This window comes from Stenotrophomonas sp. P5_A9 (genome assembly GCF_056400525.1).
This window is the reverse complement of the sequence record NZ_JBFULC010000028.1, coordinates 1-57,671: the sequence shown is the minus strand read 5'-3', so window position 1 is coordinate 57,671 and position 57,671 is coordinate 1. Positions and strand designations below refer to the sequence as shown.

The following is a 57,671-nucleotide window of genomic DNA, read 5'->3' as shown; positions in this document are numbered from 1 at the left end:
ACCGAGATCGCGCGCCTGGCCAACGCGGTGCGCGTGGGCAAGGCCACCCGTGAGGAGCTGTCCGGCTCGACCATCACCATCAGCAGCCTCGGTGCGGTGGGCGGTGTGGTCTCGACCCCGATCATCAACCATCCGGAAGTGGCGATCGTCGGCGTCAACCGCATCATCGAACGCCCGATGTTCCGCGAGGGCCAGGTGGTGGCGCGCAAGCTGATGAATCTGTCGTCCTCGTTCGACCATCGCATCGTCGATGGCATGGATGCGGCCGAGTTCGTGCAGGCGATCCGTACGCGCCTGGAAACCCCGGCCCTGCTGTTCGTGGAGTAAGCGATGTCCAATACCCTTCAAACCCAGCTGCTGATCATCGGCGGCGGTCCCGGCGGTTACATCGCCGGCATCCGCGCCGGCCAGCTCGGCGTCAAGACCATCGTGGTCGAGGGCGTCAATCCGGGTGGCACCTGCCTCAACATCGGCTGCATTCCCTCCAAGGCGCTGATCCATGCCGCCGAGGAGTTCGCCAAGGTCACCGCGTATGCGGAAGGCACCTCGCCGCTGGGCATCAGCGTGCAGGCCCCGTCGCTGGACCTGGCCAAGACCGTGGCGTGGAAGGCCGGCATCGTCAAGAAGCTGACCGGTGGCGTCAGTGCACTGCTGAAGAAGAACGGCGCGCAGCTGATCAAGGGCTGGGCCACGATCGTCGACGGCAAGACCGTCGAGATCGCCGGTGCCGCGGAAGACGGCGGCACGCTGCGCATCACCTGCGAGCACCTGCTGCTGGCCACCGGTTCGGTGCCGGTGGAACTGCCGTTCCTGCCGTTCGGTGGCAAGGTCATCTCCTCCACCGAAGCCCTCTCGCCGACCTCGCTGCCCAAGCAGCTGATCGTCGTCGGAGGCGGTTACATCGGTCTGGAGCTGGGCACGGTGTATCGCAAGCTCGGCTGCGAGGTCACCGTAGTCGAGGCCCAGGAGCGCATCCTGCCGGCCTACGACGCCGAGCTGACCAAGCCAGTGGCCACGCACCTGGAGAAGTCCGGCGTGAAGCTGCTGACCGGCCACAGCGTGCTTGGCCTGGCCGACAACGGCCAGCTGCGCGTGCGCGACAAGGACGGTAACGAAATCGCGCTGGACGCCGACCAGATCCTGGTCGCGGTCGGCCGTCGCCCGAAGACCGACGGCTTCAATCTCGAATCGCTGCAGCTGGATCTGGCCGGCAAGGCGGTCAAGATCGACGACCAGTGCAAGACCTCGATGCGCAACGTGTGKGCGATCGGCGATGTCGCCGGTGAGCCGATGCTCGCGCACCGGGCGATGGCACAGGGCGAACTGGTGGCCGAGATCGTCAGCGGCAAGAAGCGCCACTTCGTGCCGGCCGCGATTCCGGCGGTGTGCTTCACCGATCCGGAAATCGTGGTGGTCGGGCTGTCACCGGACGAAGCCAAGGCACAGGGCATCGAGACCAAGGTCGCGCTGTTCCCGTTCGCCGCCAATGGCCGTGCGATGTCGCTGGAATCCACCGATGGCTTCGTGCGCGTTGTCGCGCGCAGCAGCGACCACCGCATCCTCGGCTGGCAGGCCGTGGGCGTGCAGGTCTCGGAACTGTCGATTGCTTTCGTGCAGTCGATTGAGATGGGCGCCACGCTGGAAGATATCGCCGGCACGATCCACCCGCACCCGACGTTGGGTGAGGCTGTGCAGGAGGCGGCGCTGCGTGCGTTGGGGCATGCGCTGCATATCTAGGCAGGTCCGGTAGGTCCGGAAGGTCCGGTAGGTCCGAGCCATGCTCGGACGCTTTGGCCCGGACGCTTTGGCTCCGATGCCTTGGCTCCGATGCCTTGGCTCCGATGCCTTGGCTCCGATGCCTTGGCTCCGATGCCTTGGCTCCGATGCCTTGGCTCCGATGCCTTGGCAGGCACCCAAACAAACGGCCCGCAGTGCGGGCCGTTTGTTTATCGCCAAAAGCAGCTCCAACCCACGGTGGGTCAGCGCCACGCTCGGACGCATCCTGCTGGATCTATTCCACCACCCGCGTCGTCCCCAACACCCAGGTCATATCCGACGTGCCCCACGGCACGACATGCGCCGGCCGCGCCGGCAATGGCGCCGCATCACCCGGCCAGCCATCGATCCCGGCCGCCACCTGCACCTCGACCGGGCCGCTGTTTGCCGGCCAGCGCAGCTCGATTCCCTGCGGCCCCGGCGCCTGCCAACGCAACCGCGACCAACGCTCGGCCTCATCCAGTAGCGGCGCATCCTCGCCCTGCAACTGCACCTTGGGCACCACCACGCTGCTCTTCAGCCGTACCCGCAGATCGCGGGTGCCCGCCGGTGCCAGGATGCGCAGCACCGCTTGGCCGGTCTCGGCATCGTGCGACGTCTCAAAGCGCACCGGCTCGGCCATCGCAATTGCCTCCGCGGGCGTCGCCATGGCGTCGGTCAGGTCCAGCGCCGGGACCGAAACATGCACCGTTTCACCCTGCCCTGCACCCAAGGCGTTCCGGCTCCAGTCCAACACCCCCGGTAGCACGCTGACCCGGTGGTACTGCTTGTTTTCCGGATCGGCCACGAAGATCACCTGCGACAATTCCGGATAGCGCTCTGGGTCGGAGCGGGTAAACGACGCAGCAGTGAGTACACCAGCGGCCACCAGCAGCGTGGCGATCGCAGCACCGGCAAGCAGGCGCCCGCTTCCGTGAGCCAAACGCACCCACGGCAGCAACAGCGCGGCCAGCCACGCGAACGGCAACGCAAGTACCTCCGGCGTGCCGAACCCGATCGCCTCGAACAGCTGCAGCGCAAAGTGGAAGACATGCGCCAATGCGAACGCGGTGATCACCGCCGCCACGATCACACGGGCGATCTGCAGCGGCACCTGCGCGGGCAGCAGCCAAGCGACTGCAGCCAGTGCCAGCAACGGCCACAGCAGCAGCGGCGCCAGCTCGGGCGCCAGCACCTGCACGATGGCGCCGATGAGCCAGGCAAGGCCCAGTGCACCCAGCCGCACGCTTTCGCCGCGTACCGCGCTACCGGCGCTGGTCCACGCCAGCAGCGCGACCAGCACACCCAGCACCAGCCCAATGACATCCACGCCGCCGCGCAGCGAGGCACAGGCCCCCACCAGCAGGGCCAGCACGGCAAACGGTTTACGCCCGGCCTTGCACAGCGTCAGTGCACCCAACGCCAGCACCACGCCGATGGCCAACAGTCCCTCGCCCGCCGCCAGCGTCGAGAATGCCGCCAGCAGGTCGCGGTTGTTCACCAGGCTGGCATCGCCACCGCCCAGCAACCGGTACGACACCCGCACCGCCAGGGCAACCGACAGCAATGCCAGCGGCCACCACGCCACACCACCGACCACGCCCCGCCAACCGCCCTGCTTGAACGTGGTACGGCGCGCGACCACGACAAGGACGAGCAGTCCAAACGCCAGCACGCACCAGCCCGACCACATCGGCACGCCGATCATCCAGCCGCCCGGCAGATCGCTGTAGATCGCATCCCGCCTGGACGTCGGCAGGGTCGCGGAGGTTGCCAGTTGCCGTACCAGCGGCAGCACCTGCGCGCCCATGTGCTGCACGCTGCCCGGGTCCAGGTTGGCCACGCTCGCGGTGGCGGCGTGATAGTCGAACTGGCTCCCGATGATCGCGAAGTTCACGCCAGGAATGCCCAGCTTTGCCGGCACCGTGAAGTCGGTTCCATTGGGCATGTAGCGGTAGACGAAGCCGGTCAACGAATTGCCCAGCGGCTGCGGCGCCAGCGATGCGAACGTCTTCAACAGCGCCGCATTGCCCGGTCCGGTTTCAAACAGCACCGCACGGCCACTGCTGCCACGCGCCTCCAGGTTGATCGCCGTCCCGATCCGCGCGGCCAGCGGATGCGATGCAAAGAACGCGCGCGCACCCAACAGGCCAGCCTCCTCGGCATCGGTGAACAGGAACACCACGTCACGCTGCCGTGCATCTTTCTGCAGCACACGGGCTATTTCCAGCATCACCGCAACGCCGAGGCCATCGTCGGCCGCACCGGGCGACTGGGCCACGCTGTCGTAGTGCGCCATCAGCAGCACCGCAGGCAAGCTGCGATCACGGCCCGGCAGTACGGCGACCACGTTCTCTACATTGGCCGCGCGCACACCGCGCCCGTCGCCCTTGCCGTACTCCGCAGCCGCATGCGCGCGCTGCACCGATGCCTGCAATCCCGCCTGCTGCAGATGCGTGACCAGGCCATCGCGCACCCGCGCCGCAGCGGCCGAGCCGGTGGGATGCGGTTCGGCGGCGATCCAGCGCAGGTGCTGCATGGCGCGGGCCGCCGAGAATTCGGCAGCGGCGATGCTGGCCGACTGTGGCGGCGGCGTCTTCTGCGCGCTCCAGGCAGACCATGCGGCAATGAAGATGCCGAGGAACAGAAGGGGCAGCGTGTAGCGAGCGATATCACGGGCGGGCCGCCGCGCGCTCATGGGCGCACCTTGCGATCGAGCACGTTTGCCAAGCAGCAGGGAAGCGCAATCACGAGCACGGCGGGAATCCGGGAAAGACGACCTTCGCAGAATTACAAAGATATTTCCGATATGTCAAATTATTTTCTGATCAGCCAATTCCGGACACTTCCCGACCCTCGTACGCCTGCGCCATCAACCGCTTGAGATCCGCTGAACCCCAGTGACCAACTGTCCTCGCATCACGCATGTTGGGTGCGAGCGGCAGGCGCAGATCAGCGTCGACATGCAGAACAGCAGCAGCCGGCTTTTTCTGCGGCACGACGGTGGCAACGCGGTGCGTAACGTACGACAGTCGGGCCGTCGCGTGCCCCTACCTGTCAGCACCGGTCGCACAACTGACGAGGGCGCCTCGCGGCGCCCTCGTCATTCAACTCATTCCCACTCGATCGTCGCCGGCGGTTTCCCCGAGATGTCATAGACAACCCGCGACACCCCCCGCAGCTCATTGATGATCCGGTTGCTCACCGTGCCCAGGAAGTCATACGGCAGGTGCGCCCAATGTGCCGTCATGAAATCGATGGTTTCCACCGCGCGCAGCGCGATCACCCACTCATACGCACGCGCATCACCGACCACGCCCACCGACTTCACCGGCAGGAACACCGCGAACGCCTGGCTGGTCTTGTCGTACAGATCGGCCTTGCGCAGCTCGTCGATGAAGATGGCATCGGCCTTGGCCAGCAGTTCGGCGTATTCGCGCTTCACTTCGCCGAGGATGCGCACGCCCAGGCCCGGGCCCGGGAACGGATGGCGGTAGACCATGCTGCGCGGCAGGCCGAGTTCGACGCCGAGGCGACGCACTTCGTCCTTGAACAGCTCACGCAGCGGCTCGACCAGGCCCAGCTTCATGTGCTCGGGCAGGCCGCCGACGTTGTGATGGCTCTTGATCACGTGGGCCTTGCCGGTCTTGCTGCCGGCCGACTCGATCACGTCGGGGTAGATGGTGCCCTGCGCCAGCCACTTGGCGTTCTTCAGCTTGGTGGATTCTTCATCGAAGATGTCCACGAACAGGTTGCCGATGATCTTGCGCTTGGCTTCCGGGTCGCTGACGCCTTCGAGCTTGCTGAAGTAGCGGTCCGCCGCGTTGACGCGGATCACCTTGACGCCCATGTGCTCGGCGAACATCGCCATCACCTGGTCGCCTTCCTGCCAGCGCAGCAGGCCGGTATCGACGAACACGCAGGTCAGCTTGTCGCCGATCGCCTTGTGCAGCAGCGCGGCCACGACCGACGAATCAACGCCGCCGGAGAGGCCCAGGATCACTTCGTCATCGCCCACCTGCTCGCGCACGCGGGCGATCTGGTCGTCGATGATGTTGGCGGCGGTCCACAGGGTTTCGCAGCCGCACACGTCCACCACGAAGCGGCGCAGCAGCGCCTGGCCCTGCAGGGTGTGGGTCACTTCCGGATGGAACTGCACGCCGTACCAGCGCTTTTCTTCGTTGGCCATCGCGGCCACCGGGATGCGATCGGTCACCGCGGTGACGGTGAAGCCCGGGGGTGCGACGGAGACGTGGTCGCCGTGGCTCATCCAGACGTTCAATTTCGGCTCGCCGCCGTGGTCGCTCAGGCCCTTGAACAGCGCATCCGGGGCGACGACGTTGACTTCGGCATGGCCGAACTCACGCTGGTCGGCCGCTTCGGTGGCGCCACCGAGCTGGGCGGCCAGGGTCTGCATGCCGTAGCAGATGCCGAAGATCGGCAGGCCGCTGTCGAACACTTCCTGCGGTGCGGCCGGCGCACCCGGCAGGGTGGTCGATTCCGGGCCGCCGGACAGGATGATGCCCTTGGCGCCGAACGCGGCGATGTCGGCCGGGTTGTGGTCCCATGCCCAGATCTCGCAGTACACGCCGAGCTCGCGGATGCGGCGCGCGATCAGCTGGGTGTACTGGGCGCCGAAATCGAGAATGAGGATCTTGTCGTTATGGATGTTGGTCATGGTGCCCGGGCAATGCAGGAGTAAATACGGGAAACACAGCGTCGTTACCGGCGGCCGATAGAGAAAGAGGAACGGGAATCAGCTTCCTCGTTCCTCTTTGCTCATGCTGCATCAGGCGCGGTAGTTCGGCGGCTCTTTGGTGATCTGCACGTCGTGGACGTGGCTCTCACGTTGGCCGGCGCCGCTGATCTTGACGAACTTCGGCTTGGTGCGCATGTCTTCGACGGTGCCGCAGCCCACGTAGCCCATGGTGGCGCGCAGGCCGCCCATCAACTGGTGGATGATGCCGCCAACCGGGCCGCGGTACGGCACGCGGCCTTCGATGCCCTCGGGCACCAGCTTGTCGGCGCTGGAGGCGTCCTGGAAGTAGCGGTCCTTGGACCCCTTCTCCATCGCGGCCAGCGAGCCCATGCCGCGGTAGCTCTTGTACGAACGTCCCTGGAACAGCTCGGTCTCGCCGGGCGATTCCTCGGTACCAGCCAGCAGGCCACCGATCATGATGGTGGAGGCACCGGCGGCCAGCGCCTTGCCGATGTCGCCGGAGTAACGGATGCCACCGTCGGCGATCAGCGGGATGCGGTCCTGCAGCGCCTCGGCGACCAAGTCGATCGCGGTGATCTGCGGCACGCCGACACCGGCGACCACGCGGGTGGTGCAGATCGAGCCCGGGCCGATGCCGACCTTGACCGCGTCCGCGCCGCTGTCCAGCAGCGCCAGTGCGGCTTCACCGGTGCAGATGTTGCCACCGACGACCTGCACCTGCGGGAAGTGCTTCTTGACCCAGCTGACGCGGTCCAGCACGCCCTGCGAGTGGCCGTGCGCGGTGTCCACCACCAGCACGTCCACCCCGGCGGCGACCAGCGCCTCGACCCGGCGGTCGGTATCGCCACCGACGCCGACGGCCGCGCCGACCAGCAGGCGGGTGGCGGTGTCCTTGGCGGCGTTGGGGTAATCGGTGTTCTTCTGGATGTCCTTGACGGTGATCAGGCCGCGCAGGGCGAAATCATCGTTGACGACCAGGATCTTCTCGATGCGGTTGCGGTGCAGCAGCTGCAGCACTTCATCGGAGGCCGCGCCTTCCTTGACCGTGATCAGGCGATCCTTCTTGGTCATGATGTGGCGGACCGGATCGTCCAGCTCGGTCTCGAAGCGCATGTCACGGTGGGTGACGATGCCGACCAGCTGGCCGCCGCCGTCCACCACCGGCACGCCGGAGATGTTGCGCGCCTGGGTGAGGGCCAGCACGTCTCGGATGGTGGTTTCCGGGCCGACGGTGATCGGGTCGCGGATGACGCCGGCCTCGAACTTCTTGACCTTGGCGACTTCAGCGGCCTGCTGCTCCACGCTCAGATTCTTGTGGATGATGCCCATGCCACCGAGCTGGGCCATGGCGATCGCCAGGCGGGCTTCGGTGACCGTGTCCATGGCCGCGGAAAGGATCGGAAGCTTCAGCCGCAGGTCGCGGGTCAGCCGGGTTTCCAGGCTGACATCCTTGGGCAGGATCAGGGAGTGTGCGGGGACGAGCGAGACGTCGCGGCTGCTCTTGGCGCGGTGGCACACCGATCCAGGCGCAGCCGACCAACGGTCGGCTCTACCCGAGGTCGCGGCTGCGCCAGATGCCGGTCAGCCCGGGATCGCTGCCGCGGCAGGTGTCGGTCTGCCCGGGATCACGGCCACAGCAGGTGCGGGTCGGCCCGGGATCACGGCCGCGGGAGGTGCCGACCGCGAGTCAGGACCAGACGGTCAGAAGGCTTCCGCCGCCTCGATGGTGTTCTGCATCAACGTCGCCACGGTCATCGGCCCGACCCCGCCCGGGACCGGGGTGATCCAGCTTGCGCGCTCGGCGGCGGCCTCGAAGCCCACGTCGCCGACCAGGCGGCCGTCGTCGAGGCGGTTGATGCCCACATCGATCACCACCGCGCCCGGCTTGACCCATTCGCCGGGAACGATGCCCGGACGGCCCACCGCCACCACCAGGATGTCGGCGTCACGCACGCTGCGCTCGAGCACGTCGCGCGGGGTGAACTTGTGGCAGCTGGTCACGGTGCAGCCGGCGATCAGCAGCTCCAGCCCCATCGGCCGGCCGACATGGTTGCTCACGCCCACGATGGTGGCGTTGCGGCCACGCACCGGCTGGTCGGTGTGGCCCAGCAGCGTCACGATGCCGCGCGGCGTGCAGGGGCGCAGGCCGAACTCGCGCAGGGCCAGGTGGCCGACGTTTTCCGGATGGAAACCGTCCACGTCCTTGCGCGGGTCGATGCGGTGGATGAGGCGGCTGGCGTCGGGGATACCCGGCAGCGGCAACTGCACCAGGATGCCGTGGATCTTCGGATCGTGGTTGAGCTGGTCGATCAGCGCCAGCAGTTCGGCCTCGGTGGTGCCGGCCGGCAGATCGTAATCGAAGGCTTCGATGCCGACCTTCTCGGCCGCGCGGCGCTTGTTGCGCACGTACACGGTCGAGGCCGGGTCACCGCCAACCAGCACCACGGCCAGGCCCGGGCGGCTGCCACCGGCGGCCAGACGGGCATCGACCCGGACCTTGAGGCTGTCCAGCAGGTCTTCGGCGATGCGGCGTCCGTCCAGGATGCGGGCGGGGGCGGCGGGTGCGGGGGTCGGTGAGCTCATCGAGGGCGGCAGGCGTGGGGGCGACGGTCGTCCATTGTCCCTGATTCAGGCCCCCTCGCCCACCGGTCGTGGTGGCCGCTGGCCCACGCCCCCATCCGCCCGGATGGCGCTGCATGGTTGCCGGCCAGCGGCCGGCACTACCTGATCGTCATTCCTCTTCCGGCAACGCGTCCGCGTTCAGCGTGCGCGCCTTGCGCTTGGGCGCAGTGAACGGCGTCGGCGTCGGCACGCCGGGCAGCGAATTACCGAACGTCATGTGCGCACCGGCGATGAGTCCGCCGCCAGCGATTTCCAGCTCGAAGCGCTCGGCATCGCGGCGACGGATCTCGCGGGCGATGGTCGCTGCATCCTCTTCGCCCAGGCCGAGTTCGACCAGCGCGGCCTCGCCGAAGGCGACCGCCGATTCGAACGTCTCGCGGATCTGGAAATCGACGCCGGCATGGATCAGGCGCAAGGAGTGTTCGCGGTCGAAGGAGCGCACCAGCAGCTTGGCCTGCGGGAATTGGTGGGCGACCAGTTCGACGATGCGGTCGGCCTGCGCGCTGTCGTTGACGCACACCGCGATGGCACGCGCCACGCCGGCACCGGAGGCGTGCAGCACGTCCAGCCGGGTGCCGTCGCCGTAGTAGATCTTGAAGCCGAACTTCTCCGCGCTCTGGATCATCTCGATGTCGTTGTCGATGATGGTCACGTCCACATCGCGCGCCAGCAGCGACTGGCTGGCGACCTGGCCGAAGCGGCCAAAACCGATCATCAACACGCTGCCGGACATGCCATCGGCCGCTTCCACGCCCTCCAGCGAGATCACGCGGTCGGGCATCAGCTTGTCGTGCAGCAGCACGAACAGCGGGGTCAGCGCCATCGACAGCACCACGATCGCGGTCAGGTTGGCATTGACCTCCACCCCGATCACGCCCGCCGCGGCAGCTGCGGAAAACAGCACGAAGGCGAACTCGCCGCCCTGCGCCATCACCACGCCTCTGTCCAGCGCCTGGCGGTGGTCGCTGCCCATGATCCGCGCCACCGCGTAGATGCACGCCGCCTTGGCCAGCATCAGCGCGAGCACGCCGGACACGATCAGCGGCCAGTTGTTGGCTACAACGGTCAGGTCCAGCGCCATGCCTACGCTGAGGAAGAACAGGCCGAGCAGAATGCCGCGGAACGGCTCGATGTCCGCCTCGATCTGGTGGCGGAAGGTGGATTCGCTGAGCAGCACGCCGGCCAGGAACGCGCCCATCGCCATCGACAGCCCACCCAGTTGCATCAGCAACGCCGCGCCGAGCACCACCAGCAACGCAGCGGCCGTCATGACCTCGCGCGCCTTGGCTGCGGCCAGGATGCGGAACAGCGGGTTGAGCAGGAACCGCCCCACCAGCACCAGCCCGACGATCGCACCCGCGCCGATGCCCACGCTGAGCCAGCGCGAAGTTTCACCGGCATCGGCCTGCACCGGTGCGATGAACGCGACCACCGCCAGCAACGGCACGATCAGCAGGTCTTCGAACAGCAGGATCGAGACGATCTTCTGGCCCGAGGGCAAGGCGATGTCGCCGCGCTCGGCCAGCAGCTGCATCACCACGGCGGTGGAGGTCAGCACGAAGCCGAACGCACCGATGAAGGCGACTTTGACCGGCAGGCCCAGCAACATGCACACCCCGGTGAGCACCGCGCCGCAGACCACGATCTGCAGCGTGCCCAATCCGAAGATTTCGTTGCGCAGCCCCCACAGGTGCGAGGGGCGCATCTCCAGTCCGATCACGAACAGGAACATCACCACGCCGAGTTCGGCGGTATGCAGGATGGCCTGGGGGTCGGCGAACCATCCAAAACCGAACGGACCGATCGCCAGGCCCGCGGCGAAATAGCCCAGCACCGAGCCCAGCCCAAGCCGACGGAACAGCGGCACCATGACCACTGCCGCACCCAGCAGGGCGACTACTTTCACCAGTTCACTGGCACCTGCTTCCACCGCCATGCGGTTGTTTCCCCGAACTACATTGATGGAGACAACGATAGGGCAAAGCTTCGGATGGAAGTAGCGTGCGTGTTAGGTTTTATCGTGCCGAAAACAGAACGATGACGGGACTCACTTGGCAGATCGTCTCGCAAACAGCGCCATAACACCGCGCAGACCCGGTAGAGCCGACCCATGGTCGGCTGCTCGCCCCGCCGGAGACCGCGCCAAGGACAGCCGACCATGGGTCGGCTCTACCCTGCCCCGCGACCCGCATCAGATGCTGTTGCAGAACGCGGCGTAGTCGATATAGCCGGGGAAGGCCCTGCCGGGCGCACACAGGGGGCAGTCCGGATCGGGGCGCAGGCGCGTCTCACGAAAATGCATGCCCAACGCATCGAAGGTCAGCAGCCGCCCGACCAGCGGCTCGCCCATCCCCAGCAGCAGCTTGAGCACTTCGGTGGCCTGCAGCAGCCCGACCATCCCCGGCAGCACGCCGAGCACGCCGGCTTCGGCGCAGTTGGGCGCGAATTCGGGCGGCGGCGGCTCCGGGAACAGGCAGCGGTAGCACGGCGCCTGCCCGCGATGGCGGCCAGCATCGAACACGCTGACCTGCCCGGTGAAGCGCTCCACCGCGCCGTACACCAGCGGGATGCCGTGCTGGATGCAGGCATCGTTGAGCAGGTAGCGCAGCGGAAAATTGTCCGAGCCGTCCAGCACCACGTCGACCCCGTCGAGCAGGGCATCCACATTCGCCGAGGTGACGCGCGCCTGCACCGCGTCGATGTCCAACTGCGGGTTCAGCGCCAGCAGCCGTTCGCGCGCCGACAGCACCTTGGGCGTGCCGATGCTGGCGTCGGTGTGCAGGATCTGCCGGTGCAGGTTGCTGCGCTCCACCACGTCATCGTCGGCGATGCGCAGGTGTCCTACCCCGGCGGCGGCGAGATAGAAACCGGCCGGCGCGCCGAGGCCGCCGGCCCCGACCATCAGCACGCGCGCAGCCAGCAATGCCTGCTGACCGGCCACGCCCACCTGCGGCAGCAGCAGGTGACGCGCATAACGTTCGTTGAAATCTGCGTCCGCCTCGCTCTGCAGCGGCTGCACCAGCGGCAGGCCGTCAGCACGCCAGGCGGTGGTGCCGCCGTGGACCGACGCCACGTGGGTATACCCGTGATCCAGCAAGGCAAGCGCGGCGTCCATCGAGCGCTTGCCGCTCTGGCAGATGAGGACGAACTCGCGGTCGGTGGCCGGCAGATGCGTCGCCGGCGCGGCCAGCAGGTCGCCCTTGGCGATGCCCAGCGCGCCTTCGGCCATGCCGCTGGCCCGCTCGTGCGCCTCGCGGACGTCGATCAGCAGGGCGCCGCTGGCGATGCGTGCGCGGGCCTGACCGGGGGTGAGTTCGGGAACGGTGCTCATGCGAGGATTATCGCGCAGACGGACAGGGGGATTGGGGGGCGGTAGAGCCGAGCCATGCTCGGCTGCTCCAGGCGTCGGTAATTGCTAGGTGCAAGGGCCTTGCCGAGCATGGCTCGGCACTACCGGGGTCGATCATTGCCGCGCTGCGCGTGGGCTGCCGAGAATGGCTCGGCACTACCGGGGTCGATCATTGCCACGCTGTGCGTGGCCTGCCGAGCGTGGCTCGGCACTACCGGGGTCGATCATTGCCGCGCTGCGTGTGGGCTGCCGAGCGTGGCTCGGCACTACCGGGTTCGATCATTGCCACGCTGTGCGTGGCCTGCCGAGCATGGCTCGGCACTACCGGCTTCGATCATTGCCACGCTGCGCGTGGCCTGCCGAGCATGGCTCGGCACTACCGGATGCGGAAGAGCCGGCTTTCGCCGGCTCTTCTTTGCATCATCGGCCCTTGACGTGCTTGATCAGGCGGCGCTTGCGCTTGACCTGGCGTTCGGTGAGGACGTTCTTCTTGCCTTCGTACGGGTTCACACCCTCGCGGAAGATGAACTGCACCGGCGTGCCGACCAGCTTGAAGCGCTTGCGGAAGAAGTTTTCCAGATAGCGCTTGTACGACTCCGGCAGATCCTTCAGGCGCGTACCGTGCACGATGAAGGTCGGCGGGTTGGAGCCACCCGGATGCACGTAACGCAGTTTGGACACGTGACCACGGATCGCCGGCGGCGGGTTGGTCTCGTAGGCCACTTCCAGCGCCTTGTTGACTTCGCTGGTGCTGAACTCGTGCGTCGCCGAGGCATGCGCGGCGTGGATGCAGCGGAACAGCTCGCGCAGGCCCGAGCCATGCTTGGCCGAGATGCGCACCACTTCGGCCCACGGCACGAAACCGAGCTTGCGCGACACCAGCGCTTCAGCCTGCTCGCGCTGGTAATCGGTCAGGCCGTCCCACTTGTTGATCGCCACCACCAGCGCACGACCGGCATCGAGCACCGCGCCCAGAACGCTGGCGTCCTGGTCGGTGACGCCTTCGGACGCGTCCAGCATCAGCACGGCCACCTGGCACTGCTCGATGGCCTGCAGCGTCTTGATCACGCTGAACTTCTCAACCACTTCCTCCACCCGCGCCTTGCGACGCAGGCCGGCCGTGTCGATCAGGCGGTATTCGCGACCGTCGCGCTCCATGTCCACCGAGATCGAATCACGGGTGGTACCGGGCACTTCGGAGGCGATCATGCGCTCTTCGCCGAGCAGCAGATTGACCAGCGTCGACTTGCCCACGTTGGGGCGGCCGACGAAGGCAATACGCACGCGGTCCGGATCGTTGTCGAGGGTTTCGGTGGTGCCTTCTTCCGGCAACCGCTCCACCACTTCGTCCAGCAGATCGTCCAGACCCTGGCGGTGGGCGGCCGACACGGTCAGCATTTCGGCGAAGCCGTAGCGGGCGAACTCCGAACGCACGGTATCTTCGTTCATGCCGTCGATCTTGTTGATCAACAGCACGGTCGGGCGCGCCAGCTTGCGCAGCCAGGAGAGGATCTCGTCGTCCATCGGGCCCTCACGGGCGTCGACCACGAACAGGATCAGATCCGCCTCGGCGGCGGCGGCGCGGGCCTGGCGGGCGGTAGCACCGGCCAGACCTTCTTCTTCACCGGCGATACCGCCGGTATCGACCACCAGGAACGGGTGGTCTTCGTTAAGACGACAAACACCGTAATTACGGTCCCGGGTCACGCCGGGCTGGTCATGGACCAGCGCGTCGCGCGTACGGGTAAACGCATTGAACAGCGTGGACTTGCCGACATTCGGCCGTCCAACCAGGGCGACCAAGGGCAGCATCGCGGTAACTCCTTATTGTGCCAACCGGAATGCGGTCAGCTTTCCATCAACGTTCTGCACCAGCAGAATCCCATCGGCGGCTACCGGTTGCGCCAGCAGGGCGTCGCCGCCACTTTTGGCGCGAGCTGCGAACTCGCCATTGTCGGTCCGCAACCAGTGCAGATACCCCTTGTAGTCGCCGACCACGATATAGTCGCCCTGCAGTGCCGGACCGGTCAGCGAGCGCCGGGCCAGGCCGGTCTGCGACCACATCGCGGTGCCACTGTTCTTGTCCAGGCCGAACACGCCGCCCTTGTTGTCGGTGACGAACACATTGCCCGAGGTCAGGGCCACGCCACCGGCGCCACCATGGTCACGGGTCCACAGCGGACGGCCGGTCGGGCCTTCGATCGCCATGGTCTGGCTCTTGAAGCTGCTCACGAACAGCGTATTGCCTTCCAGCACCGGGGCGCCGTCCACGTCGGACATGCGCTCCAGCTCGGTGCGGCCTTCACCGTTGGCGACCATCTGGTCCCACACGGTGCGGCCGTCGGTCATCGCCAGCGCAGACACGCTGCCGTCGTCGTTGCCGATGAACAGCACGCCCGGGCCGGCCACCACCGCCGCATTGCCACGCACGGTCAGTGCCGGCAGCTCGCGCGGGTTGAACCAACGCTGGGTGCCGTTGCCGGCGTCCAGCGCGGTCACGCGACCGTCGTTGCTGCGGACGAACACCATGCCCTGGCCAACGGCCGGGGCGGAAATCACTTCGCCGGTCACCTTGCCACGCCACTTTTCGGTGCCGTCGTTGGCATCGAGGGCGATCACCTGGCCATCAAGCGTACCGATCACCACCAGGCCTTCGCCGACGCCGGGACCACCGGACAGGCGCAGCTTGGGCTTCTTCTTTTCCTTGGCCGGCTCCCAGGTCCAGACCTTCTTGCCGGTCTGCAGGTCGATGGCGTGCACGCCACCGTAGATCGCCGCCGCATACACGCGGCCATCGGCCACGGCCGGGCCCTGGCGCACGCCGATGCGCTTCTCGCCCTTGCCGACGTTGACGCTCCAGAGCTTGTCGACCTTGACGGTCGGCTCGAACTTCACCAGTTCCGCCGGCTCGAGGGCCTTCTTGGCGGCCGCGTCCTTACCGGCGAACCACCCCTTGACGGTGGTGCAGCCGGACAACGCCACGCCCAACAGGACCAGGGTGGCAACGCGCTTGATCATGACCATCTGCTTCATTACACCGACTCCGCAGCATCGGTGACGTTGCCACCGGCATCCGTCACTTTGGTTTCAAGCAGACGCCGCTGCGGCGCTGCCACGTCCAGCGTCTTGAGCGCCTTCTCATACTGTTGCCGGGCAGCATCACGCTTGCCCTGCGCCATCAACACGTCGCCATGGATTTCCAGGCTGGCGCTGTCGGTGGCGTCGCCGAGCGCCTTGAGCGCCTCGTCATGCTTGCCGGTGGCCAGCAGCAGGCGCGCGATGCGCTGCTCGATGACCGGCTGGAACTCCGGGTCGGCCTTGATCGCGCGCAGGGTCGCCAGCGCGTCATCATTCTTGCCGGCTTCGACCTGGGCCTTGGCCAGCTGCAGCGCAGCCAGGTCCGAATAGATGTTGGCCTTGCCGTCGTCGAGCGCCTTCACGCCCTTGGCCGCTTCCGCCAGGTTCTTGTCCTGCAGGTGCTTGAGCACCGCCTGGTACTGGACATTGGCACCAGCAAGCGAGTTGCTGTGCTCCTTCTGCCACCACTGCCAACCGGCGATGCCGCCGATCGCGATCGCCACACCGGCGAGGATGCTGACACCGTTCTTCCGCAGCCAGCCGCGGACGCGTTCACTTTGTTCGTGCTCGTCGAGCAGGTCGTCGATCGCCATGCGTACTCTCGCCCCGCCTGTGAAGGAGGAGCTGTTTGAATTGGATTGGGAAACGCGGCTCAGTGCGGAACTGGGGCCACGGAGCCGTCAGAGGATACCGTAAAGCGTGCCACGTTGGCTCGCTGGTAGGGCGAAAGGTCGACGATAGTGCCGGCCTGCTGAACCTCGACCGCCGACGCGTTGCCGAGCGTCATGCGCCCGACCTGGCCGGGGCTGAAGCTGCGGGTGTCGCCGGACTTGATCAGGGCCTTTTCGACGGTACTGCCGTCCGGGGCGGCGATGTCCACCCAACTGTCGCCCTTGAACTGCAGGCTGAGCGCACCGGTCGGTGCCGTCGCGGCGGTGGCCGGGCGCGGCACGGGTGTCAACGAGGCCAGGTAAGGCGCCGACGGCGCGGCCGGGGTAGCCACGATCGGAGCCGCGTCCGGGTGGACCGACTCGGCCGGGGCCGGACTGCCGCTCATCGGAACCGCTGCCGGTACAACGTCCAGCGAGGCGGTACTGGGCGCGGCGGCGCTGCCATCGAAATGACCACGGGTGGCAAACCACACCGGCACCGCCAGCACGGCGGTGATACCGACATACAGCACCCGGCGGCCGAGACTCTCGGCGATGCGGCGCGCCCGCGGGGTGTGCGTATGGCTGACCAGCTGCGGCGGGACCACCGGCCCGATCCGGGCCTGTTCCAGCACGTCGCCCAGGTCGACCTTGAGCAGCCGCGCGTAACTGCGCAGCTGGCCGCGCACGAACACCGGCGCGCCGAGGCGCTGCCACTGCTCTTCTTCAAGCGATTTCACGACCTGCATCGGCATGTGCAACTGCTGCCCCACTGCTTCGAGCGTCAGTCCTGCCGCTTCCCGCGCCTGCCGGAGACGAGCTCCACAGCCGGCGGCGGTATCAAAAGCGTTCACAGTCTGGTCATCAATCACAATGCTTCAACCCCGGGGATTAGGTGCCGCATCCTGCGGAAATTCGTTGCGAATTCGCTGCAGATAGCGACCGGATGCCACGTCGTCGCCGAGCTGCGCCTCGATTTGAGACGCAAGTTGTAACACGGAACGTGTGGCCGGTGCAGCCGCGAGACGACGTTGCGAGAAGGCCCGGGCCTCGAAATACCGGCCTTGGGCGAACTCGCTGCGAGCCATCGACTCGAGGGCATAGGCGTTGGTCGGGTCCAGTTCGATGGCGCGGCGCAGGTCGCGGGCGGCCCGTTCGGACTGCCCCGCATCGAGCGCGCAGCCACCGGCATTGGCCAGCGCCGAGCCCGGCGTGGCGTAGCCGGGGGCCGCCATGGCGCGGTCGAACCAGACCAGCGATTCGGCGGCCTGGCCATGCGTACATAGCCAGGCGCCATAGTTGTTGAGTGCATCGCCCTGCCCCGGCGCCACGTCGACGGCCTTGCGGTACAGGGTGCCGGCCTCGGTGTCGGCACCGCGCTGGCTGGCGATGTTGGCCAGCAGCAGGTACGCGTCCGGGCGGCTGCCATCGATCTTCACCGCCGCGCGCGCCTTCTTTTCCGCCGCCTGGGCCTGGCCGGCGCGGAACGCTTCGGTGGCCAGGGTCATCTGGTCCTGGTAACCGACCCGCTGCCGGATCGACGCGTTGTCGCGGACCTCGTACACCGGCGCGACCGCCAAATTCCCGGTGGGCGGCCTGATACCTTGTTTACCGCAGCCGACCAATGCCAGCGCGATGAAAACAACGGCTGGCAATCGGATTTCAGGCAGCGGCATCCCGGCTCTTCCCTTCCTGCAATGTCTTGTTGAACTCGGCCTGGCGACGCGTGCGATCCAGCACCTGGCCCTTGAGCTGGCCACAGGCGGCATCGATGTCGTCGCCACGGGTGCGTCGCACCATGGTGAGCACCTGCGCATCCAGCAGGATCTTCTGGAACGCGCGGATTTCGGTATCGCCGGAACGCTCGTAGCGCGTGCCCGGGAACGGATTGAACGGAATCAGGTTGACCTTGCCTGCGTGCGAGGCCTGCACGGCGTTGTCGAACTGGCGCATCAGCCGCGCCAACTGCCGGGCATGCTCGGGCTGGTCGTTGATGCCCTTCATCAGGGTGTATTCGAAGGTGACCGATTCGCGGCGCTTGTTGGCGCGCAGGTAGCGCGCGCACGAGGCCATCAGCTCGGCGATCGGGTACTTCTTGTTCAGCGGGACCAGCGTCTCGCGCAGCGCATCGTTGGCCGCGTGCAGCGACACCGCCAGAGACACATCGCTTTCCGCCGACAGCCGATCGATCTGCGGCACCAGGCCGGAGGTCGACAGGGTCACGCGCTTGTTGGCCAGGCCGTAGCCCAGGTCGTCGCGCATCACGCTCATGGCGCGCACGACGTTGTCGAAATTCATCAACGGCTCGCCCATGCCCATCATCACCACATTGGTGAGACGACGCTGCTTGTGCGGGATGTTGCCCAGATGACGCGCGGCCACCCACACCTGCCCGATGATTTCGGCGGTGGAGAGGTTGCGGTTGAAGCCCTGGGTGGCGGTCGAACAGAACGTGCAGTTCAGCGCGCAGCCGACCTGCGAGGACACGCACAGCGTGCCGCGGTTCTTGTCCGGGATGTAGACCGCTTCGATGGCGTTCTTGCCATCGCTGCCCATCGCCAGCAGCCACTTGTGGGTGCCGTCGGCGGAGGGTTTGTCGAACACGATGTTCGGGACCAGGACCTCGGCATGCTGCTTGAGCTTGGCGCGCAGCGCCTTGCCCAGGTCGGTCATCTCATCGAAATCGGTGACGTAGTGGTGGTGGATCCACTTCATCACCTGATGGGCGCGGTAGCGCGCTTCGCCGAGCGTGTCGGCGAAGAAGCGCTCCAGACCCTCGCGATCGAGGTCGAGCAGGTTCTGCTTGGCCACCGGCATGCTCGGGACGAGCACGACGGGGATGGCGGTTGGCTGTACGACCTCGTTCACGGCATCACTCTCAGCGCGAGACGACTTCGGTCGCGGCAAAGAAGTAGGCGATTTCGATCGCGGCGTTCTCGACCGAGTCCGAGCCGTGGGCGGCATTGGCATCGATGGATTCGGCGAAGTCGGCGCGGATGGTGCCCGCAGCGGCTTCCTTCGGATTGGTGGCGCCCAGCAGGTCGCGGTGGGCCAGCACGGCGTTGTCGCCTTCCAGCGCCTGGATCATCACCGGGCCGGAGATCATGAACTCGACCAGCGCGTTGAAGAACGGACGCTCACGGTGCACGGCGTAGAAGCCTTCGGCTTCACGGCGCGACAGCTGCTTGTACTYGGCGGCGACGACCTTCAGGCCGGCCTTTTCGAAGCGGGCGTAGATTTCACCGATGACGTTCTTGGCGACGGCGTCCGGCTTGATGATGGAAAGGGTGCGCTCCAGCGCCATGGGAATTCTCCGTTGGGCGGGCCACTGATCGGCCCGAGATTAACATGAAAAAAACCCGCGTCAAAACGCGGGCTTAGCCTGATATACGTGAGGCAATTCTAACGTGTAACCCGCCCCCGCGGTAGTGCCGRCCGCTGGCCGGCAACGCCCTGTGTGCCGTGGTGATCGGCCTGTTCAGGCAATGGCGTGGTTGCCGGCCAGCGGYCGGCACTACCGGGAGGGGCGGATGAACGAACGCCCGTTTCTGCTGCGCCGCACAATGCGCCAGCGCAGCCCCAGGTCTAATATCAAACAATCGTTTGATTGAACTCTGCCCGCCCCATGGCCAAGCCCGCTCATTTCTCCACCAAGGACCGCATTCTCGGCGCGGCCGAGGAGCTGTTCGCCCAGCATGGCTTTGCCGGCACCTCCCTGCGCCAGGTCACCAGCCAGGCCGACGTGAACATCGCGGCGGTCAACTACCACTTCGGGTCCAAGGAAAACCTGGTCAACGAGGTGTTCCGTCGTCGCATGGACGAGATGACCGCCGCCCGCCTGGCCCAGCTGGACAGCGCCCGCCGCGAGCATCCCGGCCAGCTGCGCCCGGTGCTGGCCGCGTTCGTCGAACCGGCGCTGGCGATGGCCCAGGACCGCCAGACCGGCGGCGCCTTCGTGCGGGTCATCGCCCGCGCCTATGCCGAGAAGAACGACAACCTGCGCAAGTTCCTCTCCGACCACTACGGCCATGTACTGCGCGATTTCGGCAAGGCCATCGCGGCCTGCGTGCCGGAGCTGAGCAAGGAAGAGCTGTACTGGCGGTTGGACTTCCTGGCCGGGTCGCTGACCTATGCGATGGCCGATTTCGGCCTGATCAAGCGACCCGCCGGTGTCACCGAAGCGGCGCATCGTGCCCATGCCGCCCGCGAACTGATCCATTTCGCCGAAGCCGGTTTCCGCGCCAGCGCGGTCATCGACGCTCCGACGACCTCCCTCTCCACCCCGTAGAGCCGGGCGTTGCCCGGCTTCCAGACAACCAAAGGCTTATCGACATGTCCAATTCCCTGCCAGTCCGCCGCGCCGCCGTACTGGGTGCCGGTGTCATGGGTGCCCAGATCGCGGCCCACCTGACCAATGCCGGCGTCGACACCGTGCTGTTCGATCTTCCCGCCAAGGAAGGTCCGGCCGATGGCATCGTGCTCAAGGCAATCGCCAACCTGGGCAAGCTCAGCCCTGCCCCGCTCGCGAGCAAGTCCTACGCCGAGGCGATCACCCCGRCCAACTACGAGACGGGCCTGGAGCAGTTGAAGGACTGCGACCTGATCATCGAAGCCATCGCCGAACGGATGGACTGGAAGCAGGACCTGTACAAGAAGATCGCCCCGTTCGTGGCTGATCACGCCGTGCTGGCCTCCAACACCTCCGGCCTGGGCATCAACAAGCTCGCCGACGTGCTGCCCGAGCAGCTGCGCCACCGCTTCTGCGGCGTGCACTTCTTCAATCCGCCGCGCTATATGCACCTGGCCGAGCTGATCCCGGCAACCACCACCGATGCGTCGGTGCTGGAAGGGCTGGAAGCCTTCCTGGTCACCACCCTGGGCAAGGGCGTGGTGTACGCCAAGGACACCCCGAACTTCATCGGCAACCGCATCGGCGTGTTCTCGATCCTGTCCACCATCCACCACACGCAGGCATTCGGCCTGGGCTTCGACGAAGTCGACGGCCTGACCGGCCCGCTGGTGGGCCGCCCGAAGTCGGCCACCTACCGCACCTCCGATGTGGTCGGGCTGGACACCATGGCGCACGTGATCAAGACCATGGGCGACACCCTGCCCAACGATCCGTGGCATGAGTTCTTCAAATCGCCCAAGTGGCTGGACGCGCTGATCGCCAAGGGCGCGCTCGGCCAGAAGACCGGTGCCGGCATCTTCCGCAAGGTCGGCAAGGACATCGTCGTCCTTGATCTGGAAAAGCAGGACTACCGCGCCGCCGACCGCACCGCCGCGCCGGAAGTGGTCGAGATCCTGAAGATCAAGAACCCGGCCGAGAAGTTCGCCAAGCTGCGCGAGAGCCAGCACCCGCAGGCGCAGTTCCTGTGGGCGACCTTCCGCGACCTGTTCCACTACAGCGCCTACCACCTGGCCGACATCGCCGAAACCGCGCGCGACGTCGACCTGGCCATCCGCTGGGGCTACGGCTGGTCGCTGGGCCCGTTCGAAACCTGGCAGGCCGCCGGCTGGAAGCAGGTCGCGCAGTGGATCGCCGATGACATCGTCGCCGGCAAGAGCATGAGCAACGCGCCGTTGCCGGACTGGGTGTTCGATGGCCGCGACGGCGTGCATGCCGCCGAAGGCAGCTACAGCCCGTCGCGCAACGCCAAGCTGCCACGCTCGGCCCTGCCGGTGTACCAGCGCCAGCGCTTCCCCGATCCGCTGCTGGGTGAAACCTTCAGCCCGGGTGAGACCGTGTTCGAGAACGACGGCGTGCGCATGTGGCACGACGGCGACGGCATCGCCGTGGTCAGCTTCAAGACCAAGATGAACACCGTCTCCGACCACGTGCTCAATGGCCTGCAGGGAGCGATCAAGCGCGCCGAGCAGGACTTCAAGGGCCTGGTGATCTGGCAGCAGAAGGAACCCTTCTCCGCCGGTGCCGACCTGGCCGGTGCGCTGGGCCTGCTGCAGGCCGGCAAGGTCGAGCAGTTCGAAGAAATGGTGCACAACTTCCAGCGCACCAGCCAGGCGATCAAGTATTCGCTGGTGCCGGTGGTGACCGCCGTGCGCGGCCTGGCCCTCGGCGGTGGTTGCGAATTCCAGATGCACAGCGCCAAGAGCGTGGCCGCGCTGGAAAGCTACATCGGCCTGGTCGAAGCCGGCGTCGGCCTGCTGCCCGCCGGTGGTGGCCTGAAGGAACTGGCCGTGCGTGCCTCGCAGGCCGCCGGTCCGGGCGGTGACGTGTTCGCCGAACTGAAGAAAACCTTCGAAACCGTGGCCATGGCCAAGGTCTCCAACTCGGCGGTCAACGCCAAGGAACTGGGCCTGATGCGCGCGACCGACAAGGTCGTGTTCAACAGCTTCGAAGCGCTCCATATCGCCAAGGCCGAAGTGCTGGCGCTGGCCGAAGGTGGCTACCGTCCGCCGATGCCGGCCCGCCGCATCCAGGTTGCCGGCGACGTCGGCATCGCCACCTTCAAGATGATGCTGGTCAACATGCTAGAAGGTCGTTTCATCAGCCCGTACGACTACGAGATCGCCGTGCGCATCGCCACCGTGCTGTGCGGTGGCGAAGTGGATCGCGGCACGCTGGTGGACGAGGAATGGCTGCTGACCCTGGAGCGCAAGCACTTCGTCGAACTGGCCCAGCAGGAAAAGACCCAGGCCCGCATCGCGCACATGCTCAAGACCGGCAAGCCGCTGCGTAACTGATGGCGTCACGGGCGCGACGGACGCCGTCCGCGCCCGCCTGGTGCCGGCCCCTGGYCGGCACGCCTGTCCCCCTATTTGAAGAGATCACTGCAATGACCAAGCAAATCCAGGACGCCTACATCGTCGCCGCTACCCGCACCCCGGTCGGCAAGGCGCCCAAGGGCATGTTCCGCAATACCCGTCCCGATGACATGCTCGCCCACGTGCTCCGTTCCGTGGTCGCGCAGGCGCCGGGCGTGGACGTCAACCGCATCGATGACGCGATCATCGGCTGTGCGATGCCCGAGGCCGAGCAGGGCATGAACGTGGCACGCATCGGCGTGCTGCTGGCCGGGCTGCCGGACACCATCGCCGCGCAGACCGTCAACCGCTTCTGCTCGTCCGGCCTGCAGGCCGTGGCGATGGCCGCCGACCAGATCCGCCTGGGCAATTCGGACCTGATGCTGGCCGGTGGCACCGAGTCGATGTCGATGGTGCCGATGATGGGCAACAAGATCGCGATGGCCCCGAGCGTATTCGACAACGACCACGTCGCCATCGCCTACGGCATGGGCATCACCGCCGAGAAGGTGGCCGAGGAATGGAAGGTCTCGCGTGAGGAGCAGGACGCCTTCGCCCTCGCCTCGCACCAGAAGGCCATCGCCGCGATCCAGAACGGCGACTTCAAGGACGAGATCAGCCCTTACGACGTGCGCACCCGCCAGCCCGACCTGGCCGACGGCCGCCGCATCATCACCCGTGACAGGATCGTCGACACCGACGAAGGCCCGCGCCTGGATTCGTCCGCCGAAGGCCTGGCCAAGCTGCGCCCGGTGTTCCGCAACGGCCAGTCCGGCGGCACCGTCACCGCGGGCAACTCCTCGCAGATGAGCGACGGCGCCGGCGCCGTGCTGCTGGCCTCGGAGCAGGCGATCAAGGACTACGGTCTGACGCCGCTGGCCCGCTTCGTCAGCTTCTCGGTGGCTGGCGTGCGCCCGGAAGTGATGGGCATCGGCCCGATCGCCGCGATTCCCAAGGCCCTCAAGCAGGCCGGCCTGAGCCAGGACCAGCTGGACTGGATCGAGCTCAACGAAGCCTTCGCCGCGCAGTCGCTGGCGGTCATCCGCGATTGCGGCCTGGACCCGTCCAAGGTCAATCCGCTGGGCGGCGCCATCGCCCTGGGCCACCCGCTGGGCGCGACCGGCGCGATCCGTACCGCCACCCTGCTGCACGGCCTGCGCCGTCGCCAGCAGAAGTACGGCATGGTGACCATGTGCATCGGCACCGGCATGGGTGCGGCCGGTATCTTCGAGTCGCTGTGATGCATCCGTCGGTGCCGGCCTAGCGCCGGCACCCGTCGCCGGAGCAGGCATCGACCGGTGGTCGATGCGCTGAACGCAGAAGGGCAGCCGCGAGGCTGCCCTTCTTTATGTTTACCGTGACCGTAAATCCGTGCGTAGTGCCGAGCCATGCTCGGCAACATCACCACGCCCGTTTCAACGGTCAACCAGGTATCGCCCGGCGCGACGTTCAGCCGGGCATGGCCCGGCGCTACCGGTCAGCTGTCGGCGAGCGCCTTCTTCAGCATCTCGCGCGCCGGTCCGGCCAGCTTCTCGTTGTTCAACGCAAAGCGGATGGTCGCTTCGACCAGACCCAGGTGGGTACCACAGTCGAAACGGGTGCCTTCGAAGCGGAAGGCGTCCACGCGCTCGCTCTTGAGCAGCTCGGCGATGGCGTCGGTCAGCTGGATCTCACCACCTGCACCGGTGCCGGTGGCTTCAAGCAGCTCGAAGATCTTCGGGCTCAGTACGTAGCGGCCGACCACGGCCAGGTCGCTCGGCGCGTCCTCGGGCTTGGGCTTCTCGACAATCGCACTGATCCGACCCTGGCGGCCATCGAAGGTGTCGGTGGCGACGATGCCGTAGCTGCCGGTCTTGTCGCGCGGGACGTCCTCGACGGCGATGATGCTCGCGCCGGTGGCCTGGTTGGCGTCGGCCATCTGCTTGAGCGCACCGTCACCCTTGTTCCAGATCAGGTCGTCAGGCAGCAGCACCGCGAACGGTTCGTCGCCGACGATCGCCTTGGCGCACAGTACCGCATGGCCCAGCCCCAGCGCCTCGGCCTGGGTGACGAAGATCGCACGCACGCCGTTGGGCAGCACGTGGCGCACCAGCTCCAGCTGCTMCATCTTGCCGGCGCGCTCGAGCTTCTGCTCCAGCTCGTAGGCCTTGTCGAAATAATCGGCCACCGCATGCTTGTAGCGGTTGGTGATGAAGATCAGGGTGTCGCAGCCGGCTTCGATCGCTTCATCGACGGCATATTGGATCAACGGCCGATCGATGATCGGCAGCATTTCCTTGGGAACCGTCTTGGTCGCGGGAAGGAATCGGGTACCGAGACCTGCCACCGGGAAAACCGCCTTGCGGATACGCTTGTTCGTCACAGCCTGTTGGCCTCTCGTGCCGGGAAGGGAAGCACTTTAGCGGACGCGACGTGATCGTCCTGTTGCAGTGGCGAGAACTCCGGCATGGTGGCGAACAGGATGCTGTTGATGGCATCGGTGTCGTAGGTGGCGATCGCTTCGCGCAGGCGCGGGACATTGCCCAGCACCTGCTCGCGGGCGAACGTACGCACGCCGGCTTCGAGGATCTTCGGGTGCGCGGTGGGGCGATAGTCCTCGTCCGAATAGAACAGGGTCTCGTGCAGCTTTTCGCCCGGACGCAGGCCGGTATAGATGATCGCGATGTCCTTGTACGGCTGTTTGCCGGCCAGGCGGATCATCTGCTCGGCGAGCACGCGGATCGGCACCGGCTCGCCCATGTCCAGGGTGTAGATCGCCCCGTGCGACGCCGATGCCGCGGCCTGCAGGATGAGCTGGCAGGCCTCGGGGATGGTCATGAAGTAACGCGTCACTTCCGGATCGGTCACGGTGACCGGCCCGCCCTTGAGGATCTGGTCGCGGAACAGCGGCACCACGCTGCCGGCCGAGGCCAGCACGTTGCCGAAGCGCACAGTCACGAAACGGGTGTGGCTGGTCTTCTGGTCCAGGCTCTGGCAGATCATCTCGGCGTAGCGCTTGCTCGCGCCGAGCGCGTTGACCGGGTCGACCGCCTTGTCGGTGGAGATGAACACGAAATGCTCGATCCGGGCCTCGACACAGGCACGGGCCACCGTTTCGGTGGACAGGATGTTGTTGCGCACCGCCTCACGAAGCTGGCGTTCCAGCACCGGCACCTGCTTGTAGGCGGCGGCATGGAAGACCGCATCGACGCTGGCCATCGACAGCGCGTGGCGGATCACCGCCGGGTCACCGCAATCGCCGAGCACCGCTTCCACTTCCAGGTCGGGGAAGCTGCGGGTGAGCTCGCCCTCGATGGTCAGCAGCAGCAGTTCACTCATTTCCAGCAGGATGATCCGGCCGGCACCGTGACGCGCGCACTGGCGGCACAGCTCCGAACCGATCGAGCCACCGGCGCCGGTCACCAGCACGGTGCGCCCGCCCAGCCAGCCACGGATCAGCGACCAGTCCGGCAGGATCGGCTTGCGACCCAGCAGATCCTCGATCGCCACTTCCTTGAGCTCGCCCGGCAGCGAATGACCGAGCAGCACGTCATTGAGCTTGGGCACCATGCGGAACGGCACGCCGGTGGCCTCACAGATGGCGACCACCCGCTGCATCCCGACCGCATCCAGGGAGGGAATGGCGATCACCAGCAGTCGGGCGGCGGTTTCGCGCACCGCGGCGGGGGCATCGTCCAGCGTGCCGAGAATCGGCAGGCCTTGCAGCTTGGCGCCCTGCAGGTGCGGGGCATCGTCAAGCAGGCCGACCGGCTCGAAATCGCCGGAACGGCGCAGGTCGCGGACCAGCGCCTCGGCGGCCTGGCCGGCACCCAGGATCAGCACCCGACGCGCAGTGGCGTCGTATTGCAGCGACTGGTAGTCCTTCCACGCGCGGTACAACAGGCGTGGCGCGCCCAGCAGCGCCGACAGCGCGAACGGGTAGATCACCAGCACCGACATCGGCACGCCGTTGAAGCGCTTGTAGGCCAGCACGACCACGATGGCGAGCAGGCCGATGAAGCTGGCCTTGAAGATGTTGAGGAGGTCGGCCACGCTGGCGAAACGCCACAGGCCGCGGTACAGGCCCACCCGCCAGAACACCACTGCCTGGATCGCCAGCACCAGCGAGGTGTCGATGTTCCACAGCGGAAGCGAGGGGGCATCGGCCAGCATCGAATAGCGGCCCGCATGCAGCAGCTGCCAGCACGCCCAGACCATGAACAGGTCGTGGACCACGATGGCGCCGCGCGGAATCAAACTGGTAAGACGGTCCTGCCAAGGCGTCATAAAACAAACAATCCTTCTAGTTGCGCATTCCCTTGCGCAGGAGTAGCCACAGGCCGGTCGCGAAGATCATCCACGCGACGGCTACGGCAGCCTCCCACCTCGGCTGCAGATCACTGCAAGCATTAAACACTGTAATACTGAATAGACCAAAAACAAAGTACATCCCTGTGACCAAAGTGTGGCTCAGACCACCTTTGACCGCGCGCTGGTAGAGATGCTGGGTGTGGGGCTCCATCCATCTTTGCCCGGACAGCATGCGCGACAGCAGTGTGAAGCCTGCGTCCACGAGGAACGCCGTGAGCGGCACTAGCAGCAGCAACCAGTTGACCTCGGTCACCACGCTGGCCAGGCAGACCAGGGCGGCAATTGCATAGCCCAGCGCGCCGCTGCCGACATCGCCCATGAAGATCCGTGCCCGCGGGTAGTTGAATGGCAGGAACCCCAGGCACGCCAAGGCCAGGACCAGGCCGGTCAGGGCAAAGGGCGCGGGCATCACCACCGCGAAGGCCAGCCCGGCCAGGATGGCCTGGGTAGTGGCTATGCCGTTGATGCCATCCATGAAGTTCCAGATGTTGATCAACGACGTCGTGAACAGCAGCGCCAGCAGCGCCTGCCACGGATTGCCGCTGGCCTGCCACACCAGCGCGGCCACCAACGCGGCGGCGACCAGATGCACCAGCAACCGGCGGACCGCGGGCAGCGGGCGGTGATCGTCCCACCAGCCAATGCCGGCCACCAGCACCAGGCCAAGACCGAACACCAGCAACTGAAGACGTGCGCCGGGCCACGCCAGCGCAGCTACGCCCGTAGCCAGCAGCAGGGTCAGCACGATCGCGATGCCGCCCCCGCGCGGGGTGGCCACGCCATGGCTGCGGCGTTCGCCGGGCTGATCCATCAGGTTGCGGCGCAGCGCGTAATGGCGCGCACCCCAGGTGAGCGCCGCCGCGATCGCCAGCACCGCCGGCAACCCGACCATCCAGGCCACGGGCATCGCTTAGAGCACCGCGTAGTTCAGCAGCGGCTTGACCGTTCCCCATTCCTTGCAGCTGGGGCACTGCCAGTGGTGCGTACGTGCGCCGAAACCGCAACGCGTGCAGCGATAGGCCGGGTTGCGCACCAGCAGCTGGTCGGTGATGTGCTTGAGGTCATGCAGGGTCGCGGTGGCGTCCGCGCCCTCGGCCAGGGTCAGGTCGATCAGCGCCGATTCGCCACGAACCGACGGACGATCCTTGAGCTGGCGGCCGAGATAGGCGCGCGCCGGGGCCACGCCCTCCTGTTCTTCCATCAACTGGGTCAAGGCCAGCACCGGGGCGATGCCACGGTAATGCTCGGTCATCTCCGACAGGAACGCGCGTGCACCGCCAAGGTCGCCGACCTTGCGGTAGTTCTGCATCAGCGCCTGCAGCACTTCGGGCAGGTATTCGGGATCGTTGCGCGCGGCGCGCTCGAAGGCGCGCACGGCGGCTTCGGCATTGCCCGCATCCGCTTCAAGACGGCCCTCGATGATGCCGGCGCGGACCGACATCGCATCGGCCTGGTAGGCGCGCGCGATGGCCGCCCTCGCCTCCTCGATCTTGCCGGCGCCGCGGAAGCGCTCGGCCAGTTCGCATTCGAACTGCCCGATCAGCTTGCCCATCGGCTCGCCGGTGACTTCCTCGAAGCGGCTGGCGTTGTCGATCGCCTTTTCCCAGTCACGCTCGGCCTGGTAGATCCCGATCAGGTGCTTGAGCGCCTGCGGCGCGCGCTGGTCGATCTGCGCCAGCTCACTGAACACGGTTTCGGCACGGTCCAGCAGCCCGGACTTCATGTAGTCCTCGCCCAGGGCGAGCAGTGCCTGCACCCGCTGCGCGTCATTCAGGTCGGCACGGTTGACCAGGCCCTGGTGCAGCCGGATCGCACGATCCACCTCGCCACGACGGCGGAACAGGTGGCCCAGCGCGACCTGGGTTTCGAAGGTTTCCTTGTCCAGCTCGGCGATATGCAGGAACAGCTCGATCGCCTTGTCCGGCTGCTCGTTGAGCAGGTAGTTCAGGCCACGGAAATAGGTGCTGGACAGGCGGCTGACCTGGTTGTCGCCATGGCGCTGGCCACCGCGACGGCCTATCACCCAGCCGGACAACGCCGCCAACGGCAGGAACAGGAAGAACCAGAACCACTCGGAGACAAATTCCATCGGGGCTCAGCGTCCGTCGAAAGTAGAAGAAGGGGTGGAAGCCGGCGCCACGACCGCGGTCGGGACAGCCTTCTGCGCCTTGCGCAGCTTCGCGTACAACGGGATCACCAGGCTGGCCAGCACGATGCCGCCGCCGATGATGGCACCGGACAACAGGGCGACAATGATCGCCAGGCCGGTGGTGGTGGTGATTTGGGTGAAGCCCAGACTGAGAACCATCTTGTCCGAGTTGAGCGCACCAATAATCAGTCCGGCGACCAGAACCGCCAGCAGCACAAGCAGACGTACGACTTTCATGTAGCATCTCCAGTTCCGGGAGATTCAAAGAGTAGCGGAATATAGAGCAGCGGGACAAAGAGGCCCGGAACGAAAAAAGCAGCGGACCAACGGTCCGCTCTACGCGGGGTCGCTTTCCAGCGGCACCACGGCGCTGACGCGCTCGCGCAGCTCCTTGCCGGGTTTGAAATGCGGGACATGCTTGCCCGGCAATGCGACCGACTCCCCGGTCTTGGGGTTGCGCCCCAGCCTGGGTGGCCGGTAGTGCAACGAAAAACTGCCGAACCCGCGGATCTCGATGCGATCCCCGCCGGCCAGCGCCCCACCCATCATTTCCAGCAACGACTTCACGGCCAGATCGACATCGTCCGACTTCAAATGCGCCTGTCGGCGCGCCAGGATTTCGATCAGCTCGGATTTGGTCATTACGGGCTCTTCGGGGGGAACTAGACCCTGAAACGGCCCGGACTGTTGTCCGGGCCGTCCAGGAAACTACGACAGCGACAGACCGATTACTCGGACTTGTTGCCGTTCAGCTGTGCACGCAGCAGCGCGCCGAGCTGGGTGGTGCCGCTGGACGCCGAAGAGGACTGGTATTCCTCCAGCACTTCGCGCATTTCCGCATCGTCCTTGGCCTTGATCGACAGCTGCAGGGTACGACCCTTGCGATCCATGCCCACGAACTTGGCTTCAACCTTGTCGCCGACCTTCAGGAACTGGGTCGCGTCGTCCACGCGCTCGTTCGCAACATCGCGAGCGGCCACGTAGCCTTCGATGCCGTCAGCCAGTTCGATGGTAGCGCCCTTGGCGTCCACTTCCTTGACCACGCCTTCGACCTTGGAACCCTTCGGGTTGGCCGCCATGTACTGACCGAACGGATCCTGCTCCAGCTGCTTGACGCCCAGGCTGATGCGCTCGCGCTCCGGATCGACGGCCAGGACCACTGCGTCCAGGTTGTCGCCCTTCTTGTAGTTGCGGACCACGTCTTCGCCGGTGGTGTTCCAGCTGATGTCGGACAGGTGCACCAGGCCATCGATACCGCCGTCCAGGCCGATGAAGATGCCGAAGTCGGTGATCGACTTGATCTGGCCCGACACCTTGTCGCCCTTCTTGTGGATGGCAGCGAAGGTTTCCCACGGATTGGCGGCAACCTGCTTCATGCCCAGCGAGATGCGGCGACGCTCCTCGTCGACGTCCAGGACCATGACTTCAACTTCGTCACCGACCTGCACAACCTTGGACGGGTTGACGTTCTTGTTGGTCCAATCCATTTCCGACACGTGCACCAGGCCTTCCACGCCCGGCTCGATCTCGACGAATGCGCCGTAATCGGTGACGTTGGAGACCTTGCCGAAGACGCGGCTGTTGGCCGGGTAACGACGGGCGATGTTGTCCCACGGATCTTCACCCAGCTGCTTCAGACCCAGCGAAACGCGGTTGCGCTCGCGGTCGAACTTCAGCACGCGGACGTCCAGCTCGTCGCCGACGTTCACGACTTCGGACGGATGGCGCACGCGCTTCCAGGCCATGTCGGTGATGTGCAGCAGGCCGTCGATACCGCCCAGGTCCACGAACGCGCCGTAATCGGTCAGGTTCTTGACGACACCCTTCAGGATCGCGCCTTCCTGCAGCTTGTCCATCAGCTGCTCGCGCTCTTCCGAGTGCTCGCTTTCGACGACAGCGCGGCGCGAAACCACGACGTTGTTACGCTTGCGGTCCAGCTTGATGAGCTTGAATTCCAGCTCCTTGCCTTCCAGGTAGGCCGGATCGCGCACGGGGCGCACATCGACCAGGGAACCCGGCAGGAACGCGCGGACATCCTTGATGTCCACGGTGAAACCACCCTTGACCTTGCCGCTGATGCGACCGGTGATGGTTTCGTTCTTCTCCAACGCTTCTTCCAGCTCGTCCCACACCATCGCGCGCTTGGCCTTCTCGCGCGACAGGACGGTTTCGCCGAAGCCGTTCTCGATGGAATCGAGGGCAACCTTGACGACATCGCCTTCGGCGACGTCGATTTCGCCAGCGTCGTTACGGAACTGTTCGATCGGCACGATGCCTTCGGACTTCAGGCCGGCGTTGATCACCACGACGTCGCCGCGGACTTCAACAACGACGCCGCTGACGATCGAGCCCGGCTTCAGCTTGGCCAGATTGGCCTGGCTGGCTTCGAACAGTTCGGCAAATGATTCGGTCATTAGATTTACTCTGTTGGACACATGGGCATTGGCCCCCGAAGGGAACCGCTTACTGCCCGCCTGTTGGTCGACCCCGGTAACGCAGGTCGTGTGTTAAGTAGGAAAACCGCCACGCAACATTGCGGGACGGAGCTTTTGCAGCCTTGCGATGGTGCGACACCGCCGATGGATTGACGGTCCTCCTGTACAACGGATCAGGCACCCGAAACCGGAAGCAGATCCAACACGTTGGCAACGACTGCGTCGATGCCGATGCCACTGGTGTCGATGATGACGGCATCGTCTGCCGGCTTCAGGGGCGCCACTGTGCGCTGTGCATCACGGGCGTCGCGGGCCATGATCTCGCGCAGGAGGTCATCAAAGTTAACAGAAACCCCCTTGTCTTTCAACTGCTTATGCCGGCGCTCGGCGCGCTCCTCGGCACTGGCGGTCAGAAACACCTTGTACGGCGCGTCCGGGAAGATGACCGTGCCCATGTCGCGGCCGTCCGCGACCAGCCCAGGCTCCAACCTGAATGCGCGCTGGCGTTCTTTCAGCGCCGCGCGGACCTCCGGGATCGCCGCAATGGCCGAGGCGAGCGCCCCGGTGGTCTCAAGCCGCAGCTCGTCGGTGGCATCGGTGTCGTTGACCACCACCCGCAACCCGCCGTCGGCGGCTTCGATGAAGCGCACATGGGTGTCGAAGGTGCAGCGAACCAGCGCCGAGGCGTCGGAGGTGTCGATATCGGCCCAGCTGGCGGCCACGCCCACGGCGCGGTAGAGAGCGCCCGAATCCAGGTAATGCCAGCCCAGGCGGCGTGCGACAATGCGGCTGACGGTCCCCTTGCCAGCCCCGGAAGGGCCATCGATGGTGAGCACGGAAGGAAGCTGGTTCATGGGTTTCCCGGTAGATTGGACCGCCCATTCTAGCCCCCGCCCAGGGCCGCTTGAGATTTTTTTGGTGCAACCACTTGAAAGGATGGAAAAAAGCCCGGTAGAATGGCGGGCTTGAACGGGCGTCACCTGCCGATTGTCATCTGCATATCGCGGCCGCGCTCCAACCGAATCCAACGTTTACGCCGAGGTATGCAATGAAAGTCCTGTCTTCCCTGAAGTCGGCCAAGTCCCGTCACCGCGATTGCAAGGTCGTTCGTCGTCGCGGCAAGATCTTCGTGATCTGCAAGTCGAACCCGCGTTTCAAGGCTCGCCAGCGCTGAGCCCAAAGGCATCACGACCCCCGGGTCGCGAGCTGCCTGAATAAAAAACCGCCTCCGGGCGGTTTTTTATTGCCGTTTTTTGCTGTAATCGCCGGGTAACTCACGACAGTTGGTCATGAGGCACGCCGTCGTGAGGCCTTCCGTATTCTTGACCACTGGGGAGTAGATCGAGATGAAGCGTTACCTGACCACCCTGCCGTTGCTTGCCCTGCTGGCCTGCGCCAGCGCCCACGCCGACACCCTGCTGATCGATCGCAGCCAGGAAAAGCCCGCCACCGCCCTGCCCGTCCGCGGCCAGAGCATGCAGCAGGTGCAGGCCCAGTTCGGCGACCCGGGCGAACGCCTGGACCCGCGCGGCGGGCAGAAGCGCCAGTGGCCGACGATCAACCGCTGGGTCTACCCGCAGTTCACCGTCTACTTCGAGAAGCAGAAGGTGATCGACGTGGTGGCCAACAAGGCCGACGCCAACGAAGTCGGCCCGAAGCCGCCGATCCGCTGACCCCATTCCTACTGCCCGCCACCCGGCGGGCCATCGCATCGAGACCATGAACGACACGCTCCGCTTTCCGGCCGAATGGGAAACCCAGTCCGCCATCCTGATCGCCTGGCCCCACGCCGACACCGACTGGGCCGACCGCCTGGGTGACGTCGAGGACACCTACATCGCCCTGGTTGCGGCCATCACCCGCTTCCAGCCGGTGCTGATCATCGTCGCCGACGATGACCTGGAGGCCTACGCCGATGCGCGCCTGCGCTCCAACCGGATCGACATGGACCGCGTTCGTTTCGTCACCGCGCAATACGACGACACCTGGCTGCGCGATTCCGGCCCGATCACGCTCAAGCGTGCCGACGGCGGCTTCCGCCTGCTCGACTTCCGCTTCACCGGCTGGGGCGGCAAGTTCGACGCGAGCCTGGACGACCAACTGGTCGGGGTGCTGCATGCGGCCGGCGTGTTCGCACCAACGGCCGAGGTGCAGAGCATTCCCTTCGCACTGGAAGGCGGCGGCATCGAAACCGACGGCGCCGGCACCCTGCTGACCACCTGGCAGTGCCTGCACGAGCGTCATCCGGACCGCGCGCGCGATTCGCTCAGCGCCGACCTGGCCAACTGGCTGCAGCAGGACCGGGTGCTGTGGCTGGACCACGGCTACCTGGAAGGCGACGACACCGACGCCCACATCGATACCCTGGCGCGCTTCGCGTCGGTGGACAGCATCGTCTACCAGGCCTGCGATGACAGCGGCGATTCGCACTTCGCCGAACTGCAGGCAATGGGCAACGAGCTGGCCGCGCTGCGCACGGCGCAGGGCACGCCGTACCGCCTGTTCCCGCTGCCGTGGGCGCAGCCGGTGATCGACGATGGCCGCCGCCTGGCCGCGTCCTACGCCAACTACCTGATCCTCAATGGCGCGGTGCTGATGCCGGCCTACGGCGATGTCGCCGACGAGGCCGCGCGTGCGGTGCTGGCCCAGGCCTATCCGGACCGCGAGATCGTGCCGGTGCCGTGCCGGTCGCTGATCTGGCAGAACGGCAGCCTGCACTGCATCACCATGCAGCTGCCGGAAGGGTTGCTGGCCTGACCCCTGCTGCAGGCCACGACCSWSGGTCGTGGCCTGCAGCTCCTCTCCCTCGGCGCGCCTGGATGTCGGTAGAGCGGGCGGGCAGCGCGATCCAGGACCGTTGGGCGCCATGGATGGCGCCCACGAGCCCCCATGGATGGGTTCACGGCGTGTCCTGGATYGSGCTGCCCGTCCCGCCTGCCTGCGCAAACGACGCGCCGCCCTCTGCACCGTGCCCCGACGATGGCGGCAACGTGGCATCGCCGCCCATTTAGCGCACAGCACGCCGCGTGCACCCATCCGCGATAAACTGCGTTTTTCCCCCGCAGGACCGCACTCGGATGAGCTCACGCCACACCCTTTCCGTCGCCCTGATCCAGGAGCGCAACCACGGTGACGCCGCGGCCAACCTGGCCGTGATCGAAACGCGCGTGGCTGAAGCGGCCGCCCAGGGTGCCAAGCTGATCCTGCTGCAGGAACTGCACAACGGCGCGTACTTCTGCCAGCACGAGTCGGTGGACGAGTTCGACCTGGCCGAGCCGATCCCGGGCCCGAGCACCGAGCGCCTCGGCGCGCTCGCCAAAAAACATGGCGTGGTCATCGTCGGCTCGCTGTTCGAACGCCGTGCCGCCGGGCTGTACCACAACACCGCGGTCGTCTTCGAAAAGGACGGCACGCTGCTGGGCAAGTACCGCAAGATGCACATCCCGGACGACCCGGGCTTCTATGAGAAGTTCTACTTCACCCCGGGCGACATCGGCTTCAAGCCGATCGACACCTCGGTGGGTCGCCTCGGCGTGCTGGTGTGCTGGGACCAGTGGTATCCGGAAGCGGCGCGCCTGATGGCGCTGGCCGGCGCCGAGCTGCTGCTCTACCCCACCGCCATCGGCTGGGATCCGGAGGACCAGCAGGACGAGCAGGGCCGCCAGCGCGATGCGTGGGTGCTGAGCCATCGCGGTCATGCCGTGGCCAATGGCGTGCCGGTGCTGAGCTGCAACCGCGTCGGTCACGAAGCCTCGCCGCTGGGCGCCTCGGGCATCCAGTTCTGGGGCAACAGCCACGTGCTCGGCCCGCAGGGCGAGTTCATCGCCGAAGCCGGTGGCGAGCCCACCGTGCTGATCTGCGAGGTCGACCTGCAGCGCAGCGAACACGTGCGGCGGATCTGGCCGTTCCTGCGCGATCGCCGCATCGATGCGTACGGCGACCTGCTCAAGCGCTACATCGACTGATACCCAGGACCCCTGCCCCGTGACCGTGTCCCTGCGCGACGCCACCGACGCCGACATCCCCGCCATCACCGCGATCTACGCGGTGGAGGTGACCGATCTGGTCAACACGTACGAGTACGACGTGCCCGACGCGGCGGAGATGCAGCGGCGCATGCACGACATCGTCGGCCGCGGGTTTCCGTACATCGTGGCCGAGGTCGACGGCCAGGTGGCCGGTTACGCCTATGCCAACACCTATCGCGGGCGCATCGCCTACCAGTGGACCGTGGAAAATTCGGTCTACGTGGATGCGGCCTTCCAGGGCCGGGGCGTGGGCACGGCGCTGCTGCAGGGGCTGATCGATGCCTGCGTGGCACGCGGGTACCGGCAGATGGTGGCGGTGATCGGCGAGCCGACCAACACCGCCTCGATCAAACTGCACGAGCGCTTCGGTTTCCACACCGTCGGCATTTTCCGCGGCCTCGGCCGCAAGCATGGCCGCTGGCTGGACACCGTCCAGATGCAGCGCGCGCTCGGCGATGGTGCCGACAGCGCCCCTTCGAATGAATGAAATGACTGAACCCCAGATCGATGACACCGGCGACACCCTGTTCGCCGGCCAGCCCGTGCGCGTGGTCGAACGCGACGGCGTGCGTTACACCCTGCTCGGCACCGCGCACGTGTCCCAGGCCAGCGTGGAGGCGGTGGAACGGGCGATCCGCAGCGGCCGCTTCGATGCGGTGGCAGTCGAGCTCGACGCGCAGCGCCTGCAGGCGCTGACCAACCCCGATGCGATGGCCAAGCTGGACCTGGTCGAGGTGATCCGCAAGGGCCGCGTGGCACTGTTTGCCGCCAACCTGGCGCTGGCCGCCTACCAGCGTCGCCTGGCCGAACAACTCGGCATCGAGCCGGGCGCCGAGCTCAAGCGCGCGGTGACCCTGGCCAACGAACAGCACCTGCCGGTGCATCTGATCGACCGCGAAGTCGGGCTGACCTTCAAGCGCGCGTCGCAGCGGCTGGGTTTCTTCGGCCGGATAAAGCTGGTGATGGGACTGGGCGCGGGCCTGTTCGCCTCTGAAGACGTGGGCGAGGAAGAGATCGAAAAACTCAAGCAGGGCGACATGCTCGAAGCGAGTTTCGGCGAATTCGCCAGCGAAAGTCCGGCGCTGTACGAGACCATCATCGGCGAGCGTGACCGCTACATGGCCACCCGCCTGCGCGAAGTGCACGACCCTGCGCAGCGCGAGGTGCTGGCGGTGGTCGGCGCCGGCCACCTGGCCGGGCTGGCGAAGTATCTGGAAACCGATACCGATGCGCCGGGTCCCTTGCGCGAATCGCTGGAAGAAGTGGCGAAAAAGCGCAACATCCCGTGGATCACCCTGACCATCCTGGCGATCGTGCTGGCGGGTATCGCAGTCGGCTTCTACCGTGGCGGCATGGGCGTGGGCGGTGAGTTGCTGCTGACCTGGGCGATGTACACCGGTGGCCTGGCGGGCCTGGGGTGTCTGCTGGCCGGCAGCCATCCATTGAGCATCCTGACCGCGATCGTGGTCGCCCCGTTCAAGCCGTTCCGCCTGAGCATTCCCACCGGTGCCTTCGCGGCGCTGGTGGAAACCCGCCTGCGCAAGCCAGCGTACGAGGATTTCCTCAAGCTGCGCGACGATGCGCAGAGCGTGAGGGGCTGGTACCGCAACCGCGTCACCCGCGTGGTGCTGACCTTCATGCTGACCAACCTGGGCAGCATGCTGGGACTGTGGCTGACCGGCTTCCAGGTGTGGGGGAAGGTGGCGGGGTAATTCCCTGCGCCGAGGCGGATCGAAGGGCCACGCAATGCGTGGCCTTTTTTTGGCTCTTCGCCCCCTATGCGGGGCAAGCAGAAGCGTGCGTTGACTTCTTCCAGGCGCGGCGGTCGGTGGGTCGGGCGCTGGGCGCCCATGCCCTTTCCGGCGACGCCCCCGGCGTCGGCCTGCGGCCGCCACCTCCTCCTTTATTTCGCCTCCAAGGGMATGGGCGCCCAGCGCCCGACCCACCAACCGCCATCAAACGTGCCCGGCTCCTGGCCTGTACCGCAAGCCGAGCCCCGTAGCAGCCGGTAGGCCCCTGGGCAAAATAAAGGAGGAGGCCGCCAGGCCGGGGGACATTTGCGCCAGGGGCCTACCGGCTGCTACGGGGCCCTCACGCTCGCGACATACCGGAGCGAAGACACAGCCTGGCACTGCCCGTCCGGGCCGACGGCCGGCGCTACCGGGAATCTGGGATTCGCGTGGAGCCGGCCAGCGGCCGGCGCTACCGGGAATCTGGGATTCGCGTGGAGCCGGCCAGCGGCCGGCACTACCGGGAAGCTGGGATCGCGGGGAGCCGGCCAGCGGCCGGCACTACCTAAAGCCGGGTACGTTGGCCGGACAGGGGGGCGTTCAGGCGACCGTTGCCGCTTCGCCCTTCGCCGGCAGGCCGCGGGCGCGGCGGATGATCCTGCCCACCGCGATGCTCATGTCATCGAGCATCGCGTAGATGGTCGGCAGGAACAGCAGACTGACCACCGTGGAGAACGCCAGGCCGCCGGCAATGGCACGTGCCATCGGGTAGTACGGCGGGCCGTTGCCCAGCAGCTGGGTGTCGGTGAGCGAGATCGGGATCATCGCCAGGATCGCGGTGCCCATGGTCATCATGATCGGGCGCAACCGCTCGCGCGAGCCTTCCACCAGCGCCTGGGTGCGGCCCATGCCGCGCCGACGCAGGTTGTTGATGTGCTCGATCATCACGATACCGTTGTTCACCACCACGCCCATCAGCACCAGGATGCCGATGAAGGACATGATTCCGAACGAGGTCCCGGTCAGCCAGAACAACCAGAACACCCCGAAGATCGAGAACAGCACCCCGCTCATGATCGCCGCCGGGAACAGCAGCGATTCAAACACCGCGGCCATCACCACGTAGATCATCACCAACGCGATGATCAGGTTGAACAGCATCTGCTGCATGGCCTCGTTGTCGTTGCCGTAGTCGCCGCCATCGAAGGTGAAGGTATAGCCGGCCGGGAAGCTCATCGGCGTGAGCGTCGCTTCCATCGCCTTGCGCGCTTCCGGGGCGGTGACCTTCTCGGCCAGGTTGGCCTTGATGGTCAACGTGGTCTGGCGGTTGGTGCGGCCGATCTGCGTCGCCGACGGCCTGATCGACACATCCACCAGGCTCAGCAACGGCACCGATCGGCCGTCGCCGGTACGCACGGTGAAGCTGGCCAGGTCTTCCGGGCTGCTCTGTTCGGCCCCGGCGAACCGCACCCATACCGGCACCTCGCTGTCGCCGCGCCGGAACTCGCGCATCGGCGCACCGCGCAGCGCCAGGCCGACAAAGCTGGCGACCTGCTCTGCATTGAAGCCGAACGCCGCCGCGCGCTCGCGATCGACGTGGATGGCCAGCTCGCTGCCCTTCTCGCCGTTGTCGATGCGCACGTCGCGCAGTTCCTTGCGCTGTGCCAGCAGCGGCACCACCTCCTCGCCGATCTCCTGCAGCATCTTGGTCGAGTCGCCGACCAGCTGCACCTGCACGGATTGATTGCTGCTGCCGCCACCGTCGCCGCCCTGGTTGCCGACGATGTAATCGGCACGCGCCGAACGCGGCAGGCCCTTGCGCAGCGCTTCCTGCACGGCAGGCATGTTGTCGGCATGCTCTGCGTCGAAGGTCACCGTCGTGCTGCTGCCTTCCTGCTCGCTGTACCAGGAATAGATCTGGGTGATGTGCAGCTTCTCGCGCTGGCCATCGAGGTAGTGCTCGACGCGCGCGACTTCCTCGGACATCTGGCTGTAGGTGTAGGCGCCCTTCCAGTTGTAGCCGATGAACACCTCGTGGCCACCTTCGCCCCCGAACATGTCGATCTTGGTCAGCTTCATCGGCACCAGGCTGATGGCCACCACCATCAGGATGCCGAACACGCTCCAGCCCCGATGTTCCAGCGTCCAGCGCAGGACCTTGGCATAGCGGCGCTGCAGGCGCGCGATCACCCCGGATTCGGCGTGCACCAGCTTGGGGGTCTGCATGCGCGCGGACAGCATCGGGATCAGGCTGACCGCCACCAGCCACGAGGCCAGCAGCGAGACCGAAATGGTGATCGCGATCTGCGACATGAAGATGCTGATGTTGTTGGTTTCACCGAACAGGTTCGGCACGAACACGATGCAGTGGCACAGGGTGCCGGCACTCAGCGCGATGGCCACGTTGCGCGTGCCGATGATCGAGGCCAGCCGCGGCTGGTCGGGCATGCGTTCGCGTTCCTGGTAGATGCTCTCCACCACCACCACCGCGTTGTCCACCAGCATGCCGACGGCCAGCAGCAGGCCCATCATGGTCAGGATGTTGAGCGTGACCCCGGCAAAGTACATGAAGCCCAGGGTGATCACGAAACAGATCGGGATCGCCAGGGTCACCATCAGCGTGGACGGCCAATGGCGCAGGAAGAAGAACAGCACCGTGATCGACAGCAGCAGACCGACCGCGCCGGCCTCGGCCAGCTCCAGCAGCGAGGAGGTGACCATCTTGCCCTGGTTGTCGATGACCTTGATCTGCACATCGCGCATCGACGGCTGCTTGCGGATCGCCTCCACTTCGGCGAGCGCTGCGCGCGAAACTTCCACCAGGTTGGCGCTGCGCTCCTTGAAGATGTCCAGGCCGACGGCCGGGTTGCCATCCAGGCGGCGGCCGTAGTTCATCCGCGTGGGCTTGAGCCGGATGTCGGCGATGTCGCCCAGGCGCAGGCCCTTGGTGTCGATCACCAGGTCGCGCAGTTCCTGCAGGTCGGTGATCTCCCCGACCGGCTGGATGCGCACGCGCTGGCCGTTGTCATCGATCTGCCCGGCCGAGATCGAGAAGTTCAGCGTGCGCAGACGGTCGCTGAGGTCGTTGATGCTCAGGTTGTGCGCGGTCAGGCGGTCCGGGCTGATCGCAATCTCCACCTCGTTGGGTGGCGCGCCGGAGATATTGACCCGGGCCACGCCGGGGATGCGTTCGATGCGCCGCTTGAACTCGCGGTCGAGCATGTCGTACGCGCCGGTGAGGTCGCTGCTGCTGGCCAGGCGCACCTTGAGCACCGGGTCATCGCTGCTGGACCACTTGAACACGCTGTAACGCTGCAGGTCATCGGGCAGGTCGGTGCGGATCGCGTCGATGCGCTCGCGCGCGTCCGAGGCGGCGATGGCGATGTCGCGGTCCCAGTCGGTGAACTCGATGAAGATGCTGGCCCCTTCGGAGGTGGCCGAGGAGCGCATGCGCTTGATCCCGGTCATGGTGGCCAGCGCTTCTTCGGTGGGGCGGATGATGTTGCGCTCCACTTCCTCGGGGGTGGACCCGGTGTAGGGCACCTGCACGAACAGGAACGGGGCCGAGATGTCCGGCAGTGCCTCCAGCGGCAACCGCAACGAGGCGATCAGCCCCACCACCGCCAGCGACACGAAGCACATGATGGTGGTGATGGGACGGCGGATGGAGAACTCGGCGATGCTCATGCCGGCTCCCGTGCGGTGCCGGTGCCGGGGGTCTCGACGAAACCGGCTTGCTTGCGCCCTCGTTCGCGGTAATACGCATCGCCGCGACCATCCAGCAGGTCGTACACCACCGGGATGACGATCAGGGTCAGCAGGGTGGACACCAGCAGGCCACCGATGACGGTGATCGCCATCGGCGCGCGCACTTCGGCGCCCTCGCCCATCGCCACCGCCAGCGGCAGGAAGCCGAACAGCGTGCACAGGGTGGTCATGATGATCGGCCGCAGGCGTGAGCGCGCGCCCTCCACCAGTGCCTGCTGCTTGGGCACCCCGGACTCGCGCAGCTGGTTGACCTTGTCGATCAGGATGATCGCGTTCTTGGTCACCAGCCCCACCAGCAGGATCAGGCCGATGAACACCACCACCGAAATCGGCTTGCCGGTCAGCATCAGCGCCAGGATCGCGCCGACCAGGGCCAGCGGGATGGTGAACAGGATGACGAACGGGTGCAGCAGCGATTCGAACTGCGACGCCATCACCAGGTAGACCAGGAAGATCGCCAGGCCGAAGGCGAAGATCAGCGAGCGCGCCGATTCGGCCAGCTCCTCACCCTGCCCGCCGATGTGCATGCCCACGCCGGCGCCCAGCGGGTCCTTGGCGACCATGTCCTGCACTTCGCGCACCGCACCGCCCAGGTCGATGTCGCGCAGGTTGGCCGAAACCACCGCCACGCGCGTCTGGTCGGCGCGGTGGATCTCGCTCGGGCCGTTGGTGGCGACCACCTCGGCCACCGCATCCAGGGTCACCGGACGGCTGCTGCCGGGATTGACGATGAGCCGGCGGATGCTGTCCACGCTGGCACGGTCGCCTTCCTGGGCCCGCACCAGCACGTCGATCTTGCGGTCGCGGAAGCTGTAGCGGGTGGCCACGTCGCCACGCACCTTCTTGACCACCACATCGGCGATCTGGCGGGTGGTCAGGCCGAGTGCGCCGGCACGTTCCTGATCGAAGCGGATCTGGATTTCCGGGAAGCCTTCCTCGACCGTGGATTTGACGTCGGCGTAGTGGGGGTTGTTGCGCAGCATCGCCGCCAGTGCCTGGCCGGCGTGTTCCAGGGTGGCCATGTCCTGGCCGCGCAGCTCCACTTCCAGTGGCGTGGAGAAACTGAACAATGCCGGCCGCGCGAAGTCGACCTGCACGCCCGGATGCTGCTTCATCGAATCACGCAGGCGCTCGGTGATGGCCGCTTCCGTGCGGGCGTCGCCGCCACCGGCCATGACCACGGTCAGCTTGCCGATGTTCTCGCCGCTTTCGGTCGGGCTGGCATCCAGCCGCGTGCCGCTGCCGCTGACCCCGTACAACGAGGCGATCTGGCCGTCCTTGGCGTGGGCCAGCTGCAGCTCGCGGACCAGGGCATCGGTCTGCTTCAACGGCGTGCCGGCCGGCAGCTTGGCGGTCATCTCGAAACGGTCCTGGGCCAGCTGCGGGATCAGGTCGGCCCCCAGCATCGGCACCAGCGCCAGGGTGGCCACGAAGGCCAGGCCAGCCAGGCCCAGCACCTTGCCCGGGTGGTGCAAGGCACCCGGCAGCAGCTTGAGGTAGCCGCGCTCGGCACCGGCGTAGGGCTTCATCGCCACATCGCTGGCCTTGCGCATCACCGGGCCAACCACCGCCACGACCCCGCGCGACACGCGGATCACCGCCCACGCCAGCCCGAAGCAGGTCCAGCGCACCAGCGCGCCGACGCCGCGACGGCTACCGGCCACCGGCTTGAGCCAGCGCTGTTCCGGCTGCCAGGTGGCGTGCGCCGGTTCCTCCGGGAAGGCCAGCGGCGGACGGCCCTTGAGCGAGCTCAGCATCGGGATCAGGGTCATGGACACCAGCAGCGAGATCGCAATGGCGATCGCCACGGTCAGCGCCTGGTCGCGGAACAGCTGGCCGGCGATGCCATCAACGAACACCAGCGGCAGGAACACGGCGATGGTGGTCAGCGTGGAGGCGACCACGGCCATGCTGACTTCCCGGGTGCCGGCGATCGCCGCCTCCAGGATGCCCAGGCCACGCTCGCGCGCCTTGGCGATGCTCTCCAGCACCACGATCGAGTCGTCCACCACCAGGCCGGTGGCCAAGGCCAGGCCGCCCAGCGACATCACGTTGAGGCTGAGCCCCATCTGGCCCATGAAGAAAAACGTGGTGATGATCGACACCGGCAGCGACAGGCTGATCACGAACGTGCTCCAGCCATCGCGCAGGAACAGGAAGATGATCAGGATCGCCAGCAGGCCGCCGATCACCGCGTCTTTCTTGACGTCGCTGATGGCGTGTTCGATGAAGCGCGACTGGTCTTCGATGGTGGTCAGTTCGGCATCGCCGGGAATCTGCCCCTTGATCTGTTCCAGCTTGGTACGCAGCGCGGCGGCGGTGGCGACGGTGTTCGCATCGCCTTCCTTGTAGATCGCCAGTTCGACCGCTTCCTTCCCGCCCAGGCGGATGATCGCCTCGCGCTCTTTGTAGCCCTGGCGCACGCTGGCGACATCCTTCAACCGCACCGGCATACCGTTGGCGACGGTGGAGGAACTACTGCTGGATGCACTCTGCGCGGCCGAAGCGGCGGCGACGGCCGCATCCGAACCGGTGGACGCGGCGATCGCGAACATCTGCTGCATGGCCGCGTCGGCGGCACTGCCGTTGCTGCCTTGCGTGGTCACCAGCAGGTTGCGGATGTCGTCCAGGTCGGCGAACTGGTTGACGGTACGCACCAGGAAGCGCTGCGAGCCCTCCTCCAGGCGGCCGCCGGAAATATTGATGTTCTCTTCCTTGAGCCGCTTGATGACGGTGTCGATCGGCAGGTTGAGCTGGGCCAACTTCTGCTGGTCGATGTCGACCTGGATCTCGTCTTCCAGGCCACCGCCGACCTTGACCGCCGCCACGCCGGTGACCGGCTCCAGCTTCTTCTTCAGGTCCTCGTCGGCATAGCGACGCAGTTCGGTCAGCTGGCGCACCGCGTCGGCGTCGGTGGCGGCCTCCTTCTTTGCCGAAATCACCAGGCGCATGATCGGCGCGGTGGACGGATTGAAGCGCAGCAGCACCGGGGCCTTGGCCTCCAGCGGCAGGTTCAGCGCTTCCATCTTGTCGCGCACCTCCAGGCTGGCCTGGTCCATGTTGGTGCCCCAGGCGAACTCCAGCACCACATCGCTCTGCCCGGTACGCGAGACCGACTTGAGCTTGCGCAGGTTCTTGACCACGCCCACGGCCTCTTCGACCGGCTCGCTGATCAGGGTTTCAATTTCAGTCGGCGCCGCACCGGTGTACTCGGTGCGCACGGTCAGGGTGGGATAGCTCAGGTCGGGCAGCAGGTTGACCTTGAGGTTGCCCAGGGCGATGAAGCCGAACAGCATCAGCGTCACCGTGCACATGGCGATGGTGACGCGGCGGCGGGTGGCAAATTCCACCAGGCCGCCGCCGTGCGCGCCCGGACGCTCGCCAGCGTGCGGGTCCTTGCCGTGGTCGTTGCCGGCCGATGTCATTGGCGGCTCTCCGCCTTTTTTGCCGGCACGGCAGCGGCGGTGGCGGTCGGCTTGGCACCGATCACCTGCACCGCGGTGCCGTCACGCAGCGCCACCTTGCCGGCGGTGACCACCTGGTCGCCTTCGGCCAGGCCATCGCGGATCTCCACCCACGGGCCTTCGGCATAACCGAGCTTGACCGGCACCCGGGCGACCTTGCCGGCGCGCACGCGGAACACGGCGGGTTCGCCGTCGTCGAGCAGTGCCAGGCGCGGCACCACCAGCGCATCGGCACGCTGGTCGTAATCGATCCGGATGCGACCGAACATGCCCGGCTGCAGGCCTTCGGCGTCTTCGCCGAAACCGCTGACCACGCGGAAGGTGCCGCTGCCGGCATCGATCACCGGCGCGATACGGTCGACCACGCCCGGGAACGACTTGCCCGGCAGCGCATCGGCCAGCAGCGTCACCGGCTGGCCGGCGCGCAGGGTGGCCAGTTCGCGCTCGGGCACGTTGAGCGTGGCTTCCAGGCGCGAGTTGTCGATGATGCGGAAAATCGGCGTGTTGATCTGCACGAAGTTGCCGGTCTTGATCGAGCGCGAGGCGATCACGCCGGAGATCGGCGCCACCACCGTGGTGTAGGACAGCTCCAGCGTGGCCAGCCGGTACTGCGCGCGGGCGTTCTCCACGTCGTACTTGATCTGGTCGACATCGGCGGCGCTGACCATCTGCTGGCCGATCAGCTTCTGCGCACGCTGGTAGTTGTTTTCCAGCTTGCGCATCACCGCCTCGCTCTGGGCGACGGCCAGCCGCGCACGGTCCGGATCCAGCCGCACCAGCGGCTGCCCGGCGCGTACTGCCTGGCCCTCTTCGACCAGCACCGCCAGTGCCACCCCGGAGGTCTTGGCGACCACCTGCGACTCCGCGCGCGCTTCCAGCGCGGCGGTGCCGGTGTAGCTGGCCGCCACCGCGCGGCGGCTGGCGGCGACCGCTTCGACCGGGACCGCGTCGACCTTTTCGGCCTTGGCGTCCTTTTCCGCAGCCTGCGCATCGGCGGCACCGGTGCCGGCGCCGCAGCCGCTCAGCAGCAGCGAGGTGGTGATCAGCAGAGCAGCGGCGCAGGTTCCGGTGCGGCCGTGCAGGAAAGATTTTCGCGACATCGTCGTGTCCCTGAGGGATGCGTGGGCAGGTGTTGTAGCAAAGTAATGCACCACGTCACGATCACACCATATCCCAAAGGTCATGGTGACCTGCGGCAACGCCTCCGATGACCCGGTTTCAGCTAGATGAAATCGCAGGCTATACTCGGGCCAGTTCCGTACCCCACGCCGGAACGACCAGACCCGTACACCGGAAAGGACATCATGCGCCCGCAGCCGCTCGCCGCTTGTCTTCTGGCCGTCCTCCTGCCCCTCGGGGCCGCCGCACAGGCCGCCACTGCTCCAGCAGTACCCGCAGCACCTGCCGCACCCGCTCCTGCTTCAGCCCCCGCCGCGCCCGCCCCTGTCGCCCTCACCGGGAATGTCGACAATGGCCGCGTGCTGGCTTACACCTGCCAGGGGTGCCACGGCATCACAGGCTACAAGAACGCCTACCCCAGTTACCGGGTGCCCAAGATTGGCGGGCAGACCCAGCAGTACCTCAGCCAGGCGCTGAGCGAGTACCGCCAGGGCAAGCGCCGGCATCCCACGATGCAGGCGCAGTCCATGAGTTTCAGCGAACAGGAGATCGCCGATCTCGCTGTTTACCTGTCCACCGTCAAATAAGCGCGCTCATGTCGAAAGCCACGCCCTTCAAGCGTCACGCCATCGCCCTGTCCGTTGCCCTACTGATGACTGCGTGTTCGCAGTCACAGGTGGAAAACAGCGCAGATTCCGCCGCCGACCCGGGCCACGCCAGTGGCGAACATGGGTCCGGCTCCTCCGCCGGCTTACCGGCCGGACGCCTGGCTGCTGGTGAAGCTCGTGCCCAGGTCAAGGGCAAGGCCACCGGCCAGAGCTGCATCGACTGCCACGGCGTCGACGGCAACAAGCCGATCGACCCGACCTACCCGAAACTGGGTGGGCAGTACGGTGACTATCTGGCGCATGCGTTGCAGGCCTATCGCGCCGGCGACCGCCAGCATGCGTTGATGACCCCGCAGGCGACCGACCTGAGCGATCAGGATATTGCCGACCTGGCCGCCTATTTTGGTTCGCGGCCGAGCCAGCTGCGGGACCTGCACGGGGTGAAGTGACCGCGGTGGAGCCGACCGTTGGTCGGCTGCCCTTCGTTCGGGCGTCATGAAGCGCTGAATCGTAGAGCCGACCGTTGGTCGGCTGCCCTCCGTTCCGGCGTCATGAACCTCTGAATGGTAGAGCCGACCGTTGGTCGGCTGCCCTTCGTTCCGGCGTCATGAACCTCTGACGCCAGCCGACCAACGGTCGGCTCTACGCGTGAGGCCGACCAACGGTCGGCTCTACGTGTGAGGCCGACCAACGGTCGGCTCTACGYRTGRGGCCGACCAACGTTCGGTTCTTCGCGTGCGGGCGACCTGCGGTCGGTTCCACACGTCCCGCATCGTCAAGCCGACCAACGGTCGGCTCTACGTCGATCGCCGGATCAGGCGTCCAGCTCTTCCCAGCGTGCGTAGGCGGCATCCAGTTCCGCCTGCACCTTGCCCAACTGCTGGGTGTGCGCGGCCATGTCGGCGGCGCTGCGCTGGTAAAACGCCGGGGCGTTCATCGCGGCGGTGAGGCCTTCGACGTCCTTCTCCAGCGTTTCGATCTTCAGCGGCAACTGTTCCAGCTCGCGCGCGTCCTTGTAGCTGAGCTTGCGCTTGGGCTCGGCCGGGGCGGCAGCAGCCGATGCAGCCGCAACGGGCTTGGCCGCCGCCACCGGTGCCGACGCGGCGGCGGCCGCCACGCGTGCCGCGTGGCGCTGCCAGTCGGTGTAACCGCCGACGTATTCGCCGACCACGCCGTCGCCTTCCATGACCATGGTGGAGGTCACCACGTTGTCGAGGAAGTCACGGTCGTGGCTGACCAGCAGCAGGGTCCCGGTGTAGTCGCTCAGCAGCTCTTCGAGCAGTTCGAGGGTTTCCACGTCCAGGTCGTTGGTCGGTTCATCCATCACCAGCAGGTTGGACGGCTGGGCGAACAACTTGGCCAGCAGCAGGCGGTTGCGCTCGCCACCAGACAGACGGGTGATCGGCGCGCGCGCACGCTCGGGCGAGAACAGGAAGTCCTGCAGGTAGGCGTGCACATGCTTGCGCTTGCCGTTGAACTCGATGAAATCGCGGCCTTCGGCCACGTTCTCGATCGCCGTCCAGTCTTCGCGCAGCACCGCACGGTACTGGTCGAAGTAGGCGATCTGCAGGTTGGTGCCGGCACGTACTTCGCCGCCCTGCGGCTGCAGGTCGCCCAGCAGCAGCTTGAGCAGCGTGGTCTTGCCGCTGCCGTTGGGACCGATCAGGCCGATGCGGTCGCCGCGCAGGATGACGGTGCTGAAATCCTTGACCATCACCCGCTCGCCGAAGGCGAAGGAGATGTCCTTGACGTCGATGACCTTCTTGCCGGAATTCTCCGCCTGCGCCGCTTCCATGCGCACGTTGCCGCCGAGCTCGCGGCGCTGCGAACGGTCGTTGCGCATCGCCTTGAGGCGGCGCACACGGCCTTCGTCGCGGGTACGACGGGCCTTGATGCCCTGGCGGATCCAGATTTCTTCCTGCGCCAGCAGTTTGTCGAAGCGCGCGTTTTCCTGCGCCTGTGCGTTCATGCGCTCTTCGCGGCGGCGTTCGTAGTTGGCCCAGTCGCCGGGCCAGCTGGTGACCTGGCCGCGGTCGATCTCGACGATGCGGGTGGCCAGCGCGCGCAGGAAGCGACGGTCATGGGTGACGAACACCACGCTGCCGTTCCAGTTCTTGAGGAACATTTCGAGCCWGTCGATGGCTTCGATGTCCAGGTGGTTGGTGGGTTCGTCCAGCAGCAGCAGATCCGGCGAGGACACCAGCGCGCGGCCCAGCAGCACGCGGCGCTTCATACCGCCGGACAGGCGCGCGAATTCGGCATCGCCGTCCAGGTCGAGCTTGGTCAGGGTCTCGCTGACGCGCTGATCCAGGCCCCAGCCGTTGGCGGCGTCGATCTTGGCCTGTACGGCCGACAAGGCATCGCCGTCGAAGTCGTCGGCCATGCTCAGGTGATGGAACTCGGCCAGCCACTGGCCCAGCTCGCCCAGGCCATCGGCGACCACGTCGAAGACGCTGCCGGCGGCACCGTGCGGCACCTCCTGTTCCAGGCGGGTGATGCGCACCCCCTGCTGCACGCGGACTTCGCCGTCATCGGGCTTGTGATCGCCGGACAGCAGTTTGAGCAGGGTCGATTTGCCGGCGCCGTTGCGGCCGATCAGGGCAATACGCTCGCCCGGCTCGATCGACAGTTCGGCTTTTTCCAGCAACAAGGGGCCGCCGACGCTGAAGTCGACGTTTTGGAGAGTAATCAGAGGCATCCGACCATTGTACGGGCTGGCGGTGCGCGGCGTCGCTCAACCGTGCGCGAAAGCGTCCGGCGGCAGGCCCAGCAGCGTGGCCAATGCCGGCGGCACCTGCTTGCCCGGGTGCCGGACCACCCACAGCTGCCGCGACAGGAGCGGCAACGGGGTGTCCAGGATACGCAGCGTGCCCAGCGCAACCAGATCGGCCACGGCGTGGCCGGACAGGCAGGCCACGCCCAGCCCGGCCGCTGCCGCCTGCTTGATTGCCTCGGTGCTGCCCAGCCGCATGGATCGGCCGAAGTGGTGCAGATGCGGCAGCAGCGCCTGCTCGACCGCCTCGCGGGTGCCCGACCCGGGTTCGCGCAGCAGCCAGCGCGCGTTGGCCAGCGTGGCCAGGTCCGGCATCGGCCCGAGCGGCGCGTCGGCCGCAGCGACGATCACCAGTGCATCGCGCTGCCACGGCAGCACCTGCAGGCCGCTTTCATGGCACGGGCCCTCGATCAGGCCCAGGTCGACCTCCAGCCGTTGCACTGCAGCCACCACGTCGGCGCTGTTGCCGATGCGCAGGTCGACCTGCGCCAGCGGGTTGTCGGCCAGCAGCGCGGCCACGCGCGTCGGCAGCAGGTAGTTGCCGATGGTGCTGCTGGCGCCGATCCGCAACTGCAGCGGGACCTGGTCGAGCGTGCGGTCCTGCCCGACCCCGGCCACGGTCTCCATGTCGGCGGCAGCGACCAGCAGCGCCCGCGCCGGGTCCAGCAGCGCCCGACCGTGCGCGTTGAGCACCAAGCGCCGGCCGATGCGATCGAACAGCGGCGCGGGCAGGTGGGCTTCCAGTTCGTTGAGCGCGGCGCTGGTGGCCGACTGCGACAGCGCCAGCTGCGTGCCCGCCGCCGCCGTGGTACCCGCGTCGGCGACAGCCACGAAAACCTGCCATTGGCGCAAGGTGAGGTGCATGGCGGACATTAACGCATAGAACTGGTTGAAATCAGATGAACAATGCGTTTTACAGGTTCATTGCCGACGCGCACGCTGTTCACCTGATCCCACCGGAGCGTTGCCGTGAACACCTCTACCGCCGCCCTGCCCTCGACGTCCCTGGCCCAGCGCTGGCGCGGCCGCGTGCCGGGCCTGCTGCTGACCGCGGGGGTGGCGGCGGCCGCGATGGGCCTGGCAACGCTGCCATGGCTGCAGGCGCACGGCATCAGCGCGTTGACCCTGGCCATCGTGCTCGGTATCGCGCTGGGCAACAGCGTCTATCCGCGCCTCGCCGCGCAGGCCGCGTGCGGGGTCGGCTTTTCCAAGCAGTGGCTGCTGCGCGCCGGCATCGTGCTGTATGGGCTGCGGCTGACGTTCCAGGACATCGGCCAGGTCGGCGTGGCCGGCGTGCTGGTTGATGCGCTGGTGCTGGGCAGCACCTTCGCGCTGGCCTGGTGGGCCGGCACCCGCTGGTTCGGGATGGATCGCGAGAGCGCGCTGTTGATCGGCGCGGGCAGCGCGATCTGTGGCGCGGCGGCGGTGATGGCCGCCGAGCCGGTGGTGCGCGGTCGCGCCGAGCAGGTGACCGTGGCGGTATCGACGGTGGTGGTGTTCGGCACGCTGGCGATGTTCCTGTACCCGCTGTTGTATCAGCTCAACCTTGCCCATGGCTGGGTGCCGATGAGCGAAGCGGCCTACGGCGTGTTCACCGGCTCGACCGTTCATGAAGTGGCGCAGGTGGTTGCGGCCGGGCGTGCGGTGAGCCAGGGCGCCGCCGATACGGCGGTGATCGCCAAGATGGTGCGGGTGATGATGCTGGCCCCGTTCCTGCTCGCGCTGTCGTTGCTGCTGGCACGCGGCCGTGTCATGCAGCCCGGCGCGGCGCGCGCGACGATCGTGGTGCCGTGGTTCGCGTTCGGATTCGCGGCGGTGGCCGGGATCAACTCGCTGCATGTGCTGCCTTCGGCGATGGTCGCTGCGGCCATCGACCTGGACAACGTGCTGCTGGCCATGGCGATGGCCGCGCTTGGCCTCACCACCCACGTCTCGGCGCTGCGCCAGGCCGGGATCAAGCCGCTGCTGCTTGCCCTGCTGCTGTTCGGCTGGCTGCTGGCCGGCGGACTGGGCATCAACCTGGGCGTGCATGCGCTGCTCGGATGAGCCATGCGTGTGCAGCATGCAGCATGCAAAACTGGCGCGATGAAACGTGAGCGCGTCCCACCCGTTGATCGCCGCTGCCTGCGCATTCCGTACCTGCTGCTGCTGGCGCGCTACGGGGCCGTGGATGAAGCCGAAGACGACCTGCTCGAGCTGCTGAGGCAGGTGCTGGGCGCGGACGTCGCGGTGTCCTGGGAGGAAGACCTCCGGCATCCCAATCCATGGTTTCACACGGTGATTCTGGACGTCGGCGCCAGCCTCGGCGAGTTCAGCCATGCCCAGCACGGTGCCCTGATGGAGAGACTGCGGGCGCTGGATCTGGCCTGAGCCTGGCCGGCACCCGCCCGGCGAGCGGCGCAGCGGGTAGAATGCGCCATGAACGAATTCTCCGAACTGCCCCTGTCGGCCTCGCTGGCGGCGGGCATCGACGCGCTGGGCTATACCCGCATGACCCCCGTGCAGGCGCAGAGCCTGCCGGCCATCCTCGATCGCCGCGACCTGATCGCACAGGCCCCCACCGGCAGCGGCAAGACCGCCGCGTTCGGGCTGGGCCTGCTGCAGGCACTGGATCCGTCGGTGATCCGCGCCCAGGCGCTGGTGCTGTGCCCGACCCGCGAACTGGCCGACCAGGTCGGCAAGCAGATCCGCAAACTGGCCACCGGCATCCCCAATTTGAAGCTGGTGGTGCTGACCGGCGGCATGCCGCTCGGCCCGCAGTTGGCGTCGCTGGAAGCGCACGACCCGCACGTGGTGGTGGGCACGCCCGGACGCATCCAGGAGCTGGGCCGCAAGCGTGCGCTGAAGCTGGGCGGGGTGACCACGCTGGTGCTGGACGAAGCCGACCGCATGCTCGACATGGGCTTTGAAGAGCCGATCCGCGAGATCGCCGGCCGCACCAGCAAGGACCGGCAGACGCTGCTGTTCTCGGCCACCTACCCCGATGAGATCCGCCAGATCGCGCGTGAGCTGCTGCGCGACCCGGTCGAGGTGACCGTTGAAGGCGCCGACAACGCGCCGGCGATCCGCCACCTGTTCTGCGAGACCGACCTGGCCAGCAAGCAGAAGGCGCTGGCCGGGCTGCTGCTCAAGTACAACCCGGAATCGACGGTGGTGTTCTGCAACACCCGCCGCGACGTCGACGATGTGGCCAACTCGCTGCAGCAGTTCGGCTTCTCGGCGCTGCCGCTGCACGGTGAAATGGAACAGCGCGACCGCGACGAAGTGCTGGTGCGCTTCGCCAACCGCAGCTGCAACGTGCTGGTGGCCAGTGACGTGGCCGCGCGCGGGCTGGATGTGCAGGACCTGGCGGCGGTGATCAACTACGAGCTGCCCACCGACATCGAAACCTACGAACACCGCGTCGGCCGCACCGGTCGCGCCGGCGCGTCCGGTCTTGCGATCAGCCTGGTCACCGGCCGCGAGCGCAATCGCGCCGATGCGCTGGAGGCCGCCCAGGGCAAGCCGCTGGACTGGCAGAAGACCCCGCTGGCCACCGCGCGCCCGGCGGTGCTGCCGCAGGCGGCGATGGAAACGCTGCGCATCGACGGCGGCAAGACCGACAAGCTGCGTCCCGGCGACATCCTCGGCGCGCTGACCGGCGATGCCGGGCTGTCGGCCAAGGCGATCGGCAAGATCGACATCTACGCCACGCGTTCCTACGTGGCGATTGCGCGCGAGCAGGTCGGCAAGGCGATCGCGCAGCTGGAAGCGGGGAAGATCAAGGGCCGTCGTTTCCGCGTCCGCAGGATGTAAGCGACGCGGGGTGGAGGGCGGCAATGCCGCCGTAGAGCCGACCGTTGGTCGGCTGCTCTTGGCGGTGTGAGGTTCATGAGGCGCCGGATCAACGGCAGCCGACCAACGGTCGGCTCTACGGTTCAACGGCAGCCGACCAACGGTCGGCTCTATGGTTCAACGGCAGCCGACCAACGGTCGGCTCTACGGTGGGTGGTGGCGTGGCCACCGCGCCGATACGTCAGTACACCAGGTTCGCCAACAGCGGCACGTTGGCGTCCCAGCGCTCGCGGCCGCCCAGGCCGGCCAGTTCGACCAGCACCGCCGCGCCAACCACCTCGACCTGCAACTGCTGGGCCAGCGACAGCGCCGCCAGCAAGGTGCCGCCCGTGGCCAGCACGTCATCGACGATCAGCACGCGCGCGCCGGGCGGCAACGCATCGGCGTGCACTTCGATGCTGTCGGTACGGTATTCCAGGGTGTATTCCTGCTTGAGCGTGCGGCCCGGCAGCTTGCCCGGCTTGCGTACCGGCACGAAGCCCACGCCCAGCACGCGCGCCATCGCCGCGCCCAGGATGAAGCCGCGCGACTCGATCCCCATCACTGCCACCAGGCCGGCATCGCGCCACGGTTGGACCATGGCATCGATCGCCGCGGCGAAATCGGCGCCATCGGCCAGCAGCGGCATGATGTCCTTGAACAGGATGCCCGGCTTGGGGAAGTCGGCGATGTCGCGCAGGCGATTGGCCCAGGCAGGGCTGGCGGAAACGTCGGTCATGATGGCGTCTGGCGGAATGGGCGGCATAGCGTAACCCGGCCGCTCATGTGGCTCTACCGCGCGCCGACACCTCAGGAGCTGCAGGACAGCATCGAACAGCCGGCCTTGTCGCGCGCCCACGCCGGGCGCTTGCCGGCGTAATGCTCACGTCCGGGCTGCAGGTCATACGGATGCCGCAGCACCTCCTGCAACGCATGCACGCCACTCAGGTCACCCTGCTCGGCGCGTTCGATCGCTTCCTGGGCCAGCCAGTTGCGCAGCACATACAGCGGGTTGGCCGCGGCCATTCGCTGCTGCCGGGACGCGATGTCCAGCGCATCGTCGCGCACCCGGGCCGCGTACTGCTGCAGCCAGGCCTGCAGCGCCGGCATCACCGCCGCACGCCGGTCCGCGCTGTAGAACGCCTCCTCCAGCACGCTCACCGACGGCGCCTGCGGGTCCAGCGCGATCAGGCCGCGGAACGCCAGGGTCATGTCCATTTCGCCGTCCTGCAGGATCTGCAGCCACGCCGCCATCATCGCCACGTCGTCATCGCGACACTGCGCCAGCCCGAACTTGGCGGCGATGTCCTCGCGCTCGCGCTGTGCGTGCACCGCCTGGAAACGTGCGAGCCCCTCATGCAGCGGCGCCACGTCGTCGAACAATGGCGCCAGCGCCTGCGCCAACCGGGTCAGGTTCCAGTACGCCACCTGCGGCTGGGTCCCGAAGCGGTAGCGTCGGCCCTGCGCGTCGGTGGTGTTGGGGGTCCAGTCCGGGTCGTAGTCGTCCACCCAGCCGTACGGGCCGTAGTCGATGGTCAGGCCAAGGATAGACATGTTGTCGGTGTTCATCACGCCGTGCACGAAACCGACCCGCATCCAGTGCGCCACCAGCACCGCGGTGCGCTCGCAGATCTGCGCGAACCACTGCGCGTGGCGCGCGTCACCGGCATCGGCCAGCTCGGGAAAATCGCGGGCGATGCAGACATCGGCCAGTTGCCGCAGCAACGCCACATCGCCCCGCGAGGCCGGCAGCTCGAACGTGCCGAAACGGATGAACGATGGCGCCACGCGGCACACGATCGCCCCCGGTTCCGGTGCGGCGTTGCCGTCGTAGAACATGTCGCGCACCACGCTGTCGCCGCTGCCGACCAGGCTCAGTGCGCGCGTGGTGGGAACGCCTAGGTGGTGCATCGCTTCGCTGCACAGGAACTCGCGGATCGACGAGCGCAGCACCGCGCGGCCATCTGCGCCACGCGAGTACGGGGTGCGCCCGGCGCCCTTCAACTGCAGCTCCCAGTGCCTGCCGTCGGATGCAACCAGTTCGCCCAGCGAAATCGCGCGCCCATCGCCGAGCTGCCCGGCCCAATGGCCGAACTGGTGCCCGCCGTAGTTGGCGGCCCATGGCTGCATGCCGGCGTACAGCGCGTTGCCGCCGAACACGCGGGCGAAGTCCGCGCTGTCGGTGAGGTCCGCGCCGATTCCGAGCAGGTCGGCCACCTCGGTCGACACTGCCAGCAGTTGCGGATCGGCCACGGGCGTGGGCATCACCGCCGACCACGCCGCACCGCGCACCTCGCGCACGCGCGGGCCGGTTTCCTCGTCGCCGGGGAGTTGCTCGATGAAACGGTTGTGGAAACGCAGCGGGTCGGTGTTCATCGCTTCGAAATGGGGGCGCCAGCGCGCGCCCGCAAGCTCATGCCGTGCCTGCGCCGAGGTCCAGCGCCCCGCCCCGCTCGCTGGCGCGCTGGTAGGCCGGACGCTGCTCGATGCGCTGCAGGAAGGCCTGCAGCTTCGGGTAGTTGGCCATGCTGCCGGCGCGCGAGGCAGCGGCCTGGATCGGGAAACTCATCTGGATGTCGGCGGCGGTGAAGCGTTCGCCGGCAAACCACGGCGAGTGGCCCAGCTCGCGCTCCATCCAGTCCAGGTGCAGCTTGAGCTGCGGACCGACGAAGCCCTTCATCACCTTGTCCACGATGCTGCGGGCGATCGGCCGGGCGAAGAACGGCATCGGGGCCTTGCGCACCCGCGCGAATACCAGGCTCATCAGCAGCGGCGGCATGGCCGAGCCTTCGGCGTAGTGCATCCAATAGCGGTAGCGCAGCCGTTCGGCCGCCTGTGCCGGCAGCAGCTCGGGCGAGAGCTGGCGGCCACTGTCATAGCGGTCTGCGAGGTAATCCAGGATCGCCCCCGATTCGGCCAGCACCAGCGCATCGTCCTGCAGCACCGGCGACTTGCCCAGCGGATGGATCTCGCGCAGTGCCTGCGGGGCCAGCCAGGTCTTCGGATCGCGCTGGTAGTTGACCACCTGGTACGGCAGGCCAAGCTCTTCGAGCATCCACAGCACGCGCAACGAGCGCGAGTGGTCCAGATGGTGCACTTTGATCATTGCCGCGTCCGCAGGTTCAAAGCGTCATCGTAACCGCGGCGACGGATGCATGCCGTCATCGGCGGCAACCGGCCCGAAGGCCAGGCCGGGCAAAACGCGCACAACAAAAAACGCCGGAAGCTTTCGCTTCCGGCGTTTCATTGCAACCTGACGGTAGCGGGGGGTCGATTAGACCGCCTGCACCTGGTCAGCCTGCATACCCTTCTGGCCCTGCACGGCGACGAAGGTCACCTTCTGGCCTTCCTGCAGCGACTTGAAGCCGGTGCCCTGGATGGCACGGAAGTGCACGAAGAGGTCCGGGCCGCTTTCCGGGGTGATGAAGCCGAAGCCCTTGGCATCGTTGAACCACTTGACGGTACCGCTCTGACGATCAGACATGTACAAACTCCTGAAACAATAGTTGAAATAATCGCGGCTTCCCATTGTGGGCGCCGAGACTGAGTTGCAGGCGTTGGTAAAGCGGATCGATGAGCAGATCGTGAGATCAACTGCACCAGGCCACGATTCACGGTGACCCTAGCAAACACAGTGTGGGTGACGATACTCGTGTTTTACCGAAAAAGCGATAGCTGGTTTATTCAGCCATCCTCCCCCTCCCGCCTGACAGGACAAGGGATTGGCGCATCGTACACCAATTCATCATGCCTATTCAGAATTTTCCTACCTTAAGATCAGCCAAATGCCCGATTCAAGTTCCGCGATTTCCCGTATCTGGGTCGATGCGGACGCCTGCCCTGGCGTCATCAAGGAGATCCTGTTCCGCGCCGCCGAGCGGGTGAAGATCCCGCTGGTGCTGGTGGCCAACCATTGGCTGCGGGTTCCCCCCTCGCCGCTGATCAGCTTCCTGCAGGTGCCGCCGGGGCTGGACGTCGCTGACAGTGCGATCGTTCAGCGGCTGGCCGCTGGCGATCTGGTGGTCACCCAGGACATCCCGCTGGCGGCCCTGGTTCTGGAAAAGCAGGCCGTGGCGTTGAACCCGCGCGGTCAGCTGTACACCCCGGACAACATGGCCGAGCGGCTGTCGATGCGCAATTTCATGGAGGAACTGCGCGGTGCCGGCATCCAGACCGGCGGCCCGCCTCCGCTGGGCGCGCGCGACCGGCAGGCGTTCGCCGCCGAACTGGACCGCTGGCTGGCCAAACGTTCAGCCCGCTGAACGTGTAGTGCCGGCCGCTGGCCGGCTCCCGGAAATGCCCATCACCCCGGTAATGCCGGCCGCTGGCCGGCTCCCGGAAATGCCAAACACCCCGGGTAGTGCCGGCCGCKGGCCGGCTCCCGGAAATGCCCATCACCCCGGTAGTGCCGGCCGCTGGCCGGCTCCCGGAAATGCCAATCACCCCGGGTAGTGCCGGCCGCTGGCCGGCTCCCCTGGAACCTGGGCACCCGAGG

47 protein-coding genes (1 of these 47 running past the window's edge) are annotated in these 57,671 nt (G+C 66.7%); 17 read left to right on the top strand and 30 right to left on the bottom strand.

What is annotated here, in order from left to right; all coding sequences use genetic code 11:
* Together AC1DR7_RS10930 and lpdA are read left to right on the top strand one after the other, a co-directional pair.
* The coding region annotated (locus tag AC1DR7_RS10930; RefSeq protein ID WP_478076485.1) for a dihydrolipoamide acetyltransferase family protein crosses the window boundary (this coding region is incomplete at its 5' end): on the top strand, positions 1–327 show 327 of its 1,021 nt. The annotated region extends 694 nt beyond the left edge of the window.
* Between the two features lie 3 nt (positions 328–330).
* Positions 331–1,737 (top strand): dihydrolipoyl dehydrogenase, encoded by a 1,407-nt coding sequence (gene lpdA, locus AC1DR7_RS10925; RefSeq protein ID WP_478076484.1) that lies wholly within the window; start codon positions 331–333, stop codon positions 1,735–1,737.
* Positions 1,738–2,011: 274 nt separating this feature from the next.
* Here lpdA and AC1DR7_RS10920 read toward each other — a convergent pair whose 3' ends face one another.
* The 13 genes from AC1DR7_RS10920 to ndk all read right to left on the bottom strand — a co-directional run bounded on the left by AC1DR7_RS10920 (position 2,012) and on the right by ndk (position 19,478).
* The gene (locus AC1DR7_RS10920; RefSeq protein ID WP_478053048.1) at positions 2,012–4,453 is read right to left on the bottom strand and encodes a M20/M25/M40 family metallo-hydrolase; all 2,442 of its coding nucleotides are present in this window, start codon (positions 4,451–4,453) and stop codon (positions 2,012–2,014) included.
* A gap of 414 nt (positions 4,454–4,867) precedes the next feature.
* Positions 4,868–6,433: a glutamine-hydrolyzing GMP synthase gene (guaA, locus tag AC1DR7_RS10915; RefSeq protein WP_313218074.1), complete on the bottom strand. Its 1,566-nt coding sequence runs from the start codon at positions 6,431–6,433 to the stop codon at positions 4,868–4,870.
* Between the two features lie 111 nt (positions 6,434–6,544).
* Positions 6,545–7,993 (bottom strand): IMP dehydrogenase, encoded by a 1,449-nt coding sequence (gene guaB / locus AC1DR7_RS10910; RefSeq protein ID WP_478076483.1) that lies wholly within the window; start codon positions 7,991–7,993, stop codon positions 6,545–6,547.
* A gap of 183 nt (positions 7,994–8,176) precedes the next feature.
* Positions 8,177–9,058 carry a bifunctional methylenetetrahydrofolate dehydrogenase/methenyltetrahydrofolate cyclohydrolase FolD gene (gene folD, locus AC1DR7_RS10905; RefSeq protein ID WP_256773954.1) on the bottom strand — a complete coding sequence of 294 codons (882 nt, stop codon included), beginning with the start codon at positions 9,056–9,058 and terminating at the stop codon, positions 8,177–8,179.
* Positions 9,059–9,206: 148 nt separating this feature from the next.
* Positions 9,207–11,033, bottom strand: coding sequence for a monovalent cation:proton antiporter-2 (CPA2) family protein (locus AC1DR7_RS10900; protein ID WP_478052044.1), 1,827 nt, complete (start codon positions 11,031–11,033; stop codon positions 9,207–9,209).
* Between the two features lie 255 nt (positions 11,034–11,288).
* Positions 11,289–12,428 carry a molybdopterin-synthase adenylyltransferase MoeB gene (moeB, locus tag AC1DR7_RS10895; protein WP_457318652.1) on the bottom strand — a complete coding sequence of 380 codons (1,140 nt, stop codon included), beginning with the start codon at positions 12,426–12,428 and terminating at the stop codon, positions 11,289–11,291.
* A 438-nt stretch (positions 12,429–12,866) separates the two neighbouring features.
* Positions 12,867–14,258: a ribosome biogenesis GTPase Der gene (der, locus tag AC1DR7_RS10890; RefSeq protein WP_457318651.1), complete on the bottom strand. Its 1,392-nt coding sequence runs from the start codon at positions 14,256–14,258 to the stop codon at positions 12,867–12,869.
* Positions 14,259–14,270: 12 nt separating this feature from the next.
* The gene (gene bamB / locus AC1DR7_RS10885; RefSeq protein WP_478052826.1) at positions 14,271–15,479 is read right to left on the bottom strand and encodes an outer membrane protein assembly factor BamB; all 1,209 of its coding nucleotides are present in this window, start codon (positions 15,477–15,479) and stop codon (positions 14,271–14,273) included.
* Entirely contained in the window at positions 15,479–16,117 is a 639-nt protein-coding gene (locus AC1DR7_RS10880) for a YfgM family protein (RefSeq protein WP_457318649.1), read from the bottom strand. Before AC1DR7_RS10880 ends, bamB begins: the two co-directional genes overlap by 1 nt.
* Positions 16,118–16,176: 59 nt before the next feature.
* Entirely contained in the window at positions 16,177–17,046 is an 870-nt protein-coding gene (locus AC1DR7_RS10875; RefSeq protein WP_457318648.1) for a helix-turn-helix domain-containing protein, read from the bottom strand.
* 6 nt (positions 17,047–17,052) lie between these two features.
* On the bottom strand, positions 17,053–17,850 hold the full coding sequence (gene pilW, locus AC1DR7_RS10870; protein ID WP_457318647.1) for a type IV pilus biogenesis/stability protein PilW: 798 nt from the start codon (positions 17,848–17,850) through the stop codon (positions 17,053–17,055).
* On the bottom strand, positions 17,837–19,042 hold the full coding sequence (gene rlmN, locus AC1DR7_RS10865) for a dual-specificity RNA methyltransferase RlmN (RefSeq protein ID WP_478051914.1): 1,206 nt from the start codon (positions 19,040–19,042) through the stop codon (positions 17,837–17,839). Before rlmN ends, pilW begins: the two co-directional genes overlap by 14 nt.
* Positions 19,043–19,052: 10 nt before the next feature.
* Complete coding sequence (ndk, locus tag AC1DR7_RS10860; RefSeq protein ID WP_478076482.1) at positions 19,053–19,478, bottom strand: nucleoside-diphosphate kinase; 426 nt, start codon at positions 19,476–19,478, stop codon at positions 19,053–19,055.
* A 321-nt stretch (positions 19,479–19,799) separates the two neighbouring features.
* On the opposite strand from ndk, the gene AC1DR7_RS10855 reads away from it, so the two are divergent.
* From AC1DR7_RS10855 to AC1DR7_RS10845, 3 genes are all read left to right on the top strand, one after another.
* Positions 19,800–20,462, top strand: coding sequence for a TetR/AcrR family transcriptional regulator (locus AC1DR7_RS10855; RefSeq protein WP_256773962.1), 663 nt, complete (start codon positions 19,800–19,802; stop codon positions 20,460–20,462).
* Between the two features lie 44 nt (positions 20,463–20,506).
* Positions 20,507–22,879, top strand: coding sequence for a 3-hydroxyacyl-CoA dehydrogenase/enoyl-CoA hydratase family protein (locus AC1DR7_RS10850; protein ID WP_478076481.1), 2,373 nt, complete (start codon positions 20,507–20,509; stop codon positions 22,877–22,879).
* 92 nt (positions 22,880–22,971) lie between these two features.
* Entirely contained in the window at positions 22,972–24,180 is a 1,209-nt protein-coding gene (locus tag AC1DR7_RS10845) for an acetyl-CoA C-acyltransferase (RefSeq protein WP_457320646.1), read from the top strand.
* A gap of 236 nt (positions 24,181–24,416) precedes the next feature.
* Here AC1DR7_RS10845 and galU read toward each other — a convergent pair whose 3' ends face one another.
* From galU to cmk, 8 genes are all read right to left on the bottom strand, one after another.
* Positions 24,417–25,301: a UTP--glucose-1-phosphate uridylyltransferase GalU gene (galU, locus tag AC1DR7_RS10840; protein WP_478076480.1), complete on the bottom strand. Its 885-nt coding sequence runs from the start codon at positions 25,299–25,301 to the stop codon at positions 24,417–24,419.
* Entirely contained in the window at positions 25,298–27,205 is a 1,908-nt protein-coding gene (locus AC1DR7_RS10835; protein WP_256773966.1) for a polysaccharide biosynthesis protein, read from the bottom strand. The genes galU and AC1DR7_RS10835 overlap by 4 nt, the downstream gene beginning before the upstream one ends.
* A 16-nt stretch (positions 27,206–27,221) precedes the next feature.
* Positions 27,222–28,196 carry an MraY family glycosyltransferase gene (locus AC1DR7_RS10830; protein ID WP_478052127.1) on the bottom strand — a complete coding sequence of 325 codons (975 nt, stop codon included), beginning with the start codon at positions 28,194–28,196 and terminating at the stop codon, positions 27,222–27,224.
* A gap of 3 nt (positions 28,197–28,199) precedes the next feature.
* Positions 28,200–29,378 carry a lipopolysaccharide assembly protein LapB gene (gene lapB, locus AC1DR7_RS10825; protein WP_256773968.1) on the bottom strand — a complete coding sequence of 393 codons (1,179 nt, stop codon included), beginning with the start codon at positions 29,376–29,378 and terminating at the stop codon, positions 28,200–28,202.
* A 6-nt stretch (positions 29,379–29,384) separates the two neighbouring features.
* Entirely contained in the window at positions 29,385–29,675 is a 291-nt protein-coding gene (locus AC1DR7_RS10820; protein WP_478052398.1) for a hypothetical protein, read from the bottom strand.
* 99 nt (positions 29,676–29,774) lie between these two features.
* Positions 29,775–30,080, bottom strand: a complete 306-nt coding sequence (locus AC1DR7_RS10815) for an integration host factor subunit beta (RefSeq protein ID WP_017355596.1) — start codon at positions 30,078–30,080, stop codon at positions 29,775–29,777.
* Positions 30,081–30,166: 86 nt separating this feature from the next.
* Positions 30,167–31,852 (bottom strand): 30S ribosomal protein S1, encoded by a 1,686-nt coding sequence (gene rpsA, locus AC1DR7_RS10810; RefSeq protein WP_121042136.1) that lies wholly within the window; start codon positions 31,850–31,852, stop codon positions 30,167–30,169.
* Positions 31,853–32,046: 194 nt separating this feature from the next.
* Positions 32,047–32,727, bottom strand: a complete 681-nt coding sequence (cmk, locus tag AC1DR7_RS10805; protein ID WP_256773970.1) for a (d)CMP kinase — start codon at positions 32,725–32,727, stop codon at positions 32,047–32,049.
* 194 nt (positions 32,728–32,921) lie between these two features.
* On the opposite strand from cmk, the gene ykgO reads away from it, so the two are divergent.
* From ykgO to AC1DR7_RS10775, 6 genes are all read left to right on the top strand, one after another.
* Complete coding sequence (gene ykgO / locus AC1DR7_RS10800) at positions 32,922–33,047, top strand: type B 50S ribosomal protein L36 (RefSeq protein ID WP_017355593.1); 126 nt, start codon at positions 32,922–32,924, stop codon at positions 33,045–33,047.
* Positions 33,048–33,219: 172 nt separating this feature from the next.
* Complete coding sequence (locus AC1DR7_RS10795; RefSeq protein WP_256773971.1) at positions 33,220–33,546, top strand: hypothetical protein; 327 nt, start codon at positions 33,220–33,222, stop codon at positions 33,544–33,546.
* Between the two features lie 46 nt (positions 33,547–33,592).
* The gene (locus tag AC1DR7_RS10790) at positions 33,593–34,630 is read left to right on the top strand and encodes an agmatine deiminase family protein (protein ID WP_256773972.1); all 1,038 of its coding nucleotides are present in this window, start codon (positions 33,593–33,595) and stop codon (positions 34,628–34,630) included.
* 320 nt (positions 34,631–34,950) lie between these two features.
* Positions 34,951–35,838, top strand: coding sequence for a carbon-nitrogen hydrolase (locus AC1DR7_RS10785; protein ID WP_256773973.1), 888 nt, complete (start codon positions 34,951–34,953; stop codon positions 35,836–35,838).
* 19 nt (positions 35,839–35,857) lie between these two features.
* The gene (locus AC1DR7_RS10780; protein ID WP_312236950.1) at positions 35,858–36,388 is read left to right on the top strand and encodes a GNAT family N-acetyltransferase; all 531 of its coding nucleotides are present in this window, start codon (positions 35,858–35,860) and stop codon (positions 36,386–36,388) included.
* Entirely contained in the window at positions 36,381–37,613 is a 1,233-nt protein-coding gene (locus tag AC1DR7_RS10775) for a TraB/GumN family protein (RefSeq protein ID WP_478051789.1), read from the top strand. Before AC1DR7_RS10780 ends, AC1DR7_RS10775 begins: the two co-directional genes overlap by 8 nt.
* 618 nt (positions 37,614–38,231) lie before the next feature.
* Here AC1DR7_RS10775 and AC1DR7_RS10770 read toward each other — a convergent pair.
* The 3 genes from AC1DR7_RS10770 to AC1DR7_RS10760 are packed head-to-tail and all read right to left on the bottom strand — an operon-like array spanning position 38,232 to position 45,963.
* On the bottom strand, positions 38,232–41,318 hold the full coding sequence (locus tag AC1DR7_RS10770) for an efflux RND transporter permease subunit (RefSeq protein ID WP_478051704.1): 3,087 nt from the start codon (positions 41,316–41,318) through the stop codon (positions 38,232–38,234).
* On the bottom strand, positions 41,315–44,824 hold the full coding sequence (locus tag AC1DR7_RS10765) for an efflux RND transporter permease subunit (RefSeq protein ID WP_478052822.1): 3,510 nt from the start codon (positions 44,822–44,824) through the stop codon (positions 41,315–41,317). Before AC1DR7_RS10765 ends, AC1DR7_RS10770 begins: the two co-directional genes overlap by 4 nt.
* On the bottom strand, positions 44,821–45,963 hold the full coding sequence (locus AC1DR7_RS10760; protein WP_478051702.1) for an efflux RND transporter periplasmic adaptor subunit: 1,143 nt from the start codon (positions 45,961–45,963) through the stop codon (positions 44,821–44,823). The genes AC1DR7_RS10765 and AC1DR7_RS10760 overlap by 4 nt, the downstream gene beginning before the upstream one ends.
* 204 nt (positions 45,964–46,167) lie before the next feature.
* Here AC1DR7_RS10760 and AC1DR7_RS10755 point away from each other — a divergent pair, with 204 nt between their 5' ends.
* The gene (locus AC1DR7_RS10755; RefSeq protein ID WP_256773979.1) at positions 46,168–46,569 is read left to right on the top strand and encodes a c-type cytochrome; all 402 of its coding nucleotides are present in this window, start codon (positions 46,168–46,170) and stop codon (positions 46,567–46,569) included.
* Positions 46,570–46,577: 8 nt separating this feature from the next.
* The gene (locus AC1DR7_RS10750; RefSeq protein WP_256773980.1) at positions 46,578–47,039 is read left to right on the top strand and encodes a c-type cytochrome; all 462 of its coding nucleotides are present in this window, start codon (positions 46,578–46,580) and stop codon (positions 47,037–47,039) included.
* 365 nt (positions 47,040–47,404) lie between these two features.
* Here AC1DR7_RS10750 and AC1DR7_RS10745 read toward each other — a convergent pair whose 3' ends face one another.
* Positions 47,405–49,288, bottom strand: coding sequence for an ATP-binding cassette domain-containing protein (locus AC1DR7_RS10745; protein ID WP_478076479.1), 1,884 nt, complete (start codon positions 49,286–49,288; stop codon positions 47,405–47,407).
* A 36-nt stretch (positions 49,289–49,324) separates the two neighbouring features.
* Complete coding sequence (locus AC1DR7_RS10740) at positions 49,325–50,227, bottom strand: LysR family transcriptional regulator (protein WP_457320013.1); 903 nt, start codon at positions 50,225–50,227, stop codon at positions 49,325–49,327.
* Positions 50,228–50,332: 105 nt separating this feature from the next.
* Here AC1DR7_RS10740 and AC1DR7_RS10735 point away from each other — a divergent pair, with 105 nt between their 5' ends.
* From AC1DR7_RS10735 to dbpA, 3 genes are read left to right on the top strand one after another with little or no spacing between them, the layout of a single operon-like run.
* A complete protein-coding gene (locus tag AC1DR7_RS10735; RefSeq protein WP_457320011.1) occupies positions 50,333–51,409 on the top strand; it encodes a YeiH family protein in 1,077 nt (358 codons plus the stop codon).
* Between the two features lie 3 nt (positions 51,410–51,412).
* Positions 51,413–51,733, top strand: a complete 321-nt coding sequence (locus tag AC1DR7_RS10730) for a hypothetical protein (protein WP_457320009.1) — start codon at positions 51,413–51,415, stop codon at positions 51,731–51,733.
* A gap of 48 nt (positions 51,734–51,781) precedes the next feature.
* On the top strand, positions 51,782–53,158 hold the full coding sequence (dbpA, locus tag AC1DR7_RS10725) for an ATP-dependent RNA helicase DbpA (protein WP_256773984.1): 1,377 nt from the start codon (positions 51,782–51,784) through the stop codon (positions 53,156–53,158).
* A gap of 220 nt (positions 53,159–53,378) precedes the next feature.
* Here dbpA and AC1DR7_RS10720 read toward each other — a convergent pair whose 3' ends face one another.
* The 4 genes from AC1DR7_RS10720 to AC1DR7_RS10705 all read right to left on the bottom strand — a co-directional run bounded on the left by AC1DR7_RS10720 (position 53,379) and on the right by AC1DR7_RS10705 (position 56,660).
* Complete coding sequence (locus tag AC1DR7_RS10720; protein ID WP_457320257.1) at positions 53,379–53,915, bottom strand: adenine phosphoribosyltransferase; 537 nt, start codon at positions 53,913–53,915, stop codon at positions 53,379–53,381.
* Between the two features lie 71 nt (positions 53,916–53,986).
* Positions 53,987–55,552 carry a protein adenylyltransferase SelO gene (locus AC1DR7_RS10715; protein WP_457320255.1) on the bottom strand — a complete coding sequence of 522 codons (1,566 nt, stop codon included), beginning with the start codon at positions 55,550–55,552 and terminating at the stop codon, positions 53,987–53,989.
* A gap of 37 nt (positions 55,553–55,589) precedes the next feature.
* Positions 55,590–56,282 carry a glutathione S-transferase family protein gene (locus AC1DR7_RS10710; protein ID WP_256773987.1) on the bottom strand — a complete coding sequence of 231 codons (693 nt, stop codon included), beginning with the start codon at positions 56,280–56,282 and terminating at the stop codon, positions 55,590–55,592.
* Positions 56,283–56,450: 168 nt separating this feature from the next.
* A complete protein-coding gene (locus AC1DR7_RS10705) occupies positions 56,451–56,660 on the bottom strand; it encodes a cold-shock protein (protein ID WP_006451993.1) in 210 nt (69 codons plus the stop codon).
* Positions 56,661–56,961: 301 nt separating this feature from the next.
* Here AC1DR7_RS10705 and AC1DR7_RS10700 point away from each other — a divergent pair, with 301 nt between their 5' ends.
* On the top strand, positions 56,962–57,438 hold the full coding sequence (locus AC1DR7_RS10700; RefSeq protein WP_457320249.1) for a YaiI/YqxD family protein: 477 nt from the start codon (positions 56,962–56,964) through the stop codon (positions 57,436–57,438).
* The last annotated feature ends 233 nt before the right edge of the window (positions 57,439–57,671 follow it).

Coding starts and splice junctions, on each gene's coding strand:
- AC1DR7_RS10920 (WP_478053048.1), bottom strand. CDS start 4,453: ATGAGCGCGCGGCGGCCCGCCCGTGATATCGCTCGCTACACGCTGCCC.
- guaA (WP_313218074.1), bottom strand. CDS start 6,433: ATGACCAACATCCATAACGACAAGATCCTCATTCTCGATTTCGGCGCC.
- folD (WP_256773954.1), bottom strand. CDS start 9,058: ATGAGCTCACCGACCCCCGCACCCGCCGCCCCCGCCCGCATCCTGGAC.
- AC1DR7_RS10900 (WP_478052044.1), bottom strand. CDS start 11,033: ATGGCGGTGGAAGCAGGTGCCAGTGAACTGGTGAAAGTAGTCGCCCTG.
- moeB (WP_457318652.1), bottom strand. CDS start 12,428: ATGAGCACCGTTCCCGAACTCACCCCCGGTCAGGCCCGCGCACGCATC.
- der (WP_457318651.1), bottom strand. CDS start 14,258: ATGCTGCCCTTGGTCGCCCTGGTTGGACGGCCGAATGTCGGCAAGTCC.
- bamB (WP_478052826.1), bottom strand. CDS start 15,479: ATGAAGCAGATGGTCATGATCAAGCGCGTTGCCACCCTGGTCCTGTTG.
- AC1DR7_RS10880 (WP_457318649.1), bottom strand. CDS start 16,117: ATGGCGATCGACGACCTGCTCGACGAGCACGAACAAAGTGAACGCGTC.
- pilW (WP_457318647.1), bottom strand. CDS start 17,850: ATGCCGCTGCCTGAAATCCGATTGCCAGCCGTTGTTTTCATCGCGCTG.
- AC1DR7_RS10855 (WP_256773962.1), top strand. CDS start 19,800: ATGGCCAAGCCCGCTCATTTCTCCACCAAGGACCGCATTCTCGGCGCG.
- AC1DR7_RS10845 (WP_457320646.1), top strand. CDS start 22,972: ATGACCAAGCAAATCCAGGACGCCTACATCGTCGCCGCTACCCGCACC.
- AC1DR7_RS10835 (WP_256773966.1), bottom strand. CDS start 27,205: ATGACGCCTTGGCAGGACCGTCTTACCAGTTTGATTCCGCGCGGCGCC.
- AC1DR7_RS10830 (WP_478052127.1), bottom strand. CDS start 28,196: ATGCCCGTGGCCTGGATGGTCGGGTTGCCGGCGGTGCTGGCGATCGCG.
- lapB (WP_256773968.1), bottom strand. CDS start 29,378: ATGGAATTTGTCTCCGAGTGGTTCTGGTTCTTCCTGTTCCTGCCGTTG.
- AC1DR7_RS10820 (WP_478052398.1), bottom strand. CDS start 29,675: ATGAAAGTCGTACGTCTGCTTGTGCTGCTGGCGGTTCTGGTCGCCGGA.
- AC1DR7_RS10815 (WP_017355596.1), bottom strand. CDS start 30,080: ATGACCAAATCCGAGCTGATCGAAATCCTGGCGCGCCGACAGGCGCAT.
- rpsA (WP_121042136.1), bottom strand. CDS start 31,852: ATGACCGAATCATTTGCCGAACTGTTCGAAGCCAGCCAGGCCAATCTG.
- cmk (WP_256773970.1), bottom strand. CDS start 32,727: ATGAACCAGCTTCCTTCCGTGCTCACCATCGATGGCCCTTCCGGGGCT.
- ykgO (WP_017355593.1), top strand. CDS start 32,922: ATGAAAGTCCTGTCTTCCCTGAAGTCGGCCAAGTCCCGTCACCGCGAT.
- AC1DR7_RS10795 (WP_256773971.1), top strand. CDS start 33,220: ATGAAGCGTTACCTGACCACCCTGCCGTTGCTTGCCCTGCTGGCCTGC.
- AC1DR7_RS10790 (WP_256773972.1), top strand. CDS start 33,593: ATGAACGACACGCTCCGCTTTCCGGCCGAATGGGAAACCCAGTCCGCC.
- AC1DR7_RS10785 (WP_256773973.1), top strand. CDS start 34,951: ATGAGCTCACGCCACACCCTTTCCGTCGCCCTGATCCAGGAGCGCAAC.
- AC1DR7_RS10775 (WP_478051789.1), top strand. CDS start 36,381: ATGAATGAAATGACTGAACCCCAGATCGATGACACCGGCGACACCCTG.
- AC1DR7_RS10770 (WP_478051704.1), bottom strand. CDS start 41,318: ATGAGCATCGCCGAGTTCTCCATCCGCCGTCCCATCACCACCATCATG.
- AC1DR7_RS10765 (WP_478052822.1), bottom strand. CDS start 44,824: ATGACATCGGCCGGCAACGACCACGGCAAGGACCCGCACGCTGGCGAG.
- AC1DR7_RS10760 (WP_478051702.1), bottom strand. CDS start 45,963: ATGTCGCGAAAATCTTTCCTGCACGGCCGCACCGGAACCTGCGCCGCT.
- AC1DR7_RS10755 (WP_256773979.1), top strand. CDS start 46,168: ATGCGCCCGCAGCCGCTCGCCGCTTGTCTTCTGGCCGTCCTCCTGCCC.
- AC1DR7_RS10750 (WP_256773980.1), top strand. CDS start 46,578: ATGTCGAAAGCCACGCCCTTCAAGCGTCACGCCATCGCCCTGTCCGTT.
- AC1DR7_RS10740 (WP_457320013.1), bottom strand. CDS start 50,227: ATGCACCTCACCTTGCGCCAATGGCAGGTTTTCGTGGCTGTCGCCGAC.
- AC1DR7_RS10730 (WP_457320009.1), top strand. CDS start 51,413: ATGCGTGTGCAGCATGCAGCATGCAAAACTGGCGCGATGAAACGTGAG.
- dbpA (WP_256773984.1), top strand. CDS start 51,782: ATGAACGAATTCTCCGAACTGCCCCTGTCGGCCTCGCTGGCGGCGGGC.
- AC1DR7_RS10720 (WP_457320257.1), bottom strand. CDS start 53,915: ATGACCGACGTTTCCGCCAGCCCTGCCTGGGCCAATCGCCTGCGCGAC.
- AC1DR7_RS10715 (WP_457320255.1), bottom strand. CDS start 55,552: ATGAACACCGACCCGCTGCGTTTCCACAACCGTTTCATCGAGCAACTC.
- AC1DR7_RS10710 (WP_256773987.1), bottom strand. CDS start 56,282: ATGATCAAAGTGCACCATCTGGACCACTCGCGCTCGTTGCGCGTGCTG.
- AC1DR7_RS10705 (WP_006451993.1), bottom strand. CDS start 56,660: ATGTCTGATCGTCAGAGCGGTACCGTCAAGTGGTTCAACGATGCCAAG.
- AC1DR7_RS10700 (WP_457320249.1), top strand. CDS start 56,962: ATGCCCGATTCAAGTTCCGCGATTTCCCGTATCTGGGTCGATGCGGAC.